This window comes from Clostridium sardiniense, assembly GCF_050584765.1.
Classification (GTDB): domain Bacteria; phylum Bacillota; class Clostridia; order Clostridiales; family Clostridiaceae; genus Clostridium; species Clostridium sardiniense_A.
On the sequence record NZ_JBNOOR010000001.1, the window covers coordinates 1,779,162 to 1,836,832 of the forward strand.

The 57,671-nt window shown below is 27.8% G+C and carries 60 protein-coding genes and 1 riboswitch (1 of these 61 only partly in view); of the genes, 15 read left to right on the top strand and 45 right to left on the bottom strand.

Annotated features, from left to right (window positions below; all coding sequences use genetic code 11):
- Window positions 1–287: 287 nt before the first annotated feature.
- Window positions 288–1,526 carry a UV DNA damage repair endonuclease UvsE gene (gene uvsE, locus ACQPUW_RS08780; RefSeq protein ID WP_430837062.1) on the top strand — a complete coding sequence of 413 codons (1,239 nt, stop codon included), beginning with the start codon at window positions 288–290 and terminating at the stop codon, window positions 1,524–1,526.
- Window positions 1,527–1,563: 37 nt separating this feature from the next.
- Here uvsE and ACQPUW_RS08785 read toward each other — a convergent pair whose 3' ends face one another.
- The 4 genes from ACQPUW_RS08785 to ACQPUW_RS08800 all read right to left on the bottom strand — a co-directional run bounded on the left by ACQPUW_RS08785 (window position 1,564) and on the right by ACQPUW_RS08800 (window position 5,659).
- Window positions 1,564–2,169 (bottom strand): hypothetical protein, encoded by a 606-nt coding sequence (locus ACQPUW_RS08785; RefSeq protein WP_430837063.1) that lies wholly within the window; start codon window positions 2,167–2,169, stop codon window positions 1,564–1,566.
- A 9-nt stretch (window positions 2,170–2,178) separates the two neighbouring features.
- Window positions 2,179–3,171 (bottom strand): rhomboid family intramembrane serine protease, encoded by a 993-nt coding sequence (locus tag ACQPUW_RS08790; RefSeq protein WP_430837064.1) that lies wholly within the window; start codon window positions 3,169–3,171, stop codon window positions 2,179–2,181.
- Window positions 3,172–3,337: 166 nt separating this feature from the next.
- On the bottom strand, window positions 3,338–5,134 hold the full coding sequence (gene pepF / locus ACQPUW_RS08795; RefSeq protein ID WP_430837065.1) for an oligoendopeptidase F: 1,797 nt from the start codon (window positions 5,132–5,134) through the stop codon (window positions 3,338–3,340).
- Between the two features lie 117 nt (window positions 5,135–5,251).
- Window positions 5,252–5,659, bottom strand: a complete 408-nt coding sequence (locus ACQPUW_RS08800) for a DUF6762 family protein (protein WP_430837066.1) — start codon at window positions 5,657–5,659, stop codon at window positions 5,252–5,254.
- Between the two features lie 149 nt (window positions 5,660–5,808).
- Between ACQPUW_RS08800 and ACQPUW_RS08805 the strand changes: the two genes are divergently transcribed.
- The 3 genes from ACQPUW_RS08805 to ACQPUW_RS08815 all read left to right on the top strand — a co-directional run bounded on the left by ACQPUW_RS08805 (window position 5,809) and on the right by ACQPUW_RS08815 (window position 7,756).
- Complete coding sequence (locus tag ACQPUW_RS08805; RefSeq protein ID WP_430837067.1) at window positions 5,809–6,192, top strand: hypothetical protein; 384 nt, start codon at window positions 5,809–5,811, stop codon at window positions 6,190–6,192.
- A gap of 71 nt (window positions 6,193–6,263) precedes the next feature.
- Window positions 6,264–6,938 carry a metal ABC transporter ATP-binding protein gene (locus tag ACQPUW_RS08810; protein WP_430837068.1) on the top strand — a complete coding sequence of 225 codons (675 nt, stop codon included), beginning with the start codon at window positions 6,264–6,266 and terminating at the stop codon, window positions 6,936–6,938.
- Between the two features lie 23 nt (window positions 6,939–6,961).
- Window positions 6,962–7,756, top strand: coding sequence for a metal ABC transporter permease (locus ACQPUW_RS08815; RefSeq protein WP_430837069.1), 795 nt, complete (start codon window positions 6,962–6,964; stop codon window positions 7,754–7,756).
- A 14-nt stretch (window positions 7,757–7,770) separates the two neighbouring features.
- Here ACQPUW_RS08815 and ACQPUW_RS08820 read toward each other — a convergent pair whose 3' ends face one another.
- Both ACQPUW_RS08820 and ACQPUW_RS08825 read right to left on the bottom strand, forming a co-directional pair.
- Entirely contained in the window at window positions 7,771–8,190 is a 420-nt protein-coding gene (locus tag ACQPUW_RS08820; RefSeq protein ID WP_430837070.1) for a Fur family transcriptional regulator, read from the bottom strand.
- A gap of 79 nt (window positions 8,191–8,269) precedes the next feature.
- Complete coding sequence (locus tag ACQPUW_RS08825; protein WP_430837071.1) at window positions 8,270–8,815, bottom strand: manganese efflux pump MntP family protein; 546 nt, start codon at window positions 8,813–8,815, stop codon at window positions 8,270–8,272.
- A gap of 208 nt (window positions 8,816–9,023) precedes the next feature.
- Between ACQPUW_RS08825 and ACQPUW_RS08830 the strand changes: the two genes are divergently transcribed.
- Window positions 9,024–10,241 (top strand): 6-phosphofructokinase, encoded by a 1,218-nt coding sequence (locus ACQPUW_RS08830; protein ID WP_430837072.1) that lies wholly within the window; start codon window positions 9,024–9,026, stop codon window positions 10,239–10,241.
- 42 nt (window positions 10,242–10,283) lie between these two features.
- On the opposite strand, the gene ACQPUW_RS08835 is transcribed toward ACQPUW_RS08830, so the two are convergent.
- On the bottom strand, window positions 10,284–10,550 hold the full coding sequence (locus ACQPUW_RS08835; protein WP_430837073.1) for a hypothetical protein: 267 nt from the start codon (window positions 10,548–10,550) through the stop codon (window positions 10,284–10,286).
- Between the two features lie 22 nt (window positions 10,551–10,572).
- Window positions 10,573–11,877, bottom strand: coding sequence for an aminotransferase class V-fold PLP-dependent enzyme (locus tag ACQPUW_RS08840; RefSeq protein ID WP_430837074.1), 1,305 nt, complete (start codon window positions 11,875–11,877; stop codon window positions 10,573–10,575).
- A gap of 166 nt (window positions 11,878–12,043) precedes the next feature.
- Between ACQPUW_RS08840 and ACQPUW_RS08845 the strand changes: the two genes are divergently transcribed.
- Together ACQPUW_RS08845 and ACQPUW_RS08850 are read left to right on the top strand one after the other, a co-directional pair.
- Window positions 12,044–12,571, top strand: coding sequence for a hypothetical protein (locus ACQPUW_RS08845; RefSeq protein ID WP_430837075.1), 528 nt, complete (start codon window positions 12,044–12,046; stop codon window positions 12,569–12,571).
- Window positions 12,572–12,581: 10 nt separating this feature from the next.
- Complete coding sequence (locus ACQPUW_RS08850) at window positions 12,582–13,205, top strand: DUF4397 domain-containing protein (protein ID WP_430837076.1); 624 nt, start codon at window positions 12,582–12,584, stop codon at window positions 13,203–13,205.
- A 45-nt stretch (window positions 13,206–13,250) separates the two neighbouring features.
- Here ACQPUW_RS08850 and ACQPUW_RS08855 read toward each other — a convergent pair whose 3' ends face one another.
- Window positions 13,251–13,862, bottom strand: coding sequence for a TetR/AcrR family transcriptional regulator (locus ACQPUW_RS08855; protein WP_430837077.1), 612 nt, complete (start codon window positions 13,860–13,862; stop codon window positions 13,251–13,253).
- 162 nt (window positions 13,863–14,024) lie between these two features.
- Between ACQPUW_RS08855 and abc-f the strand changes: the two genes are divergently transcribed.
- Entirely contained in the window at window positions 14,025–15,956 is a 1,932-nt protein-coding gene (abc-f, locus tag ACQPUW_RS08860; protein WP_430837078.1) for a ribosomal protection-like ABC-F family protein, read from the top strand.
- A gap of 55 nt (window positions 15,957–16,011) precedes the next feature.
- Here abc-f and ACQPUW_RS08865 read toward each other — a convergent pair whose 3' ends face one another.
- Window positions 16,012–16,392 carry an MSCRAMM family protein gene (locus tag ACQPUW_RS08865; RefSeq protein WP_430837079.1) on the bottom strand — a complete coding sequence of 127 codons (381 nt, stop codon included), beginning with the start codon at window positions 16,390–16,392 and terminating at the stop codon, window positions 16,012–16,014.
- A 286-nt stretch (window positions 16,393–16,678) separates the two neighbouring features.
- The gene (locus ACQPUW_RS08870; protein ID WP_430837080.1) at window positions 16,679–17,962 is read right to left on the bottom strand and encodes a uracil-xanthine permease family protein; all 1,284 of its coding nucleotides are present in this window, start codon (window positions 17,960–17,962) and stop codon (window positions 16,679–16,681) included.
- A 329-nt stretch (window positions 17,963–18,291) separates the two neighbouring features.
- On the opposite strand from ACQPUW_RS08870, the gene ACQPUW_RS08875 reads away from it, so the two are divergent.
- Complete coding sequence (locus ACQPUW_RS08875) at window positions 18,292–19,023, top strand: polysaccharide deacetylase family protein (RefSeq protein ID WP_430837081.1); 732 nt, start codon at window positions 18,292–18,294, stop codon at window positions 19,021–19,023.
- Window positions 19,024–19,037: 14 nt separating this feature from the next.
- Here the strand turns inward: ACQPUW_RS08875 and ACQPUW_RS08880 are convergent, their stop codons facing one another.
- The 6 genes from ACQPUW_RS08880 to ACQPUW_RS08905 form a co-directional block, all read right to left on the bottom strand.
- Window positions 19,038–20,804 carry a putative bifunctional diguanylate cyclase/phosphodiesterase gene (locus tag ACQPUW_RS08880; RefSeq protein ID WP_430837082.1) on the bottom strand — a complete coding sequence of 589 codons (1,767 nt, stop codon included), beginning with the start codon at window positions 20,802–20,804 and terminating at the stop codon, window positions 19,038–19,040.
- A 21-nt stretch (window positions 20,805–20,825) separates the two neighbouring features.
- A complete protein-coding gene (locus ACQPUW_RS08885) occupies window positions 20,826–20,948 on the bottom strand; it encodes a hypothetical protein (protein WP_279381495.1) in 123 nt (40 codons plus the stop codon).
- A gap of 143 nt (window positions 20,949–21,091) precedes the next feature.
- Window positions 21,092–21,280: a DUF4250 domain-containing protein gene (locus tag ACQPUW_RS08890; RefSeq protein WP_430837083.1), complete on the bottom strand. Its 189-nt coding sequence runs from the start codon at window positions 21,278–21,280 to the stop codon at window positions 21,092–21,094.
- Between the two features lie 23 nt (window positions 21,281–21,303).
- Window positions 21,304–22,059 (bottom strand): carbohydrate deacetylase, encoded by a 756-nt coding sequence (locus ACQPUW_RS08895; RefSeq protein WP_430837084.1) that lies wholly within the window; start codon window positions 22,057–22,059, stop codon window positions 21,304–21,306.
- A gap of 106 nt (window positions 22,060–22,165) precedes the next feature.
- Window positions 22,166–23,503, bottom strand: coding sequence for an MATE family efflux transporter (locus tag ACQPUW_RS08900; protein WP_430837085.1), 1,338 nt, complete (start codon window positions 23,501–23,503; stop codon window positions 22,166–22,168).
- 58 nt (window positions 23,504–23,561) lie between these two features.
- Window positions 23,562–24,134, bottom strand: coding sequence for a metallophosphoesterase family protein (locus tag ACQPUW_RS08905; RefSeq protein ID WP_430837302.1), 573 nt, complete (start codon window positions 24,132–24,134; stop codon window positions 23,562–23,564).
- Window positions 24,135–24,347: 213 nt separating this feature from the next.
- On the opposite strand from ACQPUW_RS08905, the gene ACQPUW_RS08910 reads away from it, so the two are divergent.
- A complete protein-coding gene (locus ACQPUW_RS08910) occupies window positions 24,348–25,217 on the top strand; it encodes a Cof-type HAD-IIB family hydrolase (RefSeq protein ID WP_430837086.1) in 870 nt (289 codons plus the stop codon).
- Between the two features lie 34 nt (window positions 25,218–25,251).
- On the opposite strand, the gene ACQPUW_RS08915 is transcribed toward ACQPUW_RS08910, so the two are convergent.
- The 4 genes from ACQPUW_RS08915 to ACQPUW_RS08930 all read right to left on the bottom strand — a co-directional run bounded on the left by ACQPUW_RS08915 (window position 25,252) and on the right by ACQPUW_RS08930 (window position 28,533).
- Window positions 25,252–26,118 (bottom strand): tRNA 2-thiocytidine biosynthesis TtcA family protein, encoded by an 867-nt coding sequence (locus ACQPUW_RS08915; protein ID WP_204593672.1) that lies wholly within the window; start codon window positions 26,116–26,118, stop codon window positions 25,252–25,254.
- A gap of 82 nt (window positions 26,119–26,200) precedes the next feature.
- A complete protein-coding gene (locus ACQPUW_RS08920; protein WP_430837087.1) occupies window positions 26,201–26,767 on the bottom strand; it encodes a DUF3867 domain-containing protein in 567 nt (188 codons plus the stop codon).
- 98 nt (window positions 26,768–26,865) lie between these two features.
- Window positions 26,866–27,927: an ABC transporter substrate-binding protein gene (locus ACQPUW_RS08925; RefSeq protein WP_430837088.1), complete on the bottom strand. Its 1,062-nt coding sequence runs from the start codon at window positions 27,925–27,927 to the stop codon at window positions 26,866–26,868.
- A 96-nt stretch (window positions 27,928–28,023) separates the two neighbouring features.
- On the bottom strand, window positions 28,024–28,533 hold the full coding sequence (locus ACQPUW_RS08930; protein ID WP_430837089.1) for a hypothetical protein: 510 nt from the start codon (window positions 28,531–28,533) through the stop codon (window positions 28,024–28,026).
- Between the two features lie 171 nt (window positions 28,534–28,704).
- Between ACQPUW_RS08930 and ACQPUW_RS08935 the strand changes: the two genes are divergently transcribed.
- Window positions 28,705–28,863 carry a hypothetical protein gene (locus tag ACQPUW_RS08935; protein ID WP_430837090.1) on the top strand — a complete coding sequence of 53 codons (159 nt, stop codon included), beginning with the start codon at window positions 28,705–28,707 and terminating at the stop codon, window positions 28,861–28,863.
- A gap of 46 nt (window positions 28,864–28,909) precedes the next feature.
- Here ACQPUW_RS08935 and ACQPUW_RS08940 read toward each other — a convergent pair whose 3' ends face one another.
- The 13 genes from ACQPUW_RS08940 to ACQPUW_RS09000 all read right to left on the bottom strand — a co-directional run bounded on the left by ACQPUW_RS08940 (window position 28,910) and on the right by ACQPUW_RS09000 (window position 41,313).
- A complete protein-coding gene (locus tag ACQPUW_RS08940) occupies window positions 28,910–29,533 on the bottom strand; it encodes a LysE family translocator (protein WP_430837091.1) in 624 nt (207 codons plus the stop codon).
- Between the two features lie 12 nt (window positions 29,534–29,545).
- Window positions 29,546–30,295, bottom strand: a complete 750-nt coding sequence (locus ACQPUW_RS08945; RefSeq protein ID WP_430837092.1) for a sirohydrochlorin cobaltochelatase — start codon at window positions 30,293–30,295, stop codon at window positions 29,546–29,548.
- Window positions 30,296–31,582: a glutamate-1-semialdehyde 2,1-aminomutase gene (hemL, locus tag ACQPUW_RS08950; protein WP_430837093.1), complete on the bottom strand. Its 1,287-nt coding sequence runs from the start codon at window positions 31,580–31,582 to the stop codon at window positions 30,296–30,298. It lies immediately after the preceding gene.
- Between the two features lie 12 nt (window positions 31,583–31,594).
- Window positions 31,595–32,557 (bottom strand): porphobilinogen synthase, encoded by a 963-nt coding sequence (gene hemB, locus ACQPUW_RS08955; protein ID WP_430837094.1) that lies wholly within the window; start codon window positions 32,555–32,557, stop codon window positions 31,595–31,597.
- 6 nt (window positions 32,558–32,563) lie between these two features.
- Window positions 32,564–34,033: a uroporphyrinogen-III C-methyltransferase gene (cobA, locus tag ACQPUW_RS08960; protein WP_430837095.1), complete on the bottom strand. Its 1,470-nt coding sequence runs from the start codon at window positions 34,031–34,033 to the stop codon at window positions 32,564–32,566.
- Between the two features lie 14 nt (window positions 34,034–34,047).
- Window positions 34,048–34,917 (bottom strand): hydroxymethylbilane synthase, encoded by an 870-nt coding sequence (gene hemC / locus ACQPUW_RS08965; RefSeq protein ID WP_430837096.1) that lies wholly within the window; start codon window positions 34,915–34,917, stop codon window positions 34,048–34,050.
- A gap of 13 nt (window positions 34,918–34,930) precedes the next feature.
- Complete coding sequence (locus ACQPUW_RS08970; protein ID WP_430837097.1) at window positions 34,931–35,602, bottom strand: NAD(P)-dependent oxidoreductase; 672 nt, start codon at window positions 35,600–35,602, stop codon at window positions 34,931–34,933.
- Complete coding sequence (gene hemA, locus ACQPUW_RS08975; protein WP_430837098.1) at window positions 35,560–36,759, bottom strand: glutamyl-tRNA reductase; 1,200 nt, start codon at window positions 36,757–36,759, stop codon at window positions 35,560–35,562. Before hemA ends, ACQPUW_RS08970 begins: the two co-directional genes overlap by 43 nt.
- 239 nt (window positions 36,760–36,998) lie before the next feature.
- Window positions 36,999–37,970, bottom strand: coding sequence for a sulfite reductase subunit C (gene asrC, locus ACQPUW_RS08980; protein ID WP_430837099.1), 972 nt, complete (start codon window positions 37,968–37,970; stop codon window positions 36,999–37,001).
- A gap of 15 nt (window positions 37,971–37,985) precedes the next feature.
- Window positions 37,986–38,780: an anaerobic sulfite reductase subunit AsrB gene (asrB, locus tag ACQPUW_RS08985; protein WP_430837100.1), complete on the bottom strand. Its 795-nt coding sequence runs from the start codon at window positions 38,778–38,780 to the stop codon at window positions 37,986–37,988.
- Window positions 38,770–39,789, bottom strand: a complete 1,020-nt coding sequence (asrA, locus tag ACQPUW_RS08990; protein WP_430837101.1) for an anaerobic sulfite reductase subunit AsrA — start codon at window positions 39,787–39,789, stop codon at window positions 38,770–38,772. Before asrA ends, asrB begins: the two co-directional genes overlap by 11 nt.
- A gap of 13 nt (window positions 39,790–39,802) precedes the next feature.
- Window positions 39,803–40,576, bottom strand: coding sequence for a formate/nitrite transporter family protein (locus ACQPUW_RS08995; protein WP_430837102.1), 774 nt, complete (start codon window positions 40,574–40,576; stop codon window positions 39,803–39,805).
- A gap of 53 nt (window positions 40,577–40,629) precedes the next feature.
- Window positions 40,630–41,313: a Crp/Fnr family transcriptional regulator gene (locus ACQPUW_RS09000; protein WP_430837103.1), complete on the bottom strand. Its 684-nt coding sequence runs from the start codon at window positions 41,311–41,313 to the stop codon at window positions 40,630–40,632.
- Between the two features lie 142 nt (window positions 41,314–41,455).
- Here ACQPUW_RS09000 and ACQPUW_RS09005 point away from each other — a divergent pair, with 142 nt between their 5' ends.
- Both ACQPUW_RS09005 and ACQPUW_RS09010 read left to right on the top strand, forming a co-directional pair.
- Window positions 41,456–42,097, top strand: a complete 642-nt coding sequence (locus ACQPUW_RS09005) for an undecaprenyl diphosphate synthase family protein (RefSeq protein ID WP_430837104.1) — start codon at window positions 41,456–41,458, stop codon at window positions 42,095–42,097.
- A 1-nt stretch (window position 42,098) separates the two neighbouring features.
- Window positions 42,099–43,583, top strand: a complete 1,485-nt coding sequence (locus ACQPUW_RS09010; protein ID WP_430837105.1) for a phytoene desaturase family protein — start codon at window positions 42,099–42,101, stop codon at window positions 43,581–43,583.
- A 7-nt stretch (window positions 43,584–43,590) separates the two neighbouring features.
- Here ACQPUW_RS09010 and ACQPUW_RS09015 read toward each other — a convergent pair whose 3' ends face one another.
- The 5 genes from ACQPUW_RS09015 to ACQPUW_RS09035 form a co-directional block, all read right to left on the bottom strand.
- Window positions 43,591–45,015 (bottom strand): ATP-binding protein, encoded by a 1,425-nt coding sequence (locus ACQPUW_RS09015; RefSeq protein WP_430837303.1) that lies wholly within the window; start codon window positions 45,013–45,015, stop codon window positions 43,591–43,593.
- The gene (locus ACQPUW_RS09020; protein WP_430837106.1) at window positions 45,002–45,706 is read right to left on the bottom strand and encodes a response regulator transcription factor; all 705 of its coding nucleotides are present in this window, start codon (window positions 45,704–45,706) and stop codon (window positions 45,002–45,004) included. Before ACQPUW_RS09020 ends, ACQPUW_RS09015 begins: the two co-directional genes overlap by 14 nt.
- An 83-nt stretch (window positions 45,707–45,789) precedes the next feature.
- Window positions 45,790–47,142 (bottom strand): sodium-dependent transporter, encoded by a 1,353-nt coding sequence (locus ACQPUW_RS09025; protein ID WP_430837107.1) that lies wholly within the window; start codon window positions 47,140–47,142, stop codon window positions 45,790–45,792.
- A gap of 635 nt (window positions 47,143–47,777) precedes the next feature.
- On the bottom strand, window positions 47,778–48,593 hold the full coding sequence (gene yidA / locus ACQPUW_RS09030) for a sugar-phosphatase (RefSeq protein ID WP_430837108.1): 816 nt from the start codon (window positions 48,591–48,593) through the stop codon (window positions 47,778–47,780).
- Window positions 48,594–48,644: 51 nt separating this feature from the next.
- A complete protein-coding gene (locus ACQPUW_RS09035; protein WP_430837109.1) occupies window positions 48,645–49,199 on the bottom strand; it encodes a TVP38/TMEM64 family protein in 555 nt (184 codons plus the stop codon).
- A gap of 165 nt (window positions 49,200–49,364) precedes the next feature.
- On the opposite strand from ACQPUW_RS09035, the gene ACQPUW_RS09040 reads away from it, so the two are divergent.
- Window positions 49,365–51,788, top strand: coding sequence for a hypothetical protein (locus tag ACQPUW_RS09040; protein ID WP_430837110.1), 2,424 nt, complete (start codon window positions 49,365–49,367; stop codon window positions 51,786–51,788).
- A gap of 193 nt (window positions 51,789–51,981) precedes the next feature.
- The gene (gene ytaF, locus ACQPUW_RS09045) at window positions 51,982–52,602 is read left to right on the top strand and encodes a sporulation membrane protein YtaF (protein ID WP_430837111.1); all 621 of its coding nucleotides are present in this window, start codon (window positions 51,982–51,984) and stop codon (window positions 52,600–52,602) included.
- 42 nt (window positions 52,603–52,644) lie between these two features.
- On the opposite strand, the gene ACQPUW_RS09050 is transcribed toward ytaF, so the two are convergent.
- From ACQPUW_RS09050 to hydF, 6 genes are all read right to left on the bottom strand, one after another.
- Window positions 52,645–53,061 (bottom strand): DUF3785 family protein, encoded by a 417-nt coding sequence (locus ACQPUW_RS09050; RefSeq protein ID WP_430837112.1) that lies wholly within the window; start codon window positions 53,059–53,061, stop codon window positions 52,645–52,647.
- Window positions 53,062–53,110: 49 nt separating this feature from the next.
- Window positions 53,111–54,223 carry an iron-containing alcohol dehydrogenase family protein gene (locus ACQPUW_RS09055; RefSeq protein ID WP_430837113.1) on the bottom strand — a complete coding sequence of 371 codons (1,113 nt, stop codon included), beginning with the start codon at window positions 54,221–54,223 and terminating at the stop codon, window positions 53,111–53,113.
- A 209-nt stretch (window positions 54,224–54,432) separates the two neighbouring features.
- Entirely contained in the window at window positions 54,433–55,863 is a 1,431-nt protein-coding gene (locus ACQPUW_RS09060) for a DEAD/DEAH box helicase (RefSeq protein WP_430837114.1), read from the bottom strand.
- Window positions 55,864–55,976: 113 nt separating this feature from the next.
- Window positions 55,977–56,579 (bottom strand): energy-coupled thiamine transporter ThiT, encoded by a 603-nt coding sequence (gene thiT / locus ACQPUW_RS09065; RefSeq protein ID WP_430837115.1) that lies wholly within the window; start codon window positions 56,577–56,579, stop codon window positions 55,977–55,979.
- Window positions 56,580–56,581: 2 nt separating this feature from the next.
- A complete protein-coding gene (gene tenA, locus ACQPUW_RS09070; RefSeq protein WP_430837116.1) occupies window positions 56,582–57,247 on the bottom strand; it encodes a thiaminase II in 666 nt (221 codons plus the stop codon).
- A 144-nt stretch (window positions 57,248–57,391) separates the two neighbouring features.
- A riboswitch (TPP riboswitch) is annotated at window positions 57,392–57,501 on the bottom strand.
- Between the two features lie 53 nt (window positions 57,502–57,554).
- A protein-coding gene (hydF, locus tag ACQPUW_RS09075) for a [FeFe] hydrogenase H-cluster maturation GTPase HydF (RefSeq protein ID WP_430837117.1) crosses the window boundary here: on the bottom strand, window positions 57,555–57,671 show its end. 1,071 nt of this gene lie beyond the right edge of the window; the window shows 117 of its 1,188 coding nt (coding positions 1,072–1,188); the start codon falls outside the window, past its right edge — the gene reads right to left on this strand; it ends in the stop codon at window positions 57,555–57,557.

The window sequence follows — 57,671 nt, forward strand, 5'->3', positions numbered from 1 at the left end:
AACGCCCCTTCTCATTTAGTAATTTATTTATATAATACAACTTTTTAATATATTTTACTATAAAATACATTATTTTTTTAGAATTTTCTCATTTTTTTAAAATTTAAAATAATATTTTGTTAATATGTAAATTTAAGTAAAAATGAAAAAGTTTTCTTTATTCATATTTATTATGTATTCTTTAAACCTATTTTATTAAAACTATTATTAAAACTATTATTAAAACTATTATTAAAACTATTATTAAAACTATTATTAAAACTATTAAATATTTAGGAGTTATAAAAATGAAAATTGGTTATGCCTGTACCCCGCTTAGAATTCCAAATAAAACAACAAAATCATTTATTCTAAAAAACTATTCAGAAGATATTTTAAGAAATTGCATATCTAATAATTTAAATAATCTAATAGATATTTTAAATTATAATATTTCTAATGAAATATACTTATTCAGAATTAGTTCTGATATAATTCCCTTTGCAAGTCACGAAATAAATACTTTTGATTGGAAAAATTATTTTAAGAAAGATCTCAAAGAAATAGGCGATTTAATAAAAAAGAATTCTCTTAGAGTATCAATGCATCCTGGACAATATACTGTTTTAAATAGTCATAATAAGGATACAGTTTCCAAATCAATTAGAGATTTAGAATATCACTGTAAATTTTTAGATAGCTTAAACTTGGACTCTGATTGTAAGATTATACTTCATGTTGGTGGAGTATATAACAATAAAAAATTAGCAATAGATAATTTTATTAATAATTATAATTTACTTTCTAGAAATATAAAGAAAAGACTAGTAATTGAGAATGATGAAAAAAATTATAGCATAAAAGATTTGTTATATATAAGTGAAAAATGCTCTATTCCAATAATATATGATAATTTACACTACGCCTGCTATGAAAGTCATGAAGGTAATAATTATTCAATATTAAATAGCATTAATGAAACTTGGCATAAAGAAGATGGCACAATTAAAGTTCATTACAGTGAACAAAATAAAATTAAAAAGAAAGGCTCTCATTCTAGTACTATATCTTCTAACGGATTCTTAAATTATATAGATTCTTTAAATGGATTAGATATTGATATAATGACAGAAGTTAAAGATAAAGATTTTTCCGCAATTAAAATTATAAATTTATTGAGCCAATTAAATGGTACTTTATCTGAAGAATCTAAGATTAAAGAACTAGAATCTTATAAATATTATCTTAAAGAAAAAGGAAAGGATGTCTTTGAGAAATCTAAATATATATTAAATACTGAAGGAATAATAGAGTTTTATAAATTTATAGATAGATTTATTTATTCAGAACCTGCCTTTGAATATGCTATAAGCACTGTTAAAGAAGTCTATTTAGAGCTTGAAGATAATTTAACTAAAAGTGAAATAAATCATTTTAATAAACTGTTTAATGATAAAAAGTTTCAAAAAGCTAAAGAATATTTATATAAATTAGCCTTTAAAAAGAGGCTTTATAATTATCTTTCTATGTATTATTTCTATAATTAAAAAGAGAATAGATTTTTATCTATTCTCCTTATACTAACTAATCAGTTATCTCTTTTATCATTTTGTCTAATAGCTTATTCTTGCCACCTTTTGAATATAAATATATTGGTATAGTTACGATTATACCTCCAACTGTTCCACATATAATATCGTACATTGTATCCTCTAGTCCATTTTGGGCTGTTAATCCAAACAAGCTATCTGTTGTAAACTCCCATATTTCCCATACACCAGCACAAGCTACTGCAAACATTATAGTAAATAAGACCATAGCAAAAGGTTTTATGTCTTTATTCTTTTTAGGATTAAATAAATATGTGTATATTGCAAAACCAATAACTCCTATTAATAAACCTGATGCAAGATGAAGCATTTTATCATATCCTTCTATTGCATAAAAGTTTAATACATTTGCTAAATACATTGAAAAGAATATAAATATAAGGACTGCTACATATGTCATTTTAGATTTTCTAAAAAATGTATATCTGCAAAATAATTTAAGTAGTCCTACAGTAACTAGAATTAATACTATCCTAGGTAACTTTTCTCCACCTCTATAAATTACATCCCATACTGTTGTAATAGCTAATAATATTAAAAATAAATATGTTATAACGCTATCATAAGTTAATTTTTTCATAAATGCCTCCTAATTAATATTATGTTTTTTACTACGATAAAATGGTATAGAAAGTATAAACCCTCCTATAAAGCCTCCTATATGTCCTAAATTATCTATACTTGATGAAGTAAATCCTATATATAAATTTAATATAATAACTGCTATTATATTACCTAAAACACCTCTTTGAAGATGTTTCTTTTCTCTTAATGCAAACCATAAAAAGGCTCCTAATATACCAAATATAGCTCCTGAAGCTCCAACAGATATCATATTGGGACCTAAAATATATCCTAATAAACTTGAAGTTATACTTGAAAATAAATATATAGATAAATATTTCTTCCATCCATATATTTTCTCTACAACTGTACCTACAATGAATAATGAATACATATTAAATGATATATGCATAATTCCCCCATGAAGGAAGGCACATGTTATTAATCTCCAAACTTCTCCTTGATTTATTAAATAATTTACTTTTGCTCCAAACTCAATTAAAACCCTTGTATTTATATCTACTATACTTTTAGATACTATAGCTGTTATTATAAAAACAATAACATTTATTAAAATAAGTATACTAGTTACAGGGCTTTCTCTAAAAACACCTAATATTCTTTTTTTATTATTTACAGATACTTTTTCTTTTTTTATAATTTCTAAACATTCTTTTAAAGGTCTACACACTTCATCACAGTGTATAACCTCCATATTATTTATATTATATACTAGCCTACTCTTGTATGGGTTATCCCCTATTATATAATCACCTTGTACAAGTACAATACTATTTAATAAAAATCTCTTTCCTAAACTACTTAAATACCTAAAGGCTTCATCATAATCAATATCTTCATTTGAATCCTTTGATATTATTACAGCATATATGCCTTCATCTAAATCTTTAATAGCAATCCATCTATCCTCTTTATGAAAATTACTATAATATTGTTGCATATAAAAGCCTTGAGTACTTGAAAGAAACTCATAAACTCTTTGATTAAAGTCTCTCATATTTCCTCCACTATTTTTAATCTTTAAATACATTATAAAATATACATTTAAACTTTTCAAAGAAAATACTATTCTATTTATAGAATTAATAAGAAATATTAAAAAAATCAATCTAATACTCCTAAATTTTATACGCTTTAGGAAATTAGATTGATTTATATTTAATCTATAGATTTTCTTCTAACATATCTAAAAGTTCATTAAATCTTTTAATTGTAGCTTCTAAAGGTTTTGATGTAGTCATATCAACACCTGCATTTTTTAATATATTTATAGGATAGTCACTTCCACCACTCTTTAAGAATGATTTGTATTTCTCTACAGCATTTTCTTCTTTATTTAATATAGAGTTTGCAAAGGCTGATGCAGCAGCATATCCTGTTGCATATTGATATACATAAAAATCTGAATAGAAGTGAGGTATTCTTGCCCACTCTATATCAATATCTTCATCTACAATCATATCATCACCAAAATACTTAATATTTAACTCATGCCATTTACTTGAATATTCTGAAGCTGTAAGTGGATTTCCACTTTCTATACTTTCATGAGTATAAAGCTCGAATTCTGCAAACATTAATTGTCTAAATACAGTTGTTCTAATTTGTTCAAGTTCTTGATTTATTAAGTATAATTTTCTCTTTTTATCTGTTTCTTTATCAATTAAATAATGTATAAGTAATGCTTCATTAGTTGTTGATGCAACCTCTGCACAGAATAATGTGTATCCTGCATAGAAGTATGGTTGATTCTTTCTTGAATAATATGAATGAATTGAATGACCCATTTCATGAACTAGTGTAGATACATCATTAAGCTCATAATTATAATTTAATAAAACATAAGGCATTGTATCGTAAGATCCCCAAGAGTATGCTCCCCCTCTTTTGCCTTTATTTTGATATTTATCTATCCAGCCTGAATTTATTCCTTCTTTAAATATATTAAGATATTCTTCTCCTAAAGGATTAAGTCCATCTATTGCAATCTTTACACCTTCATCAAATTCTATGTGATCCTTTTCTATTTCTATAACTGGAACATAAAGATCATACATATGCATTTCTTCAAGTCCTAGCATCTTCTTTTTAAGTGAAATATATCTATGAAGAGAACTTAAATTTCTATCTATAGTATTTAAAGCTTCCTTATAAACTTCTACCGGAATATTATTAGGTTTAAGAGATGCTTCTAGACAAGAATTATACTTTCTTACTCTTGCATCAAAAGAGAAATTCTTAATTGATGAACTTAAAGTTGTTGCAAATGTATTTTTAAGTTTACTATATTCAGAAAATAAAGCCTTAAAAGCTTCTTCTCTTACAGTTCTATTTTTTGATTTTATAAATGAAGAATAATTCCCCTCTGTTAATTCAACTAACTCTCCATTTTCATCTTTAATTTTAGAGAAAGTCATATCAGCATTACTAAGCATGCTTTGTATTGAAGATGGAGCATCTAAACAGTCTGAAACTTGTGCCATTAGTTCTTCCATTTCTTTGCTTAATACATGGTCTTTTTCTTTTAGTATATTTTCGAATATAAATTCGTATTCTTTAAGATCTGCTACTTCTTCAATTGCTTTCTTTATATAATTTTCTCCTAATGATAGTATTTCTGGTACAAAATATGCAGAATAGCTTGATAATTCAGCCATATAGCTATCAACTTTACTCATTCTAGCTTGATTTTCATTATTAGCTGTATCCTCATCACTTTTTAGGTGTGCATATACATAAAGTCTCTCAGCTAAACGAGAAGTTTTTTCTGATAACTTTAAATATTCTAAAATCACTTCTGGCTTGTTAAGCTTATCTTGAAATTCTCTTAATTTTGGAGCTTCACCTTTAAGCTTTGTAAAATCCTTTTCCCACTCATCATTTGATGCATAGATTTTTTCAACTTTCCACTTATCATCTTCTTTTATTTCATCTCTATTTTTTAAAACATTTTGAGCCATATAAATTCCTCCTTTTTATAGTTAAAAATATTTCTTTTCATTAAATTATATTAATAGGTGAAGCCTTTGCCTCACCTATTATAAGTTTTCTTTTATTATATGCTTTTATATAAAGTTCTAAACTTCTTCCTTATATTCTTCTTCTTTTCCTTCTATACTCTTAAATACATTTTCCATTTCAGTTTTTATTAATCCAATAATCTCATTTAACTTTTCTTGTATTTTGCTATATTCTTCATCATATTCAAATTTTACAATAAATGTAGGATTATACTCTTCTAAATCTTCCTCTAATTCATATCCTTTTTCTTTAAATCCTTCTTCATTAAATAAATCATAGATTGCTGAATATTCCCATTCCTCAACATCTCTATTTGTATCAAAGTATAAATTGACAACTCCATCTTCTACAAAAAACTTTCTTACGAATAAAGCACCTTCATCAACACTAAAACTTCCTAATTCTTTTGAAATAAATCCTGTATCTTTATCTTTCTCCATTAAAACTAAGCTTGAAAAATCCATATTAATCTTCCTTTCTAACTCTTAAAATTCTTCATTTGTTCTTATTATAAACCATACCTACTATTTTATGAAATATTAAATATAATATTCTTTACTTTATGGAAAAATATGGTAATATTTTATTATAAAGTATTTTAAGGAGTGATATTATGGGCAATAATAGAAGAAGACCTCGAAATAAAAGAATTAGTAGAAGAGAACGTTTTTTAATAAACCAAAAAAAGAGAAGAAGATTAGCTATCTTAATCATCGCACTCATAATAACATTAACTGCATTTACAGCAAAGAAAGTATTTGCTTATGTTAAATGTCAAGATATATCTACCGCTGTTGAATATCTTATGACAACTAATGTAGATAATGCCCTTCTTAGAGTTCAGACTATGGAACTTAAATTTTCAGATGGAGATACAGCAGTTGTTGATGCATCAGGATTAGCTAAAGAAAAACCTCATCAATCTAGAAAGGTTGAGTGCCATTTAAGGAAAAAAAATAATTCTTGGAAGCTAGAAAATTCTTATATATTAAAATAATACAATTAATCTTGCAAATCATTTGCATAAAAGTGTATAATAAGGGGTAATTATTTTTAGGAGATGATAATTTGATTAATATAAATAATCTTACATTTTCATATACAAACAAACCTCCTTATCTTATAGAAAATGTTAATTTAAACATACCAAAAGGTGTTTACCTTTCTATAATAGGAGAAAATGGGTGTGCAAAGACTACTCTATTAAAATTAATGCTTGGTCTACTAAAACCTACATCAGGTAGTATAACTGTAGATGCCAAGGGAGTTGCTTATGTTCCACAAAAAATTGAAAGTTTCAACTCTCAATTTCCCATTTCTGTCTATGAAATTCTTAAAACACATGGTAACTCAATAGGAGTTAAAAATAAAAATGAAATTAAGGAAGCTTTAGAGAGAGTAAATATGTTAGACTTTACTAACAAGTTAATTGGAAGTCTCTCAGGAGGGCAACAGCAAAGAATATTTATTGCAAGGGCTCTTATGGGTAACCCAGAGCTTATAATATTAGATGAACCTTCAACTGGTGTTGACTTTAAAAATCAGTTGTCAATTTATGCATTACTTAATAAATTAAATAAAGAAAATGGTAAAACTATAATTTCTGTAGAGCATAATATTGAACTTGCTTTAAAATATTCAACCCATATACTACACGTTGTAGCTGGTGTTCCTACATTATATACTAAAGCTCAGTATATAAATTATAGAGCTTCTCTTGATAAAAAAATATTGAATTTATAGATATAGAAAGGTGTAAAAACTTTATGTTCGAATTAGACTTTATGCGTAATGCCTTTATTGCAGGAGGGATTATATCAATTTTATGCCCTTTTATTGGACTTTTCTTAGTACTTAGAAGATATTCAATGATCGGTGACACCCTATCTCACTCTTCTTTTGCTGGAGTTGCAATAGGGTTAGTTATAGGAGTTAATCCTATGATAACTGCTTTTTTATTCACTACACTTTGTGCTCTTATAATTGAGTTTTTAAGAGGCTATTATAAACGCTATGCAGAACTTGTAATGTCAATTGTACTTACTTTAAGCTTAGGTATTGCAATAGTATTAATAAGTAGTGGAAAAGCTTCTGCAAATGTTAACTCATTTTTATTTGGTAGTATACTTACAGTAACAAAACAAGATATAACTTTAATACTTATTACAGGAATTATTTGTTTACTAATTTTATTATTTATTTATAATAAACTTGTATATGTTACATTTGATGAAGAAGGAGCCAAAACAACTGGAATACGAGTAAAATTGATAAATTATATTTTTACAATTTTAATTGGTGCAACTATTTCAATGTCTATCCGTATAATGGGTATACTTGTTATATCATCAATAATAGTAGTTCCTGTTGCAACTGCTATTCAACTAAATAAAAATTTCAATAAAACTCTCATTTTTTCAATAGTTTTTGGTTTTGTAGATATAATGTTTGGTCTAGCACTATCTTACTATGTTAATAGTGCACCAGGTGGAACAATAGCACTTGTTTCTGTATTTACATTAATTATTACTATAATATTTAAAAACTTCTTTTCTAAATAAAAAACATCTCAAAATTATTTTTGAGATGTTTTTTTACATGTTTCACATATACCCTTTATTTCTATATTATGCTCAGTTAGAGTGAATCCTGTTTGCCTTTTAATTAATTCCTCTATTTGTCCTATAGGACATGGCATTTCCACTTCTTTGTGACATATATCACATTCTAATAAATGCTTATGACTCTCACTATGAATCTTATATGATGATACACCATCTTCAAGCAAATATTTATCTATTATATTATTATCGCAGAAAGAATCTAATGTTCTATATACAGTGCTTAAATTTATATTTATATTTTCATCTCTACAAATATCAAATATTTCTTCTGCTGTCATACCTTCTTTTTCATTTATCAATATCATTAGAATTTTCATTCTAGCTTTTGTTATTTTCATATTTTTATCTTTTAATATCTTTTCAATATCCATTACATACTCCCACTTCTATACGCTAAAAGAATCTTTATATAAATAATTCTAACACTTATTATTATAATTTTAAATCCTTTTAAAAGAAAATCATCTTTAACGCCATAATAATTAATATGATTCCACCAAAGAAATTAGCATACTTTTCTACAAAGTCTATTCTTTTAATGTAATCGCATACTACAAAGCCTATATAGCATATCACAATAGTTATAAGCCCAACCATTATTGAGTATAAAAGCAATACAAGTATTGATATATCATTCATCATAGTGAATCCTATAACTAATGCATCAATACTTACTGATATTCCAAGAAATATACTCATTCCTTTTTTAAGTAATATAGACTCTTCCTTTTGTTTTAATGCATCTAATATCATTACAAATCCAACAACGCCAACTACTATGCCGCCAATTACATTAGGTATTGTAATAAAGCTATTAAATATCTTGCCTATGAATCCTCCTAAAAAAATAAAAAGAAACTGAAAAAAACCAAATGAGAATATATATGTATATTTGATTTTTCTATCTATATTAGGTAACACTCCTATACTAAGTGTAACTCCCAAAGCATCCATAGCTAATGCTATACCTATTAATACTACTGTTATTATGCTCATAAATTTAAACCTTTCACTCAAAATTACTTTACTATTATTATTAGTAGTAACTCTTATAAATTATTCTTTTTTTTATTTATGTAAATTTTTTTTCATAAAAAGTCTTTATTTTATTACTTTTTTAATGTATAGTATTAAACAGAGTAGATTAATTTTTAAATAGTATATCACATATGCTAAATATATGTTGTTCTAAAGGAGAGTATTTATGTCAAATTGTATTATTGCACAATCAGGAGGGCCAACTTCAGTAATTAATTCAAGCGTCGTTGGTTTAGTTAAAGCAAACGAGGAATTAAAGTTATATGATAAGGTCTATGGTGGATTAAATGGAATAGAAGGTATCTTAAATAAAAAAATAATTGAGTTATCCGCTAAAACTGAGGAAGAATTAAATACATTCACATATACTCCTTCATCAGGATTAGGTTCTTGTAGATATAAATTAAAATCAATTAATGAGTCAACTGATGAATATGATAAATTATTAAATATTTTATCAGAATTAGATATTGAAGCATTTTTCTATGTAGGTGGAAATGATTCAATGGATACAACAGCAAAACTATCAAAATATGCAAAAGATAACGGATTAAACATAAAATTTATAGGTATTCCAAAAACTATAGATAATGATTTAATGTATACTGATCATACCCCTGGCTTTGGAAGTGCTGCTAAGTTTATTTCAACAGCTGTACTTGAAACTTACCTAGACTCATCAGTTTACAGTAACAATGGAATATTTATAATTGAAACAATGGGTAGAGATACAGGATGGCTTGCAGCTTCTGCATGCTGTGCTAAAATAAATGGCAGACAAGTAGCAGATTTTATATACTTACCTGAACGAGCTTTTGATAAAGAAAAGTTCTTAATGGATGTTAGAAAAAAATTTAAAGAACAAAATCAAGTTTACATAGTAGCTTCTGAGGGTTTAAGAACTGAGGATGGTAAGTTCTTAACTGAATTTGATTGTGCCTCACAGGATACATTTGGACATGCCCAATTAGGTGGTGTAAGTGAATGTTTAAGAAAGCTTATACTAACAGCTGGTATAACAACTAGAGTTAAGGCTCTAGAACTTGGTGTACTTCAAAGATGTGCTATGCACTGTGCATCAAAATTAGATATAGAAGAAGCTTACCTTGCAGGTTATGAAGCTTTAAAATATGCTAAAGAAAACAAGAATGGATCTATGGTGGCTATAAGAAGAGATCAAAGTTCCCCTTATAAAACATCATTCTTTGAAGTTGATGCTTCAAAGGTTGCAAATAACGTTAAATATTTCCCAACAGAATGGATTAATGAAGAAGGAAATAATTTAACTGAAGAAGCTTATGAATACTTCTCACCTCTTTTTGAAGGAACTCCTTCTTTATGCTTTGAAGATAATCTTCCAAAGTATAAAGTTTTCAATAAATAATATGACCAAAATAAAAAAAGCACGGCTATAAAGGCTGTGCTTTTATTCATATACATAAATAAGTGGTCTCAATAAATAATTACATATAAATGTCCAACCTACTACAGATATTATTTTAATATTATACCTACATGGCAATATTATTATAATGGCAATTACTAAAATTAATAATGATGTTCCTAGTAATTTTGATATTTTATTTACCTTTAATTCTTTTGTACAATATGGACATTTTATATTATCTTCTCCCCTTTGTTTTAACAAATAATTAAGTGATATCTCTCTATTACAATAAACACACTTTTTCATATTTGCTCCATCACCCTAATAATTACTTAGCTTTTCTATACTTCTTTGATATATACTCAATCTCATTTAATAATTCATTAATCTCTTCTACAGTATTGTAAGGTGATAAACTTACTCTTATCATACCATACATTTTTTTACTTGGATCTTTTAAATATTTTTCTGCCTCTATCTCATCTATTCCCATAAGCCTTCTACAATAAGGATGTGCACAGAACCATCCATGCCTTACGGCTATTCCTTTCTCCATTGCTAAAATACTTGCAACATCTTTGTGATACATTCCTTCAATATTAAAAACACTAATACCTAGTCTATCATCAATATTTTCTGTATCTCCGTAAGTTATTACATGAGGTATATTTTTTATTTCATTATTTAATATATTAAAAAGTCCTCTTTCTCTAGCTATTAAATAGTCAAATCCTATATTTTCAAGCTCTTTTAATGATTTTATCATAGACAATACGCCAAAAAAGTTTGGAGTTCCTGCTTCATTTCTTTCTGGAGTATCTAAAAATTTAGAGTCCCAGTCTTTAACTAGCTCTACTGTTCCCCCACCTTGTTTATCAGGGCATTTTGAATTAAAATCATCCTTCCTTCCAATTATTGCTCCACTACCAAATGGAGCATATAACTTATGAGCTGAAAAAACAAGAAAATCTATACTTTCACTACTATCCTTTCCACTCATATCAACTTTAATATGAGGAACTAATTGAGCTCCATCTACAACTATTTTCCCTCCATGTTTATGAACTAACTTGCTTATTCTATGGATATCATTAATATATCCTGTAACGTTAGATGCGCCAGTTACACTTAAAAATTTCACTCTACCACTGTATTCATTTAATTTTCTATTAAGAGAATCGTAATCTAATCTACCTTTATCATCAACCTCAACATAATCGACTATTCCATTGACTCTCCAAGGTAAATCATTTGAATGATGCTCCATTCTTGTTGTTAATACTATATCATTTTCACAAAGTAATGTTTCTGCTATTTTATTTATTCCATCTGTTGTATTATTAACAAATATAGCTGTATATTCCTCTTTATTTTTAACATTAAAAAAGTCTAATAAATACTCTCTAGCGCTATTGTATAAATCAGTTGTAAATGTAGCCTTTTGCCCTGTTCCTCTTCCAATTGATGCATAATACTTACTCAATAGCTCGATGTACTCTATTACACTTTTTAATGGAGGTGTTGTTGCAGCATTATCAAAATTAATTTGGTAAACTTCTCTACCATTACCTAACTTAACTTTACTTTCTATCCCGAGAAGTTCCTCTCTTAGTATATTTTTTCTTATATCCATTTGTTATCCCTCCACTATATAATATATTCCTATCATTTACTATTGTTCTATTTATTACTCTATACATATTATGGTTCTATACATCGTCTATTATGAATATTTATTAAAGTAACAAGACTATTTAGATTTCATATATTTAATATATAGTATTCTTTGGAGGTATAAAATGAAACCAGATAAAAAATATATGTCTATAACTGATGAAGAAAATGAATTTGAAGCTTTTGAGGCATCTGCACCTTATAATAACCTTAATTCTGGATGGGCACCTATAATTAATGTGGATAGTTTAGATATAGAAAATTTTCACGGCTATAGATCTAATAAAATTCCATATTCATTAGGAAGTCAAATAGACTTAAGAGACCAAGCTATTAATGATGCATTAGGAGTTTCATCCGAGCTTTACTCATACAATAATACTTCTAGTACACCAATAGATACCACTACTGGTGTTCCAACGCCGACTGATATATTAAGAGAATTTGATATGGATTTAGATGAAAATGAACTTTTAGGCTCATATACAAGATACGGTAAAAAGTGTAATCCTGAGCAAGTTTTCCAGCGAATAAGAGCAAATAATCCTTTAATTTTGAAAACTATGGAATCTTATAGAATTCCTTTCCCAATTGCTAAAACATTAATTAAACGTATTATAGCTTTAAGTAATATTTATTGTAGTAGAGAGTAGGTGAAATTTAATGTTTATGTTAAGAGAGACCCTTCCTGATTTAAAAGGAAAGGTAAGATTTATACATTCATCTCCAGGCACTCCTTCAATAGATATATATGCAGATGGAACTCTACTTGCTTCTAATGTAAAATTTGGGGACTTAACTGATTATGTAGAGCTTTCTCCAAGTAGTTATGGTATAGAAGTTTATAAATCAGGAACATATGATACTCCATTACTCACTCAATCAACTGATGTTATTCCTGGAATCTCAAATACTATATGTATAGTAACAAATAATAATGTATTAACATTATTCTCCTTAAAAGATGCTGGTTCAAAAGCTGGTAAAGATATTTGCTTTTTAAGATTTATTAATCTTTCTCCAAATGCACCATTAATTACACTTGCTCTTAAAAATGGAGAGAATCTTTTTAATGATGTAGAATATTTAGAAACAACAGGCTACTATCCACTTTCTCCTGGAATATATGATTTTAAACTTTCATTTTCAGGTGCAAGTGCAGTAACTAAAACTCTTTCTGGTGTTTCACTTACCCCTGGAGAATTTCAAACTATTTATGTAATAGGACTATTAAATGGTGAACCACAGCTTGGATTTATATTAGCGAGAGATGGTAGACAAGATTAGTATAGATTAATAAAGCCAAGTAATTAAAATTTACTTGGCTTTTAACTATTTAAGCATCATCTTTATTTTTTTAAATAATATTGGCTTTATAACTTCAATGTCATCAGGTTCATTTAAAATTATAGAACTATAACATACACTACCAACTAACTCTATTATCATAAAAAGAGTTATCTTCCCCTCATCCTCTGATAGTCCCCTTTTAATTAATTCTTTTAAAAATATATCTATAATCTCACTAACCTGCTTATCCTCATCCATTATCTTAGTATTCCTATGTATAACATGAGAAAAATTCTTATTTATAACTTTTAATAGTAGTTTATTTTCTTTAAAATAATCTATTATGTATTCTGTAAAATACAGTACCATGTCTTCAAATTCTACAAATTGCTTATCCTTAGTGGCCTCAAAAGCCTCTTCTATAAGTGTAGACCCCTTTAATAATATAAGCTTATTAACTACATCATATTTATCTTTAAAATATAAATAAAATGTTCCTTTGGCAACTCCCGCACTCTTTACTATCTCATCAATAGATGTACTATTTATTCCCTTTTCCTTAAAAAGTTCATATGCAGAATTATACAAATTTAATTCCTTTTTCTTTTTCTTTAAAGACATCTTCCCCTTTATTGCATTATTATTATCATTCATTTTACCCTCCAACTTAAAATGCCTATGTATTTTATAATCTAATTTTATCATTTATTTATAAATAATAAAACCTTTTCTGATTCATCAAATTGATATAAACCCTTATAAATAGTATAATTAAGAAATATGATAAGTATTAAAATTTATAAGTGAGGATATATTATGATTGTTTTAAGTTGTAGAAATATAAAAAAAAGTTATGGTATACAAGAGGTATTAAAAGATGTAACAATATCTATTAATGAAGGAGACAAGGTAGGTTTAATCGGACCTAATGGAGAAGGTAAATCAACCCTATTTAAAATATTATCTAAAAATTCAACTCCAGATTCCGGAGATATTTTTGTAGATAAAAATAAAACAATAGGATATCTTTCACAACATCTTAACCTTGATTCAGAAAATACAATTTACGATGAGGTATGTAGTGTATTTAAAAATTTAATAGATTTAGAAAATAAAATTAAATCTTTAGAAATTAAAATGAATGAACCCTATGATGAAGATAATGCATCATACCATGAGAAGTTAATTAAAGATTATACTACTGCACAAGAACTTTATTCCCATAGGGGTGGTTATACATATAAAGGTGACATAGCAAAGGTATTAAAAGGTCTTGGTTTTTTAGAAGAAGACTTTAATAATTTAATTGAGAATTTAAGTGGAGGTCAAAAAACTCGTGTAGCATTATGTAAGCTTTTACTTCAATCTCCAGATATATTACTTCTAGATGAACCTACTAACCACCTTGATTTAGAAGCAATTGAATGGCTTGAAGAATTCTTAAGTACATATAAAGGAACACTTTTAGTAATATCCCATGATAGATTCTTCTTAGATGCTGTTACAAATAAAACATTTCAAGTTATAAATGGTCATGTTAATTGTTATAATGCTCCTTATACTAAGTATTTAGAACTTAGGGAAAAGGATTATGAAACTCAGCTTAAAGCTTATAACCTTCAGCAAGCTGAAATAAAGAGACAAGAAGAAATAATACAAAAATTCAGATCATTTAATAGAGAAAAAAGTATTAGAAAAGCTGAAAGTAGAGAAAAAGCTTTAGAGAAGCTTGATAGATTAGATGCACCAGATAAAGAAAAAGGAGCTTCTAAGATTGCTTTTGAAACCATTGTTAAAAGCGGACATGATGTTCTTCACATTGAGAATCTTGCAAAATCTTTTGGGGATACAAAGTTATTTAGTAATGTATCTTTCGACTTAAAAAGAGGCGAAAAGGTTGCTTTAATAGGTGAAAATGGTAGAGGTAAAACAACTTTACTTAATATTATAATGGGTAAAGTAAAAAGTGATTCTGGTAAAGCAATTTTAGGTGCTAATGTTAATATTGGATATTATGATCAAGAGCAATCCGATTTAGATTATAATAAAACTATTTTAGATGAAGTTTGGGATGCCTTCCCTGATTTAACAACAACTAAAATCCGTACTGCCCTTGGCTCATTCTTATTTACTGGAGATGATGTTTTCAAAAAAATAGAAACATTAAGTGGTGGAGAAAAATGTAGAATAAATATTTTAAAGCTTATGCTATCACAATCTAATTTTCTTCTTTTAGATGAGCCTACAAACCATTTAGATATACCATCTAGAGAAGCTCTAGAAGATGCTATATTAAATTATGATGGTAGTATGCTTATAGTATCTCATGATAGATACTTCTTGAATAAAGTAATAAATAAAATAGTTGAATTAAAAGAAAATGAGATGACTGAATATCTTGGTAATTATAATTATTATATAGAAAAGAAAGAAAATCCAACTCGTTTTGAATCTTATGAAGAAATAGCTAATGGTAAAACAAAAACTCAAGTTAAAGATGAGAAAAAAAAGGTTAAACTTGCTCAAAAAGAAATAAGAGTTAAAAGAACTAGACTTAGAGAAGTCGAAAATGAAATATCAGAATCTGAAGAATTACTTGAAAAGTTAAATAATGATTTATGTTTAGAAGAAATTTATTCAGATCCTAAAGAGGCTGAACGAGTAAATCATGAAATTTCAGAAACAGAATTAAAAATTGAATCTTTATATGAAGAATGGGAAAACTTAAGCGAAGAATTAAATAATTAATTATAAGGAGGATGACTTTATATACCATCCTCCTTATTTTATAAAATAATAAGTTTTAATTTATATATGTTTTCTTCTTTTTATTTATTATATATATAGTTTCTTCCTTTGAATAATTTGAAATATTTATTTCATTCCATCTTATATATGATGGCTTTTCATATAATTTTTTATCTATAATTTCTATTATTCTATAATTTCCATCCTCTATGTTTGAAAATTCCACCCTTCCATTTTCATCACTATATTTACTTACTACAAGGTAAGGTGATACCCCATTTATTCTATATAAATTTATCTTTATGCCTTCTAACTTTTCCCCATTTATACTATCCATTAATGTGTGTACAATTATATTCCCCTTAATATTTCTGCTTTCATCACATTTATGTGATTCAATTCTATTATCATGTTTTTTATATGCTTCCCTTCTCAAATAAAAACCCCCTAAATTAATCTATAATATACACACTATGATTAATGTTAGAATGTTGTGATTAGAAAAATAATTGATATATTTATTTTTCTAATAAAATTTTTCAGATTATATTATTTTACAGATCCCATAATTTATTAATCTCTTATTACTCATACTTGCCTTGAATAAACTAATTAGGAATTATTAATTTATTTTGCAATATAAATTTTATAAAAACAAAGATCAGGGGCGATATTAATCACCCCTGACCTTGCCTTTTTATGGCTATATATTTATATATAAGTTATTTACTATTTTTATTTTCTTTTTTACCTACACCATTTAATACTAAGTTTAGTATCACTCCAACTATTGCTGCAAAGCTTAAACCAGATATTGTAACAGTTTCTGTTATTTTAAGTCCTATAATAAATCCAAAGTTTTCATTTAACATAGGGTTTATATATGGTGCTATTAGACCTACAAATAATATTGCTCCCATTATTATAAGGTTTTTCCAATTAAATTTAACATTTTCATTTTTTATTGTTTTAGTACCTACTATAGCTATCATACTAAATAACATCAAACTTATTCCTCCCATTACTGGCTCTGGAATAGTTCTTATTGCTACACCAAATTTTGATATAAGACTAAGTGCTATAGCAAATACTGCTGCTAATCTTAATAATGATGGATCATAATTCTTAGTAACTGCAAGTACACCTGTATTTTCTCCATATGTTGTATTTGCAGGTCCTCCTAATAATGAAGCAGTTAATGTAGCTAGTCCATCTCCAAGGAATGTTCTATTTAGACCTGGATCTTCTATAAAATTCTTACCAACTACTATTCCGTTTGTTGTTATATCACCTATATGTTCCATAAATACTGCAAGTACAACTGGTGCTATTATAGCTATTGCACCTATATTAAATTTTGGTAATGTAAAGTTTGGAATTGAAAATAGAGCTGCTTGACTTATAGCAGTTGTGTCTACGAAACCTGTAAAAAGTGCAACTATATATCCTACAGTCACTCCTATAAGTATTGCTATTTGCTTAATAAAACCTCTTCCAAAAAATCTTATCATTAATGTTGTTCCAAGAGTTATAGCTGCTAAAATTAAATTTTTACTTGCCATATTTAATGCTGTTGGTAATAAATTCAAACCTATTACCATAATCATAGGTCCAACAACTTGTGCTGGTAGTACTCTTTTAACTTTATCTACACCTATTTTCTTTATAAGGAATGATGTTAGTACATATAAAAGCCCAGCTACGAACATTCCACCTTGTGCATATCTTAAATCACCATAATCTACTTTTACTACATTTATTACTGCTATAAATGCAAAAGATGAACCTAAGAACACTGGCACTTTTCCTTTAGTACATGCATGGAATATTAAAGTTCCAACGCCTGCTGTAAATAATGCTACTGATGGATCTAAACCTGTCAGAATTGGCACTAATATTGTTGATCCAAACATTGCTATTAGATGCTGCATAGCTAGTACACATCTTATAACCTTTTCTTTTATTGTTCTTTCTGTCCTTAATTCACATGTTTCAAATAATTGCATAAAATTATCACTCCTTGTTATATATAAGGAGAAATCTATTAAACTTCTCCCTTTTTCAGCCTCTCTGGACTGATTTTAAAAGGTATAAAAAAAACTTCTTACTTTAGTAAGAAGTTATAATTACTCGCAAATAATTATATATAGGAATATACCTATACATAACACTATTTCCTTCTTACTAGCCTCTCTGGACCAATTTAAAGAATATTTTATTATTTGAATTATATCATATATATACGACTTAATTCAACATTTTTTTGTTATGAATATATATATTTTTTTTACTTAAAATATATATATTCATATATTATTTAAAAGAAGGTGTAATAATGACAAAAAAAATATTAACTTTTTTAGTAATGATCTTTTCAATAGTCTTAATACCCCAAGTTTCTTCTTTTGCTTCTTCTGATAACTCTAAAGATGGTAACTCTAAAGAAAAAACAATATATTTAACCTTTGATGATGGGCCATCTAAGAAAGTACTACCTGATATATTAGATACCTTGAAAAAAGAAGAAGTTAAAGCAACCTTCTTCGTTATTGGAGAAGAAATAAAGGGGCGAGAGGAAGTTTTAAAAAGAGTTCATGAAGAAGATCACTCTATAGGACTTCACACTGTAACTCATGAAAAATGTAATATTTATTCCTCAAACGATTGCTTTTTAAATGAAATGCTTAAAGATCAAAAAATTATAAATGAAACAATTGGAATATCTCCTACAATTTTAAGATTTCCTTTTGGTTGTAATAATACTTATTATAAACTTACTCATTCTATGGTGGATTTACTTCATAAGAATAATCTTAAAATTTATGATTGGAATGTAGATAGTGGTGATGGTGCTAATCATAACTTAAGTCCTTCTACATATATAAAAAATTCAAAGAGTAATAAAGATATGATAATACTTTTAATGCACTGTGGTACTATGAATAAAAATTCTGCAAAAGCATTACCAGAAATTATATCTTATTATAAATCTAAGGGATATACTTTCAAAAAAATCGATGAATCAACACCAGAATATTTCCATTACATAAAAAAGAACGAGCAATAAATGCTCGTTCTTTTTTACTTACTAATAAACTGTTTATAAAATAATTTTTTAACATTTTCAAAATTATCTGGTTTACTAAAATAATATCCCTGAATCTTATCGCAACAAATACTTTTTAAATAAATAACTTGTTCTATATCTTCCACCCCTTCAGCTATAACTTTTATTCCAAGCTGATGGGAAAGATGTATAATATTTTCTACAATACACCTACTCTTTACATTACTCATTAAATCTATTACGAAACTTCTATCTATTTTTAGAATGTCTATTGGTAATTTTGTTAAATAGTTTAAAGATGAATACCCTGTCCCAAAATCATCTAATGCTACACTTCCACCAAGTTCTCTAATCTGATTTAATATTTTAACATTTTTATCAAATGATTTCATTAAAATACTTTCTGTGATTTCAACTTCTATATATTTTAATGGAATATTATATTTTTCCATAAGATCTTCAAGATCTTTAATTATCGTATTGTATCTTAATTGTAGCTCTGATAAATTAACGGCAATTTTAAAATCATCATATCCTTCTGATAATAATTGTTTTACTTTTTTAAATACCTCTTCCAGTACAAACCTTCCAATTGGGAGAATTAATCTAGTTGCCTCTGCTGTTGGTATTATTTCATTTGCACTTACAAGCCCAAGTTCCCTACTATTCCATCTAAGAAGTGCTTCCATTCCATGCATTTTAGAGTCATTTAAAGATACATTAGGTTGAAAGACTACAAATAGCTCATTGTCTTTCAGTGCATTCTTAAGACATCTTTGAAGGGTATATACTCTATTAAGTTCTGTATATATACCATTATTAAAAAATATGTATCCATTCTTTCCATTCTTTTTAGCATAATACATAGCAGTATCAGCTGATTTTAGAAGCATATTAAAATCATTACCGTTATGAGGGGAAAGTGCAATTCCAATACTTGCAGTTATATAAAGTTGCTTTCCTTTTACATTTAAAGGAGATTCAAAAACTTTTATTATCTTCTTTGCGAATTTTTCTGCCTCTTCAATATTTTTAATATTTGGTTCAAATATAATAAATTCATCACCACTATATCTGCCTATAACACTACATTCGGTTAAAATTGATGTTAATTCATCAGCTATTAAATATAATAATTTGTCTCCAACTTCATGATTAAAGATATCATTTATAAACTTAAAATTATCTAGGTCAATTAAGAAGAATGCTCCAATGTCTCTACACTTTTCACATCTTGAAAGATAACTATTTATAACACTTTTCATAAAATATTTATTTGGTACACCTGTTGTTGTATCATACTCTACTACCTTATTGTACTTTTTTTGCAAAACCTTTTCACATGTTATATCTGTTAATATTCCAATATATGAAAATCCATCTTTAGCATTGTTATCCTTTTTAAAAATACATTTAAACCAATATGTATTATTATCCTTATTTATACCTTTTAAGATAAATTCATTTATTGCATTACTATTATGTAAAGAATTAATAAGTCCCTGAAAGACGACCTTACTATTACTATCTAGTAATAGTAAGAACTCATCTTTAGTTAATTCAACGTTACATTCTTCTATATCAAATATAGCAGTAACTAGTCCACCTACCAGCTGTACCTTTTCTTCTTCTGGGTTCCATCTTATAAATGTATCTCTTGTATATTTATAAGTATTTTTTGTAAAAATCAAATTATCTATATTGATTTTCCCTGTAAATTCAGATAGTTTCAGAGCAGAAACTTTTTCATTATTTTTGATATCTCTATCATGATATTTCATTGTCATTACCCTTAAGCTAAATTATTCGTTTTTATCTTTATTTAAGCTTTCCTCTTTTCTTTTTTTATCATTAATTAATGTCACAACCAAAGCTGTAGTAGCAGCAGCTAAAGCTGCAAACTTTCCTGTTTTTTTTATATTCATAATTAACCACCTCTCTCTTTTTTATACATCTTTTCTTTATTATAACCCATTTTATAGCATCTATTCTATAGTAAAATATAAAATTTCAAATTGAAAAAAGAGTAGCATTCTTAATATTTAAATGCTACTCATATAAATTATAATTATTTAAATTGATTTAATGAATCTTTGTATTCATACTCACCTTTATCTAGAGCTTCTATTAATACTTTTTTATCAATATCCATGTCTTCACATAAAAGATCTAGATTAGAGTAATAATCTCTAAGCTTAAGATTAATTACACTTACAAGAATATTTACATCCATTTCTTTTATTTCTTCTGTAGTCACTTTCTATCATTCCTTCCTAGCTTCTATAAATCTGAAAAACTAATTATTTTTATGTTGTTTTTTGAAACATACTCTTTTATTTCTTTTGATGTTAATATTTCAAGTTCTTTCTCTCTTATCATGTTATAAGAAGAAATAGCTTTAAGCTCTTCTCCATTTGCTGATGGATGAGCCATAAATTCCACAACATCATATTCTTTTTTTAATTTACCTAATCTATCAATTAAATATTCAAGTGATATATTTTTTAGATAAAATGAATTATCAAAATAATCAGGACACTTTATATTATTTTCGTCCAATATATGCTTCATATCATTAAAAGGACATCTCATAGGTACCTTTAACTCTTTTGCAAGTTTTATTACTAAATTGAATATGTCTTTATTATATGCATAAAAATGATGATGTCCATCAATATGATTAAGCTTCATCCCTGTATCTTGGAATTTTTTAATCTGAGCTCGTAACTCCTTTTCCACTTCTTTAATATCTATGTTAGAAGGTATAAGTTCTGGCTTCCTATAAAAGTTTCCATTCTCATCACATATACTCTTTACTTCATCTTTTGGCAGTACTGGCTTTCCACAAGTAAAAGTTAAATGTATACCCATCTTATCTATTCCTTCATTTTTTGCCATATCTATTGCTGCTTCAAAAAATGGCATATTAGCCATAGCTGTTGTGTCACCCATTACTCCAGTTTTAATACATCTTATTATTCCCTCTGATACCCCTTTTGTTATTCCAAAATCATCACCATTAATTATTAACCTCATTATTCCCATCCCTCTTTCTTATTTAATCTCTAGTTTATAATATTTTATAAAATTATTTCCTAGGACATACTAAAACTCACCTTATAAATTCCTTTTAATTATAGCATTATTTGTGAACTATCCCAATTCTTCCTTCAATTTTTTTAACTATTATTCCAGATAAAATTATAGTTATAGATTCTACTATAGGTATAGTCATCCAAACTCCATCTACTCCAAAAATTACAGAGAATATATTAAGAACTATTATAATTAGTACAAACCCCCTAATTAATGATAACCCAGTAGATAATTTAGATTTTTCTATGGATTGTAAGAAGCCTATATTAACTATATTTATTCCCATTGGAATAAAGGCTAAGAAATATATTCTAATTCCCTTTGTTGCTATTTCAAGTAATCCTTCTGTATTACTTGAAAAAATACTTACTAAAACCTTTGGCATAAATAATCCTATGCTTAAAAATACTATTCCTGATATGAGTGCTATTCTTACCCCCAATTTATAAGTTTTAAATACTCTCTTCAATTTATCAGCACCGTAATTCACTCCGAGTATTGGCTGCATACCTTGTGATATACCATTGAAAATTGCAACAAATATCAATGCTACATTAGCAATAATACTATATGCTGATACAGCTAAATCCCCACTTATCTTAGCAAGCTTTACATTAAACATAAATATAACTATTCCTGCTGATATTTCTAATATAAAACTTGGGAATCCATTTGATAATATTCTTTTTACATACTTTCTTGATAAACTTTTCGCCTTAAATTTTATTCCATTTTTTCCAGTGAAGAAATGGCTAAGTAATATTAATATACCAACAATTTGACCTATGGTTGTTGCTATAGCAGCACCCTTCATTCCCATGTTAAGTGGAAATATAAATATATAATCTAACACTATATTAGTTATGTTAACTCCTATAATTGCCCACATTGATTTTTTAGGATCTCCATCATTCCTAACAAATACATTCAAAATACTTGCCATTATAAAGGCTATACTTCCTCCAAGAATTACTTTTAAATAATCCATAACAAGTGGTAATAATGTATCTGAAGCTCCAAGAATAACAGAAATTTGTTTTAAAAATATACTTCCAATCACTGTTATTAAAACCCCTATTATAAATGCAATAGAAATTGATACTGTAAAAATTTCATCTAGTTCATCATACCTCTTTTTGCCTATACTTATAGCAAGAACAGTTGCACCACCAACACCACATATAAGACCAATTGAGTTAAATAAATTATATATTGGTATTCCAATATTTAATGCTGCAAGTCCATCATTCCCTATTCCTTGTCCTATAAACATAGTATCTAAAAAGATACATAAAGAAAGTCCAAGCATACCTGTAATGCTAGGAATCATATATCTAATTATTAATTTTAATATATCTTCTTTTAGTAAATCTACTTTTTTCATTGTCTTTTTTCTCCTAATTCTATTTAAAACTATTTACTAATAATTACATCCTATATTGTTAGTCTTCACAATCATAACCAATCTTTTTAAATTCAACATTAAAATCATTCTCCTTTATATTGATTATTGCAAAGCTTATTTTATTATCATAAGATAAACCTAATGAACCTGGATTTATTAAAATTTTACCTTCATAAAATGATAAAAGACATTGATAGTGAGTATGCCCAAATAATACATACTCAAAATCCCCTTCATAATCCATTAAAAACTTTTCTATACTTTCCCCATTATATAGAATTGGTATATCTCTATTATTATTTTTTCTACTATGAACCATAAGAAATTTTTTATTATATAAATTAACAACTCTACTTTTCGGAATATTTCTAAGCCATATTTTTTCATCATTACTTAGTTTATCTTCTAAAAATACTAAATCTTCATCATGATTTCCACATACATTTATAAATCTCTCATCATCTTTTATTATTCTCATAGCTTCAATTGGATTTAAACCTCCAAGTATATCACCAAGATTTAATACCATATTTATTTTATTTTTTTCTATGTAGTTAATAAAATACTCTAATGCTTTTAAATTCCCATGCAAATCAGATATAATAGCCACCCTCAAAATTCTCTCCCCCTAAAATCATATAATCTAATAAATTTATATTAACATAAATAACCTTAATCTAATACTTATAAATATAATCTTGCTAATATATTACTTTAAACTTGCTTTTAAATTTACTAATACTAATATACTTTCCAGTAATTTATTGATAAAATATTTCTTGGTAATATAGTTTATAATATATTAACATTTAGGAGGATTTTTATGAAATTAATTGCAACTGATTTAGATGGGACACTTCTAAATTCAAATCATAGTATTAGCCAAGAAAATGTACTAGCTATTCTTGAGGCTCAAAGAAAAGGAATTGAAGTTATAGTTTCAACTGGTAGAACTTTTAGTAGTGCTAAAAGTATATTAAATACTGCTGGTATTGATACTCCTTTTATAATATCTAGTAACGGATCACAGATACATACAGCTCAAGGTAATGAATTACAATCTTATCCACTTAGTAAATCTGTTCTTGAAAGACTCTTACCTTATTTAGACATTAATAACTTTTATTATATTATCTCAACAGATAGTTATCTAATTGAACCTTCAAATGGAAGAGAGAGATTAATTGCAGATTTTTATAAAGCTAAAGAGAGCGATGGTTCTATTAATGAGGAATATCTACAAGATACTTTAGATTTATTTTACACATCAGATACTTCAGCAGAAGTAAGACAAGCCAATTCTATATACGATATTATCAATACGCCTTGCTATAATATAGCAATAGTATCATTTAGTCAAAATAAATTATTAAAAGGCCGAAAAGCTCTTAAAGATATGAAAGGCATCTCAATCGTTTCATCTGCTGATAATAATTTTGAAATAGTAAGTGATCTTTCTTCAAAAGGAAATGCTGTTGAATATGTTGCTAATTCACTTGATATATCTTTAGAAGATGTTATGGCAATTGGAGACAACTTTAACGATCTTTCAATGTTTAAAAAAGTAAGATATAGTGTAGCAATGGGTAATGCTAAAGATGATATAAAAAAAGAGTGTAGATTTGTTACTCTAAAAAATGATGACCATGGAGTTGCCCATGCTATTTATGAGCATATAAAAAAATTAGCATAATTATATAAAAAAAGTGGCTAATATTAGCCACTTTCTATTCTTCCTCATTATAAAAATCTAAATAAGAATGTTTTACTCCATCTTTTTCCCATCCTAAGATAGAATCCATAGATACATTTTCTGCTGCTTTAAATATTGATTTATCTACTCCATCAAAGTTTTCTTTAAGATTTTTTATTAAATCTTTTATTTCAAACCTCTTATTTCCAACCTTTTTAGCTGCAACCATACATGCACAGTTAAGAGGCCATATTCCACTATAATTTATAAATCTCTTAATATAATCTTCTTCTATAAAGTACATTGGTCTTATAAGTTCAAGTCCCTCAAAATTCTTTGATTTAAGTTTTGGAAGCATTGTCTTAAAGTTTCCTGCATAAAGAATGTTTAAAAGAGTTGTCTCTATAACATCATTATAGTGATGTCCAAGTGCAAGCTTATTACATCCAAGTTCTTGAGCCTTTGCATATAAAGAACCTCTTCTCATTCTTGCACAAAGATAACAAGGATATTCACTAGCCTTTTCATCAATAACCTTAAATATTCCTGATTCATAAATATGTATTGGTATATTTAGATAATTACAATTATCTATTAAAAGTTCTCTTATTTGCTCATGATAACCTGGATCCATAGCAATAAACTCTAAGTCAAATTTAATTTGACCATGCTTTTGAATCTCTTGGAATAGTTTTGCCATAAGAAGTGAATCTTTTCCACCTGAAATAGCTACTGCAATTTTATCTCCTTCTTCAATGAGATTATATTGCTTAACAGCCTTAACAAACTTAGTCCATATCTTTTTTCTATATCTTTTAACTATACTTCTTTCAATTTCCTCTAAGGTTTTCTTTTCCTCTTCTGGAATTAATCTTTCACAACCTTGTCCTGCTATACTCATCTTATCACCTCATTCATCAAAATATTATATCATTTTTCTTATAAAAGTAAAATGAAAAGCCAGTTATTATACTGGCTTTTCTCTAATAATCGTATATACTACTATTTTGGCACATAGTAATCTTTAATGTATTGCCATCTACCATCTTCTTGTATGAGCATAAAAACTCATTTAATTCAGTATCATTTAAATCTATTGATTTTTCACTTACTATAGTTACATATTCTTTGTCTAAAATAATTCTTACATTATTATTTTCATTTTGTATTGAATATTCTTCTATTTGTTTTGTTAAAACCTTTTTATTATATTTTTCTTGGAATGACATTTTCTTTCTTAACTTCTCATAATCTGGTTGCATATCCTCTAGACTTATATCAATTCCCATGTTTTTTAAGCTATCTTCCATTCCAGAAGGATCAAATCCGTATCTTTCCATGACTTTCTTTTGTATATCAAAAAGCTTTTGCTGAGAAATATTATTTTCTTCCATATATTTTGAAATATTTGAAGAAAAATCACTTAAACTCATTTCTCCTGTTTGTGTCTTATAAAACAAATCATACATATAACCTTCAAATTTATCTATATCTTTTTCATTTACTCTATTTTTCAACTCATTAAAATCAATTATTCTATCATCGCTCATAAATTTCAGCTCCTTAATTTAGATTTATGTCCCCTTACTCCTTATTATATATCAAAATAAGGCACTACAAAAGTAGTACCTTATTAAATATAAATTAATTATCTGTTCTTAACATTTGTAAATGCCTCATCATAAAGTTTTAGTTTATCACCTAAATATTCATAAGTCTCACATTTATCTACAACTTCCTTTGGCATGTAGGCATTTGGATTGTTTTTAACATGATCCTCTTGAGCTTCTTTAGCTTCCTTTTGAGGAGTTGTATATCCAATCTCTTCAGCTATCTTTAAAGCTGGCTCTTTAGTGCATAAATAATTTATAAACATTTCAGCTTCTTTTTTGTGCTTAGCACCCTTTGGAATTACTAATGAATCAACCCAGAAATCGGCTCCCTCTTTTGGAACTACAAATTCTAAATTCTCATGCTCATCTGCTAAATTAAGACCTTCACCTGACCATAATACACAAAGTGCAGCTTCTCCCGCTACCATTTTATCTAAAAGATCATCATCTCCATAAGCTAAAAGATTTCCACTAGTGTCTAGTTTTATTAATTCATCTTTTGCTTTATTTATCTCTTTTGGATTAGTTGAATTTATTGAATATCCAAGTCTTTTTAATGATACTCCTAGTGCATCTCTCATATCATCTAACATAAATACACTCTTTTTATATTGTGGATCCCAAAGACTATTCCAACTATCAATTGTTCCCTTAACTAAATCCTTATTATATAAAATTCCTATTGTTCCTGACATATAAGGAACTGAGTATTCATTTTTAGGATCAATTGACTTACCTTTAAAAGAATCATCTATCTTATCAAAGTTTGGGATATTACTATAATCTATCTTCTCTAGTCTATCTTCTTTTCTTAATCTATCAACCATATAATCTGATGGAACTGCTAGATCATATTGAACAGCACCAGAGGATAACTTTGCATACATTTCTCCCATATTTGCATATGTATCTTGCACAACTTTAATTCCAGTTTCTTTTTCAAAATCACTTATAACTTCATCTGGTATATTTTCCGCCCAGTTAAAGAAATTTATAGTAACCTGCTCTTGTTTATTTTCAGCACTACACCCTACAAATAACGTAGTCATAAATACTGCTGAGATTATTGAAGCAATAATCTTTTTACTTTTTTTCATTTAATTATGTCCTCCTGTTTTTATTAACTTTTAAACTTAAAAATAAAGAGCATCTAAGTCGTATATAAACTTTAGACACCCTTATTATATCTATGCTTATTTTTTCTTTTTATTAGTAACCTTAGTTGTTATTTTTCTTTTATTTACAGGACCATTTGCTGCCCCTTTGTAAAGCTTCCATTGTCCATAAACACCTATTAAATAAACAGGTATTGTAAGTCCTATAAGTCCTGGGAATAATCCTATAACTAACGCAGATGATCCAATAGCTATTGGAATAAAGCTGATTTCATATCTATCGCATATTTTATAGTACATATACACTGAATAAACTACATATATAGCCATACTTACTTCTCTAATTATTCCTGAAGTGAACATAGCAATAATTAAAGGAAAAATAAATATCATGTTTCCCTTTCCAAGCTTAATTAATATATATGAATTACCTATTGGTATCCATGATAACCATGGGTTGTCTACATTTTCTTTTTTAGCTATTTTATATAATGCTAAAGAAACAAATATATAATTTATTAAAGCAAATATAGTTATTATAGCAAATAGCATAGACATTGTTTGTAATAATTCGTTTGATATTTCCATACCCTTTTCCCCTCCGTTTAATTAATTAGTAATCTCATATTACCATAATTTATTATTATTTGTCTCTATTTTGTAAACTTTTTTTCTATTATGTAAATTATTTAGTCGTTTTATGGATAATTATATAATTTATACACAAAATAATACTTAATTAGATTAGGAGGTCATTTTATGAGAGATAAAAAGAAAAATTTCAATTCCACAAAGAGTAGTTGTAAAAAATCTAAAGAACCAAATGACGGTAACTTCATAGAAAGAGATTCTAGAGATAGTTTCTCTGCTGAGGGAACTGTAAGATATGGTGAAGAAACTGATGTAGATGATATTTAAATAAAAATAAGTGGTGATTTAATGAATTGTAAATCACCACTTATTTTTATTTGCTAGATAATGCTATATTAATTCCTATAATGGCATATACAGTACCTTTAATGAAATTAAATTTCGAAGCTATCTTCCTATTTTTTAGTAGTTTATCTCCTATTGTTCCAGAAAAGAATGAGATTAATGAAAATATTATAAAAGCTTGAATCATAAATATTATACCAAGTATCATCATTTGAACTCCAACATTAATTCCATTTTCATTAATAAATTGAGGAAGAAGTGCTAGAAAAAATAATGCTACTTTAGGGTTTAATACATTCATTAAAACTCCTTTTTTATATAGCTTAGAATACTCTAATGCTTCTCCTTTTAGAATAGCACTTTCTTCTGACTTACTTCTAAATTCTTTATAAGCAAGATATAAAAGATAGGATGCCCCAATCAATTTAACGCCATTAAATATAGCTGTACTACTATAAAGAATTGCTGATATTCCAATAGCTGCCGCTGTAGTATGAATAAGAACTCCACTACAAAGACCAAATGCTGTAAATATACCAGCCTTTTTATCCTGAGTTATACTTTGTGTCATTACATATAATATGTCCGGCCCTGGTGCTAATGTTAGTAAAACAGAAGCCCCTAAAAATGATATTATAGTAACTAACTCCAAGGATTCCCCCCCTTATTTAATTATTTTATCTAAACTTTCTAGTACTACTTGTCTAAAAAATTCATTCTCTCCTAAGGATTTATCTACTACTTCTACTGTAATATCTTCATTTTTTAATCTTCCTAAAAAGCTTTCTTTACTTTCACCTATAATATCTTTTTTAAAATGATATCCTTTAGTAATAAGTATTGGTACTATTGTTATCTTAGGAACATTATCATTTTTTATATTTGATATTACATTTTTATAATCATCTTGCTTATTTATTAAAGCAACATAACTTTGTCCTTTGCTTTTTTCTTTTATTGCACTTTTAATATATTCTTCTTCTAAAGATTCTTCTGAATCTAATACGCCATGACAAATGAAAAGAATGTTATCATATTTATTAAAATATTCATCAATTAAATTTTTATTCTCTTCTAGAATAGGTTTTGTTATCTTTATAGTCTCAAAAGAATTTATATATTCACCTGTTATTTCTTCAACCTTTGAATATTCCTTACCTTTTGAAAAATAAAGAGTTTCAACATATACCTCATCATAATTTTTCATTTTAAGTTCTTCCAAAGTATTTTCATAGCTCTTAACATCTACGCTTAATTTGCTAAGCATTTTTTTACTAGTTAGTGCAAAAAAACAATCAAAGTTATCTCCGTATTTTTCTTCTACATCTTTTTTAAAAGGAAGCAGGTATTTATTAAATCCTGCCTCCTTAGCTGTTCCAAAAGCTACTATTACTATAGCTTTCTTTCTTTTCATCTATTCCGCTTCCTTCTTTGCAAATCCTTCAAATGCCTTTAAGAACTTATCAATATGCTCTTCTGTATGCTTAACTGATAAAAATACTGCTTCAAATTGTGATGGTGGTATATTAAATCCTTCATTTAACATGTGAAGGAAGTATCTTTTAAATCTTTCACCATTACATTTCTTAACATCATCATAACTGTCTACTTTAGAGTCATCTGTAAAGAATATTGTCATCATTCCTCCAACTCTATTTACTACAGTTCCGATTCCAGTTTCCTCTGATATTCTAGAGATACCTTCTTCTAATTTCTTTCCAAGAGCTTCTATATTATCATATCCATCTAAGTTATTTTTAAGTTTTGTTAATGTTGCAAGTCCAGCTGCCATTACGATAGGATTTCCTGACATTGTTCCAGCTTGATATACTCCTCCAAGAGGTGATAAGTGCTCCATTATTTCTCTTTTTCCACCATATGCACCACATGGAAGTCCGCCTCCCATTATTTTTGCATATGTAACTAAATCAGGCTTTTCTTCAAATAGACTTTGAGCGCCTTTAAATGCTACCCTAAATCCACTCATAACCTCATCAAAAATTAGAAGTGCACCATGTTCATCACATAATCTTCTTAAAGTTTTGATAAAGCTATCTTTCGCTTTTATAACACCCATATTACCTGCAACTGGTTCTATAATTACGCAAGCTATATCGTCTCCATATTTAGAGAATAACTCTTCCATGCTTTTTTCATCATTATATATACCTATTAAAGTATTTTTGATACTATCTTCTGGTACTCCTTGTGATCCAGCTATTCCTTCAGTTAATACTCCAGAACCTGCTTCAACTAAGAATCCATCAAAATGACCATGATAGCAACCTGCAAATTTAACTATTTTATTCTTTTTAGTATATCCTCTAGCAAGTTTTATAGCACTCATTGTAGCTTCTGTACCTGAGTTTACCATTCTTATCATCTCTATTGTATCTAAGTTTTCACACATAAACTTACTTACTTCAAGTTCAAGTTTTGTTGGTGCACCAAAAGCTAAAGCAATTTTTGCTTCCTCATTTATTGCATTAACAACATCATTATCACAGTGACCTAATATTAATGGGCCCCAAGCTAGAACGAAATCTATATATTCATTTCCATCCTCGTCTTTTATAATTACACCATTTCCACTTTTAATTACTGGAGGATTAATTCCCATATCTTTAAAGCATCTAACTGGACTATTAACTCCACCTGGCATATATTTTTTTGATTCTTCAAATATTTTTTCATTCATCATCTGTTATCTCTCCTATCTTCTTAAAAGTTTTGAGGCTTCTAATGCATGGTAAGTGATTATTATATCAGCACCAGCTCTTTTCATTGATAATAGAGTTTCAAGTATTACTTTTTCTTCATCAATTAATCCCATTTTAGCTGCTGCTTTAACCATTGCATATTCTCCACTTACATTATAAGCGCATACAGGAGTCTCTACAGTATCTCTTACTTCTCTTATTATATCTAAATATGAAAGAGCAGGTTTAACCATTACTATATCTGCACCTTCTTCTATATCGTATAATACTTCTCTAATTGCTTCTCTTCTATTTGCAGGATCCATTTGATAAGTTTTTCTATCTCCAAAGGCAGGTGCTGAATTTGCTGCTGCTCTAAATGGTCCATAATATGCAGAACAGTATTTAGCTGAATAACTCATTATTGAAACATTTTTAAATCCAGCCTTATCTAACGCTTCTCTTATTCTGTATACTCTTCCATCCATCATATCTGATGGTGCTATCATTTGTGATCCAGCCTTTGCATGTGAAACTGCAATCTTACATAAATAATCTAATGTTTCATCATTATCTACATCTCCATCATGTATTATTCCACAATGTCCATGATCTGTATATTCACACATACATACGTCTGTACTAACTAAAAGATCATTAGTTAACTCTCTTATTTTTCTTGTAGCTCTTTGAACAATTCCATTATCAGCATATGCTTCACTTCCACAACAATCTTTATGATCTGGAAGTCCAAATATCATAATTCCTTTAATTCCAAGATTAACTGCTTCCTCTACTACTTCGTTTAGCATATCAACTGAATAGTGATATACTCCTGGTAATGATTCAATCTCTCTTTTAATTCCTTCACCTTCAACGGCAAATATTGGTAATATGAAATCTTGTGGAGTTAGTATAGTTTCTCTAACTAACCCTCTAATATTTTCATCTGCTCTTAATCTTCTTCCTCTTCTCATTGTTTACTACACTTCCTTTAACATTTCCTCTATCTCTTTTAAGAATCCATCCTCTGAATGTTCCTTGCAAACTAAAGCATCAATTCCATCTTCTTTTAAAGATTTATTAGTTATTGGTCCTATTGCAATGCATATCTTTTCTTTTATTCTATCAAGACCCACCATCTCTTTCATATTTTCAAAAGTTGATGGAGATGTAAATAATATTGCATCTACTTCTTCAAAAGCCTTCTCATTTTTAAGTTCACCTTTTAATACATTATATATATCTACTTTTGTGACATCAGCTCCACGATTTTCAAGTTCATCTTGAAGAAGAGTTCTGCTTTTTGCTGATGCAGGTATAAGTATCTTATCTCCTTTATTTACATAAGGAGTAATTACCTTTAAAAGACCTTCTCCTACAAATTCTCTTGATACTTTAAAAGGAATTATTCCTTTTTCTTCTAAAGCTTTCTTTGTTGCCTTCCCAACCACTGAGAATTTTGCTTTTATTGTTCTTATATCAATCTTTTCTTTAATTAAATAATCAAAGAATATCTTTACTCCATTTACTGAAGTTAATAAAATATGATCATATGTACTAATATCATCTCTGTATTCGTCTAAATTGTTACTAGTATCTTCTATAACTATTGAATTTATTTCTGTAACTTCAGCACCTAAATTTTTAAGCTTAACTTTTAACCCTTTAGCTTGACTTTTTGAACGAGTAACGCATATATTTTTACCAAATAGAGGTTTATTTTCATACCATGATAATTCATTTTCTAATGAAACGACTTCCCCTATTACTATTATACATGGTGACTTAAGCTTAGCTTCTTCTGCCTTCTTTGAGATATCTTGTAATGTTCCTATAACTTTTCTTTGCTTTGATGATGTTCCTCTCATTACAACAGCAGCCTTTGTATTCTTATCTTTTCCATACTTTATAAGCTCACTTACAATGTAATCAATGTTTGAAAGACCCATCATAAATACTAGTGTTCCATTTTCTTTAGCTAAAGCTTCAAAATTTACATTTAAACTTCTAGCTGACATACCAGTAACTATGTGGAAGCTTTGAGCTAACCCTCTATGAGTAATTGGGATACCTGCATAGTTTAAAACTGCAATTGGAGACGTTACTCCTGGTATTACTTCAAATTCTATACCTTCTTCTTGAAGTGCTAATACTTCTTCGCCACCTCTACCAAATACATATGGGTCTCCACCCTTTACTCTTCCAACTGTATGGCCCTTTTTAGCTAATGCTACAATCATATCATTTATCTCTTCTTGAGTTTTATAGTGTGCACCTGGTTCTTTTCCACAATAATATATTTCACAATCATCATTTAAATAATTTAATATATTGTTTGATACTAATCTATCATAAAGAACTGCTGTACACTCACCAAGTACTCTCTTTGCTTTAAGAGTTAAAAGTTCTTCATCTCCAGGACCTGTTCCAATAATATATGCTTTACTCATATTATACCTCCAAATTACTTACCTAATATTTTATCTGCTAGTTTTCTTCCTAATATTTCACTATCATACTTGTTTCCAGTTATATCTTTTCTAACTATTTTTTCATCTACCATATATGTTCCTATCATATATATATCATCACCATTTATTTCAGAATAAACTCCAATCATACTATGACAATCTCCACCTAATGCTCTCATAAAGCTTCTTTCTCCTGAAACTTCTATTCTTACTTTCTCATTATCCATTGATTTTAAAATATCCTTGTGCTCAAAGGATTTAAGACATTCTATTCCTAACGCTCCTTGTCCTACTGCTGGAAGAAATACTTTAGGATCAAAATAATCTGTAATTATGTCTTCCATGCCTAATCTTTTAAGACCTGCAGCTGCTAGGATTATACCATCCATATTTTCTTCTTCCATCTTTTTAAGTCTTGTTTGAACATTTCCTCTAATTGGAACTATCTTTAAATCACTTCTAATCTCTTTAAGCATTTCAGCTCTTCTCATGCTACTAGTTCCAATTACAGCACCTTCTCTTAAATCATTAAATGAGATATTATTTCTTGATATAAAAGCATCTCTTATATCTTCTCTCTCTGGCATACACACAAGTTCAAATTCATCTAAAAGTTCATGAGGAACATCCTTCATACTATGTACAGCAAGATCTGCTTTTCCTTCAAGCATCTTTTGTTCAATTTCTTTAACAAATAATCCTTTACCACCTATTTTATTTAAAGTTATATCAAGTCTTCTATCACCCTCTGTTACAACTAGAAGCTTTTCTGAATCAACATTTCTTCCTTTTAATAACTCCATAACCTTTTCAGCTTGAACTTGAGCTAATTTAGATTTTCTTGTCGCTACGATAAATTTCATTACTTCACCCTACCTAATTCTTAAATAATTTATTAACTAATTCTTCTTCATAAAAAAGCTTTAAGGTAAGCTCTTCTTTTCCCTTACTTATAATATATTTGAAATCATCACTTATTATAAAGTCTAATATCTCATCTTTTTTATTCTTAATAGATTTTACATTATTTCTTATAATAGATGTTATCCTTATAAAGTCGTCAAATTCTTTAACTTCATCTAATATATAATCTCCCATCATCCTTGATGCCTTTGGATTTCCTCTTAAAGTATTAATTCCTAAAAATACTTCCTTGCTTCTCATATTCATTGGAATAACACCTATGCCACCTTTAGGGTTCTTACAATCTATATATATTTTATCTAAAGCTTCACAACTCTTTATTATACTTTTTATTATACTATCATCGTCAATTGCAATTACAACTATATGATTACCCTTTAAGAACTTTTCATCATATTCACTTTTTATTATGCTAATTTTTTCACAACTTAGTTTATAAAATTCTTCATTAATATCTTTAGCCACAATTTTAATATTACAGCCATTTGATAAAAATGTTTTAGCTTTAATAAGCGCGGCTCTTCCAGCTCCAATTATTAAAACATTTATTTTATTTGAAAAAAGAGATAACATAATATATTCTAAATTTTCTCTATAAATATCTTCTTTAGGATTCTCATGCATTCCTCGCCACATCCTCTTATTGTTTCTTCTTTTAGAGTCTCTATAGCTCTATTTACATAAGCGTCCGAAGTACTTTTCATAAGCATTTTTACTAGCTTATCTTCCTTACCTTCTTTATTCTTAAAAGTGGTATACCTTTTAATATATACGTCTTCTCCATGCTTTTTAAAATCTTTTATGTACGGTGCTACTTCTCTAAGACTTCTCCACTTATTATAAGCATCTAAATACTCATCTATTAAATAATAAAATTCGTTCATTCTATCTTTTCGCAAATCTTTATTTTCATCATCTATCTTACTAATTTCATCTATATTATAAACAGTAACCCTATCTAATTCATTAACATCTTCACTTACATCTCTTGGAAGTGCCAAGTCAAATATTAATAACTCTTCTCCCTCTTCTTCAATTTCCTTCTTTGAAATTACAGTATGTGGAGCTGATGTACATGATATTATTGAGTCAACTTTATTTATATGCTGAGCTCTTTCATCAAAACCGATTATCTTAATATTTTCATGTTCACTATAATCTAATGAGTTCTTATTTCTTACAGCAATAATAATATTATCTATATTATGAGATAATAAGTGCTTAACAACAAGCTTCCCAACTTCTCCATGTCCAAGTACCATAAAGCTTTTAGACTTACTATTAATCCCTTTATTTACTGCTATTGATGCAGATGATACTGGTATTTCATAAAGTTTTGCTTCATTTCTAAACTTCTTACCACAAGTTATTCCCTCTTGAAATAACCTTTGAAGTTCTAAATTAACTGAACCAGCTTCTAATGCTTCCATATATGCATCTTTTACTTGACCTAAAATTTGATCTTCTCCTAAGATCTTTGAATGAAAGCCACATATAACTTTAAATAGATGTTTTGCAGCACTATCACCTGTTATATAAAATATGTACTCTCTTAATTCTTCATCCCAGCCTAAAGAATTAAAAATAATTTTTAACACTTCATGTTCTTCTAAAGAATGATTAAAGTAAATTTCTGTTCTATTGCAAGTGCTTAAAATAACAACTTCATCTAAGCTTTCCTTTAAATCATTCATAGCTTTTTCTCTCAGCTTAGGCTTTATAGAAAATTTTTCTCGTATTTGCAATGGAATATTCTTTTGTATTCCTAAAACTGCTATCATCTTCTCACTCCATTAAAATATTATGTAAAATTATCGTAAAACTTTAATTATGTAAACGACCATTTACTCTTTATTATACAACTATTTACGATTATCTTCTATTCATTTTTATATAATAAAAATATCACTAGAAAAGATTTTCAAATTTAATTGTAAATCAGACTCTAGTGATATTCAAATAATATTATATTATATTTTATATAAGCTATTAGTTATACGAGATTTAAAATTAATACTTTTTAAGTGTTTGGATATTTAATACCATTCCAGTAAACATTATTTTTTAATATAACATCCTCTGAAAGATTCACTCCCTCTAAAGCCCACTTCTTCCATTCCATAAATCCTGTTCTATCTATGATATATCCAATGTGTTCTTTTCCACCTGGTGCATCTTTATCAATGTACTCAGTAACATACTTATAAGTGTTTTCTATGATTTTAACTATACTATCTTCATCAACCCATATTAAGAAATCTTCTCCAAGTCTTGGATTTTTCTTACCAGTTCTACCCATAATAGAAAGTCTATAATATTTTTTCTTACTTCTTGTCCAAGCTCTTGTAGGACATGCCATTACGCACTCTCCACAACCTATACACTTGCTAGCATCTCTTTTTACTTTATAATTTTCAAAAGTTAATGCACCTGTTGCCTTCTTCTTGCAAGCCTTAACACAAGCTTGACAACTTACACATCTATAGTAATCGTATTGTGGTGCTGTCATACCTATTATTCCAAAATCATGCATTCTTGCCTTTATACAATCGTTTGGACATCCTGTAAGAGCTACTTTAAAGTGAAGATCATTTGGGAAAATTGCATCTTCTATTCTCTTAGCAAATTTTGCAGTATTATAGTTTGCAAATGGACAAACATTATTACCAATACAAGCTGATACATTTCTTGTTCCTGCTGCTGTATATCCTGCGCCTGGTACTTCTTGGTTTATTTCTAACCCCTCAATTATAGGTTGTAACATTTCATTAACTTCAGGAATGTTTTCCATTTTTATATCTGGAATTTCAAATCCTTGTCTAGTTGTTATATGAACTGTTCCATTACCGTACTTGTCTGCTATTTCTTGAATCATACCTAAATATTTTGCATCTAGATGTCCACCTGGAACTCTAACTCTTGAAGCAGTATATCCTCTTTTTTTAGTTACTCTAAATGCATTCTTTTTAAGTTTCTTTGTATTTATATCCATAAGTCTTTCTCCCTCCTAATCTCTTAAAAGTTTACCTTTTGTATAATTGAAAACTGGTCCATCTAAACATATGTAAGTATCATCTATCTTACAATGTCCACATTTACCTAATCCACAACACATTTTTCTCTCTTGTGAAATCCATATATTTTCTTCTTTGATTCCAAGTTTTAAGAATTCCATAACAGTAAACTTCATCATCATAGGTGGTCCTACAACTATAATTTGAACATTTTCTTTATCCTTTATATCAAGTTCTGGAATAAACTTAGTTACAAGTCCAGTGTGTCCAGTATATCCTTCTTCAGCTGAATCAACTGTAACTATTAAATTCATTTTATCATTCCAACTCTTTAAATCTTCCTTAAAAAGCATGTCTTTAGGGCTCTTAAATCCTGTGATTAAAGTTAATCCCTTAGTTTCATTAGTATTAGTAGCAAAGTAATCAACTACTCCTCTTACTGGTGAAAGTCCTGTACCACCAGCCACTACTATTAATTCTTTATTTTTATAAATATCTACGTCAAAACCATTTCCATATGGTCCTCTCATAAATAATTTATCTCCAACATAATTTTTAAATATTTCATTAGTAACTTTACCAACTTTTCTTATAGTTAAGTCAACAAAGTTTTCTCCAATACCACTTACTGAAATTGGTGCTTCCCCATACCTTGGTATTGATACTTCAAAGAATTGTCCTGGTTTTACTTCACCTTCAAATTCCATTCTAAATGTATATTCTATATCTGTATGTTCAATTACTTCTAATATTTTTGAAGGAAATGGTATATAATCATTATTTGTCATTTGAATTCACCTCATCCATTGCATCTTGTAGTTTGTTTATACATCCTGGTACACTAATGTATTCTGGGCATATATCATCGCATCTTCCACATCCAACACACATGTGATATCCCCATCTCTTTTTATAGTCATAAACTTTATGCATGATCTTAAATCTCATCTTTTGACCATTAGCTTTCCTAAATTCATGACCACCAGCCATTGTTGTGTATCCTGGTACTTGGCATGAAGCCCAAACTCTTCTTCTTTCTCCTACATTCTCATTATCACTGTAGTAGATATCTTGCATTGTATTACAAGTACATGTTGGACAAACAAAGTTACATCTTCCACAAGCTATACATCTTTCTGAGTACTCGTCCCACATCTTTGAATCCATAACATCTAATGTTAAGTTTTCTGGTATATTAACCTTTATTTTATTTTCTGTTACGAAATCTGGATTAACTTCCATTTCCATTTTAGGAGTTTCATTAAAGTATTCCTTTAATTCATCATCCTTTATATCTAAATATGCATATCCATCAGAAACTTTTAAATACGCATCATAATTATCTGCTTTATTAGTTTCCATATCCACACAGTAGCAGTTATCAAAACTCTTTTCACATCCTATAAGAACGAACTTAACGCTCTCTCTTAGCTTTTTGTAGTATGGATCCACAAATCCATTTCTTAGATATATATCATCTACTCTCTTTACACCATGTAAATCACAGCTTCTTACAAATATTATTTGAGGCTTTTCATTAACTGCTGGTTCTTTATATTCATCTTGTGTAAAGAATAATATAGTTTGAGTTACAGGAAGTAATGCTTCCTTATATGAGTAATCTGATTTTCTATTAAATTCTATATCCTCTACTCTTTTAACTTCATCATATCTTACTATATCTGTCTCTGAACATCTTCCAGCACCTTCTACAACTGTTGGTGCTACTATCTTATAGCTACCTGACATTTTTTCAAACACACTGTTTAAATCTTTAGTTCTAATTTTAAATCCCATAATAAACTCCTTCCTAATGAGCTTTTTTATTTCTTGAAATCATATAATATGGGATAGCGACAAACAATACTCCTCCTACAATATTACCTAATGTAACAAACAATAGGTTGTATAAAATTCCACCTAGAGTAACTGTTCCATGAGGCAGTAGATAACCTATAACTAATAATGTCATATTTGCTACACTGTGTTCAAAGCCAATTGCAAAGAATACATATACACAAAGTGTCATCATTAATATTTTAGCGGTTTCATCTTTCATTTTGTAAGCACACCAAACTGCTAAACACACAAGTATATTACATAATATACCTCTAATAAATAATTCATTAGGTAAAACATTAATCTTATTCATAGCATAACTTGCCATATAATCACCTGCAGTGCCTCTCCACAGTCCAGAAGCATAATAAAGAAAAGCTGCTAAAATCGATCCTATGAAGTTTCCTATATAACTTATACTCCATATTTTAAGTACATCCTTGACTTTAACTTCTTCTCCTAAATACCCTGAAGCCATAACTAGACTGTTACTTGTAAAGAGCTCTGCTCCTGCAAAAATAACTAATGATAATGCAACTGAAAATGATAGTCCCATAACTATTTTAGTAAATTCTGATCCAGCTTCATTTAATGTTCCACCCACAGTGTAAGCGAGCATTATTCCAAATCCCACAAAAAGACCTGCATGCATAGCACTTATTATATAACCTTTCTTGTTATCCTCTAAAAAATTAGTTTTTTTTCTAGATAGTGCTATTAGCCTACCAAAATCTTCTCCATACATTGTTGATTCCCCCTTATTATATTCCCTTTCTGGTTTAACATCTGTGATAATTATCACAAACTTTTAAAATAATTTGATAGTTTTTCTTTATCTTTTACTATAAATTTTCTTTTATCTTTTCTTATAAGTCCTTCTTTCTCTAAAATTTTAAGTGCTCTTGAGATGGTTTCTCTTGGCATTCCAAACATATCTGAAAGATATGTTATGCTTATTTTTAAATTTATTATTGTTTCTCCATCTTCCTCTACACCGTAATCCTTAGCTAACTTCCAAAGCTTTGCTGCAAGTCTTTTTTCTATTTTTAAAGGAGTTGAATTCTTCATTTGTCTATATAATCTTCTTACCTTTAAAGATAACGTACCTATAACCTGCTTTGTAAGTTCAAAATCTTCACTCATAATCCTTATAAATTTATTTCTATCAAAGACAAAGAGTTCTCCATCGTCAAACATTTCACAACTAATAGATGCTTTCATCTTTTCTAAGACAACTTCATTTACTATATTCCCTTCACCTAAGATAAATATAACTTTCTTATGAGCAGCTTCATTTAATTTGTATAAAGATACTTTTCCACTGTAGACTACATAGATACTATCTATAAAGTCTTTATCCCTAAATATATGTTGCCCTTTTCTAAAAGCTGTTTTTTCTCCAATCAAACATAACTTCTCTAAAGTTTTATCTGATATATTTTGGAATGTTTTGCATTGTTTTAGTTCATTTAAAATTATCATAATATCACCCGTAAACGTCCATTTCTTTATTACTATACTTAGATTCTATAACAAATTCAACACTTTTCTCAATTTATCATTGGATATTTTTTGTTATTATGGAAAGAATAAAAATAATTAAAATTTTAAGGAGGAAAAAAGTATGAGAATTCCAAATCATATTGGTATAATTCCCGATGGTAATAGAAGGTATGCAGTATCTCTTGGTTTAACTAAAGATAAAGGATATTCCAGTGGTATATTACCTGGACTTATATTATTTAAACAGTGTCAAAACTTAGGCATTAAAGAATTAACCTTCTATGGATTTACAATAGATAACACAAAAAGGCCTTCAGTACAAAAGGATGCTTTTACTAATGCATGTATTGAATCAGTAAAGCTTCTTGAGAAGGAAAACTGTGAAATATTAGTTATGGGAAATGCAGAATCTAAAAATTTTCCTAAAGAATTACTTAAGTATACCTCTAGAAAGAAAATTGGAGAAGGCGGAGTTAAAGTTAATTTCCTTATAAACTATGGTTGGGAGTGGGATTTATATTCTCTTAAGAAAAGTGCTGATCTTAAGAAAAATATTTCTAATTCAATTCAATCTACGGATATCTCTCGTATAGATTTAATAATACGCTGGGGTGGAAGACGAAGATTAAGTGGATTCTTACCAGTACAATCTGTTTATTCTGATTTTTATGTTATTGATGAATTTTGGCCTAACTTTAAAGAAACAGATCTTTTTGATGCCTTATCTTGGTATGATAAGCAAGATGTAACACTTGGAGGTTAAAATGAATAAAAATATTTTAGTAGTTGGAAGCGGAATAGGGGGCTTATCTGCAGCTCTCCGCCTTCAAAATGAAGGATATAATGTTACATTATTAGAAAAGAACTCTTTTTTAGGTGGTAAAACTTCTAATTTATCTTGTAACGGATTTAAATTCGATTTATGTGCTACTATCCCTGTAATATTTGATCCTTACATAGAACTATTTAAAGATATAAATGAAAATATACATGATTATATAGATATATCATTGATAGATCCACTATATAAAGTTTTTTTTGAAAATAATAATAACTATATATTTTCTGCCTCTATTCCAAAGCTTGCAGAAACTATATCTAATATTGATAATAGAGATTTTAAAAATTATTTATCATTAATATCTAAATCATATATAGATTTTAATGAAATAAATAATATTTTTTTGAAAGTACCTTTAACTACTAATAAAAATATCTTAAAATTGAAAAATATTAAACCATTAATTAATAAAGATTTAGCTTCTACATCCTATGAATACTTAAAAGATAATTTAAAAAGTGAATTACTAATAAATTCATTATTATTCCAAAGTATGTATATGGGTGTATCTCCGTATAATACTTCATCTTTATTTACTATCCTTCCTCTAATAAATTACTCAACAGGTATGTTTTTTATTAAAGGTGGTATATCATCTTATATTAAATCTTTAATATCTATCTTTAAAAAACGAGGTGGAAATATAAAAATAAATTCTGAAGTTACAAAATTTATTTTTAATAACAAAACATGTATTGGTGTTCTTCTTAAAAATAATGAACAATTGTTCTCAGATATAGTAGTTTGTAATGCTGATGTTCCTTATGCACTAGAAAGATTACTTCCAAAAGAACTTAATATAAAAAATAAATATAAATCTGCTAATGATTTTTCTTGTTCATCATTTATAATGCATTTAGTCATAGATAAAAAGCTTCCTCAATTATCTATTCATAATTCTATTATAAGTGAAAATTTTAAATATAATATAGAAGCACCTTTTAATGGAGATTTACAAACTAATCCTCATCTATATGTATATTGTCCTACAAGAATCAAAAAAACTGGTAATTATGAACTAGTAACTATTAATTTACGAGTTCCTAATTTACTTTTTAATAATGTAGTTTGGAATAATAAAACTATATACTCATTAAAAAATAGTATAATCAACACATTAGAAAAACATCTAAAAATACCTAACTTGCAAAATTATATAAAATATGAAAAGTATATAACTCCACTAGATTTTTTAAATGCTTTTAATAGTTATGCTGGTGCTGGATATGGAATAAATCATTCCTTTAATAACTTATTATTTCTTAGACCTCAATGTAAAATAAAAGGCTTAAATAACTTATACTTTGTAGGTGCATCAACTCATCCTGGTGCTGGGGTGTCTATAGTTCTAAACTCTAGCAAAATAGCAGTCTCTACCATAAACGAAGATATAAAAAAGCAACAATAATAAAGTATTATTGTTGCTTTTTTAATATGATTCTAAATTTAGCACCTTTCTCTTCATCAAGAAAATATATCTTTCCATTATGTTTTTCTATTACTTTCTTACTTATGGAAAGTCCAAGCCCCGTACCGCCATCAGTTCCTCGACTCTCATCTCCTCTTACAAATTCATCAAATAATGTATCTTTAATTTTTTGTGGTATTCCTACACCATTATCACTTATCAATATCTCAATATCATCACTAGTTTCTATTAATTCTATTTTTATATATGTAGCATTTACATTATACTTAATAGAATTTTCTATTATATTACTTATTCCTCTTCTTATTAATTTTAAATCTAGTTTTAAAAATATAGGTCCTTCAGGAATATCTATTATAGGCTCTATATTAAGATTTTCTATTTCTTCGTAAAATTCTAATACAATAAACCTTAATTCTTCCGTTATATCAATATCCTCTAAATTTATTATTAATTTATCATTGTTCAATTTTACGAATTCAAACAATTCTTCTATAAGTTCACTTACTCTTTCTGATTTTTTATATAAGGTTTTAAAATATTCTTTTCTCTTATTTTCATCTTCTATCATATCTTCATAAAGCGCCATTGAATAGCTTTTAATAGTCGTCATAGGAGTTTTTATATCATGAGCTAAATCAAGCATAAGTTTATTCTTACTTTCTTCTAACCTCTTATTTTCCTCTTCACTTTTTTTAAGCTTATCTATTAGAAAATTTAACGTCTCTTTTACACCTTGAAACTCTTCTTCCCCATTTATGGTTAGAGGTTCATTATAATTACCATTTATAATATCCACTAAAGTATCATCTATTTCTTTTAATGGCTTACTAATCTTCCTTGCTGTCCATGTACTATATATAATTATACAAAATAGAGCTATACCTACAGTTATTGCAAATACCTTTCCATATTCTTTATAAAAAGGTTTACTAACACTAAGAGGCATCTCTAATAGATTAACATTAAATGTGAATTTATCCTTAGGAAGCCTTAATATAGTAATAAATTCTTCACCATTTTCATTTTTAATATTATTTAAAAATACCTGATATGATCCAACTTCCTTTTTGCTAGCAATATTAAGTAATTCTTTATCTGTATAGTGATCTTTATTTACAGATATATCTCCTATTCTTTTTTTTACATTTCCAGATAAATCTAGTATCTCAATCTCGCCTTTTAATTTTTTTAATTCATCAACATTGATTATGTTGTAGTCTATATATTTCCCATTAATTATATCTAAAACTGGTATACTACTTTTATCTATAACCTTAGATAATTCTATACCTAGGTATGCATAAGATACTAAACATATACATCCAAGTATAATAACAAAACTTGTATATCTTTTAAAAACAGTTACTACAAGCTTGTCCTTTCTCTTTTTTTTATTAAATATCCACATTTTTCTCAAATTTATATCCTAGCCCTCTTATTGTTTTTAAGTATTTAGGTTTTTTAGAGTTATCTTCAATTTTTTCTCTAAGCCTACTTATATGAACCATTATGGTGTTATCGCCTCCTAAGAATACCTCATTCCATACTTCTTCAAATATTTGATTTTTCGTAAGTATTCTCCCTGCATTTTCCATAAGGTATTTAATTATCTTGTATTCTATTGAAGTAAGCTCTAATTCTTTATCTCTAAAACGAACCTTTACATTATATCTATCTAATTCAACTTCCCCAATTTTTATAATCTCTTTTCCATCGCCCTCTCCATCTGTTAATTTATAAACTCTTCTAAGCTGCGCTTTAACTCTTGCAACTACCTCCAAAGGATTAAATGGCTTAGTTATATAATCATCAGCACCTATATTTAATCCTAGAATTTTATCTTCATCCCTGCTTTTAGCTGAAAGCATTATTATTGGAATATTTGAATTTTCTCTTAATTCTTTAACTACTCTAATTCCATTTATTTTGGGCATCATTATATCTATAACAGCAATATTTATATCATTATTCTTATATATCTCTAAAGCCTCTACTCCATTAGTTGCCTTTAAAATTTTATAACCCTCTTTAGATAAATAGACTTCTAAAACATCTAATATCTCTTTTTCATCATCGCATAGTAAAATACTGTATCTCAAAATTTATCCCTACCTTGTAAAAATTTATAATAAAAAAGCCCAATATACATTGGACTTCCTTTATTATAACATATTTTTCTATTCTAAATGAAAGATTTAACAAATACTATTAATATTAATGCTGGTGTTATATATCTTACTAAGAAAGTAAGACAATTAACTAATTTTTCATTCTTTAATGTGCCATCGTTTGTTAATTGAGATGTATAAACTTTATTGCTAATAACGTGCCCCATAAGTATAGTAACTAAGAATCCGTTAATAGGTAACAATACATTTGATATAATCGCATTAAAGAAATCAAAGAATGTTAAGCCAAATATAGTTACATTAGCTAATGGTGCATTTGGATTTGCAGATAATGATGCTAATGATCCAAATATTAGTATTATAATTATATTTATTATTATAGCTTTTACTCTTCCAATTTTAAATTGCTCTGAAAAAGTAGCAATTAAAACTTCCATAATTGATATCATAGCCATTGTTGCTGCCATAGCTGTAAGTAAGAAGAATACTACTGCAAGTATTGTTCCACCTGGCATTTTTGAAAATATTAAAGGTACTGTATTAAATAATAATCCAGGACCACTTGCTGGAGTTTGTCCAAAAGAAAATACCGCTGGGAATATGGCAATACCCGCAATTAGTGATACACATGTATCTGCAACTGCAACTTTAGCTCCTGTAGCTATTAAATTATTATCATCTGTAAAATAACTACTATATGTAACCATTGATCCTGTACCAACAGATAATTTAAAGAAAGCTAATCCTAAAGCTGATAAAAACACACTAAACGTAACTTTACTAAAATCAGGCTTAAATAAGAAGTCTATTCCTCCCATTGCATTTGGTAGACTTACACTTCTTATTGCACATAGTGCAAGTAATACTATAAGAACTGGCATTAATGTCTTAGTTAATTTTTCTATTCCACTTTTAACTCCCATTGTAAGAATAACTCCTCCAACTACTAAAGCTAAAAGCTGCCATAAAATTGGACTTATTGGTCCCAAACTTGTTTGGTTAAACATAGCTGCAACCTGTTGTGCATCAGCACCCTTAAACGCACCTGTTAATGCTTTAAATACGTATGAATATACCCATCCTGTAACTACAGTATAGAAAAACAACATACAAAATGATGCTGTAACACCAAATATACCTATAACTCTAAACATTTTTTTATCTGTTATAGATGATACTGCACCATAAATATTTTTTCTTGTTTGTCTTCCTAAAGCAAACTCACTTATAAGAGTTGGAAGCCCTATTATTAAAACACAACCTAAGTAAATAAGTATAAATGTTGCTCCTCCATTTTCCCCTACAACATAAGGGAACATCCATATATTACCTAAACCAACACATGAACTTAATGTAGCAAAAAAAACTGCTAATCCTGACGAGAATTTCTCTCTATTTTCTTCCACACTATCCTCTCCATTTTCACTAAATTTATCACTAGTAGATTATATACTTATCATTGTCATATTTTCAATCTTTTTATATTATATTTTAACTTTTGTTCATGTTATAGGAATATTTTAATAAATTTATAAGAAAAAGCAAGAAAAACTGCATACTATATTCTACAGTTTTTCCTTTAATATATAATTTTCTTAATTTTATCTATTAATTTATTTTCCTTGCATCAAAGGGAGTATTTTGATAAGCTCGGTAGTTTAACCAGTTCCCTATAATTATATTTGTGCTCCCCCATCCCTTTTACAATTGGAGATTTATCTATATTCTCTAAATAATTCTTTAAAATAATTCAGGGCCTAGATATTGAGTATTTCATACATAACTAAATATACTTTATACTATAACTAAATTTAGTGGTGAAGTCCTTACATTTAAATAGATAACCATTAATTTACTTTAATAGATTCTTTTTCATTATATAATAATCCTCTAATCGTTTTAGAAGGAGGAGCTATTCATACTCACCCTTCAAATAAATATATTTATATAGCAGAAAGAAAAAACTGAGCCTATCTGTATCATACTAAATAAACAAGACTCCTAAATACTTAGGAGTCTTTTATTTATTCAATATATTTAACTATATTCTTTCTTTTACTATAAACTCTTCTATAACTTTAGCTACACCGTCATTATTATTTGTATCAGTTATATAATTTGCAATTTCTTTTATATTATCGCAAGCATTACCCATTGCAACACCAAGTCCTGCATATTCAATCATTGAGAAATCGTTCATTTCATCTCCCACTGTAATTACTTCTTCTTGCTTTATTCCTAAATGCTCAGCTAAAAGTTTAATTCCAATACCTTTACCTGATTCTTTATTTAAGAACTCTAAGAAAAATGGTGCACTCTTTGCAACAGTATATTTTTCATAAACTTCCTTCGGTAACTTCTTTATTCCTTCATCTAAAACTTCAGGTTCGTCAATCATCATTACTTTTATTATTTCATCATCATCATTTATATCTTTAAAATCATCTATATGAAAGTCTATACCATTATGATGAGCTTCATATGAAGTATATTTATTTTCCTTAGGGGTTATAAGCCCTTTCTCTTTTGAGAAGGCATGTATATTTAATCCTGCTTCATCTGCTAATTTCTTTAGGTATTTAAGGTCACTACCTTTAATAGTTACATCGCAAACAACATCTCTACTCTTAGTTTTTTGTACTAAACATCCATTATAACTAAGAACATAATCATCTTCACCTAAAAGATCTAACTCTTCCAAAAATTTTAATAACCCGTCTATTGGTCTACCTGAAGCTAGTACAACATAAACTCCAAGTTCTTTAGCTTTTCTTAAAGCTTCTTTAGTTTTTTCTGATACTTTTTTATCATCATTTAATAGAGTACCATCCATATCTAATGCTATTAACTTATACATATTCTTTGCTCTCTCCCAACTCTATATTGTAATTTAAACATTTTTATTATATCATACTTTATTTTTTCTAATAATCTTATAGATAAAGTAAATTGCAACAATAGTAATAACAATCTTTATACCTCTAACCCCTTGTGAAATAACTTCATAACTAATAAGAACTTCTAATAAAATCGATGGTATCTTTCCAACTAATGTAGCTATATTATATCTAAAATCATCTATATTAGAAAGTGCAGCTGCAAGTGTTACGAATCCTGAAGGTATAAATGGAATTATTCTACCTTGAATTATTAAAAATGCTGCTCTATTTCCATTACTTTCTGCAATTTTTTTTAAAAGTTCATGCTTCTCTGTAAAATTATTAAAACTCTTTTTAAATCCCTTTCTATATAACCTAAAAGTAATCCAACCACCAAAGACTTCTCCAAATAGCGATATAAAAAAGCCCCATACAGGTCCAAAAAATAATATATTTGCTCCTGTAACAAAGACAGAAGGTATTACCCCCGATATAGCTATCAGTATACTAATTACTATACTAATCAATATTGCTATTTCACTATAATTATTTAATAAATTTAAAACTCCATCTACACTAAACATATAAAATCCCCTTCATTTTTATTTATTATAAGACAAATATTTAAGCATATCTACTATTAATTTATATTTTCTTTTGAATTCACATTAATATGTGCTAATTCATAGTATATAAAAGAATTTTATAATACCAATTAAATATATTAATTATAACCAGGAGGTAATTGGATGTTCTCTAATAAATCAAATTCAATATCTAATAAATCAAATTCAATATCTAACATTAATCCTAAAAGCTTTGATATGGAGTTAGCTTCAGATTTCACAAACACAATCAAGGTAGCTGTTTCTTCAATCGAAAATCCTAATACGGAATTAAAATTTTCAATATTTAAAAGCTCTCTTAATAATTCCGAAAATGTAAGAACTATACTATTTGATGATTCTACTCTTCTAGAAGTTAATAAATCTTACAAAGTGGTAGTATCAGATAATGGTGTAAACTTATTAGATCAAACTATATTAGTTGAAGATTTTCCTGCTATTATAAATGCAGATGTACGAACTTATGGTAATCGTATAATAGAAGTAGTATTTCCTTACCCAGTAAAAAATCTTGCTAAATTAGAGCCGAATGGAACTAAAAATTTAAATAACTTCTATTCAATATACTTTAATAGAGATGTTATAGGAGCGACTACCCAACCTAATGCTGGCGATGCAATTGACTGGAAAGGATACTTTACTATTGATGCTGACGAAAAACTATTCACTGCAACAGTAAGTCCTGATCAAAAATCTATTGAAATACAATCAAATATAAAAAATCTTCCTATAGGAGATACCCACAGCTTAACTATAAACTATACTAGACTTCAAGGTTCAAATGTTACAAATAAGAATTTTATATTAGTTGACTATTCTAAAGAAGAACGTGAAATACCTATAATGGAAAAACCATTCAGTTTAAGAAGTGAGCAATATCCTGCAAAAGCAGTTAGTATTATACCTATTTCTTTAACCGAGTTCATAGTAAATTTTGACAAAGAAGTCCTATTAAGAAAAGAAGATGTTACAGCTGCAGATGGTTCAAATATTGGATATGTAATGTGCAATGGAGTTTCTAAAGAGATAGATTCTCGAGAAAGAGTTGGGTCTGATAAAAAGAGCTTAAAATATACACTAAAATCTACAACTCCACTTACAGCTGGTACTGATGTTGAACTCGTAGTAAGTCCAATAACTGATGCCTCAGGTTTTACAACAAAAGCTGTTCCTTTAACTGCAACTATTATTGCTGTTCCACCAACTCTTGATTCTATATCACAAGATACTTCTAATCCTACTTCAGCTACAACTAAAATAAATCTTAAATATTCTTGGAATATGAATACTACTTCAGCTAAAAATATAGGTAACTACGTCCTAAATAATACATCACTTACAGATCCTATAACAATAACTTCTGTAAACAATTCAACTGACCCTACAAACGAATTTGTTATAGAAACTGCTAAACTACCTGCTGGAAATTATACTCTATGTGTTTCAAATGTAACTGATATCTTTGGAATTCCTATAGTTGATGTATGCAAAACATTTGATATAGTCGACTTAACAGTTCCAACAGTTGAAAAAATATTAATGCCTGATTCTGATAAAGATGTAATTTTAGTAATGTTTGATGGAATAATGAACGTAAGTGATCAACATGGAGCAAATGTAGCTACTAATTATAGATTAATTGAAACTCCAGGCACTACTGATCCAATTCCTCTAAGTGAATCTATTAAAATTGATTCATTAAATTCAAATAAATGGATGAGGATAAATTTATCTAGTAAATTTGATGCAACTGTAAATACAAGTGCAATTAATATAGGATATGCAAGACTTAGAGATATTATATATGTAACTAATCAATCAGGTAATATATTCCCTATATGTAAAGAAAGTAGGGTTACAGCACTAGTTCCAGAACTTGATATTGCTGGAGGTTCCATGAGCATTTTATCAGATAGTTCACTAAAATTTACAGCTAGTACTTCTAGTGAATTTATGTTTAATCCTTCAATGCTTTCACCTGCTGACTTTAAATTTACTAAAAACTCCAATACTACAACTCCTATTTCTGTTGTTTTATCAGATGATTATAAAAATCTTACATTTACATTCCCAAGCAGAACTTTTGAATCATCTATTACTACTTTAGATATGACAACAACAGATACAGTTACTACTACAGATATATTTGGAAAGAAAATCAAAGCTTCAGCTACTTGTAATACTATTACATCAAATATGTTATCAGCTAGACTTGTTAGAGCCTATAGAGAATCACAAACAACTGGGACCCCTTTCGTTACACTTACTATAGGACTATTATTTGATAATGAGATAAATAAAGATTCTGTTACACTTTCTGACTTTGCTGTAAGAACAGCCAATGAAGATGATAATAAATTTATGGTATTATCAAAGGCTGAACTTTCTGGTAGTGATACTAAGACTATCTTATTAACTGTAGAATCTAATACTTTAAATTTATCAAGTATACCACTTTCTGTTTCAACAACTAAAGAACAAGATAAGCTTTTAACTAAAGATGCTAAAGGAAATCCTATTACTCCATTCAAAGCTGATATCCAATAGAAATAACTGTACAATTATAAAAGATAACTATATTAAAACTAATATTTTATTATAGTTATTAAGCCTATAGGAGATACTTAGCTCTTATAGGCTTAATTATTTTAAACTTTATCCATATAACTCTTTACTTCACTCACTTTTTGTCTGTATTTGTCATAAGATAGTATGACAAAGAGTTTTTTGAGGTGAATTTATGGAAGCTCTAATATTAGTTTTTTCTCTTGTAATAGATTCATTTGTTGCAAGTATTGCATATAGTGCAGATAAAATTAAGATTCCTAATCTTTATGTAATTATTATAAATATAGTATCCTGTTTAATTTTAACTTTCTCTCTGACTCTAGGAAATTATCTGGAGAATATAATGCCTGCATATCTACCTAAGTATATAAGTTTTGGAATATTTATAATCTTAGGTATTTATAAATTATTCGAGGGGTTCTTTAAGAAATACATGGGGAAATTCTCAAAGAGTAAAGAGCCATTAACATTTAAATTATTCGACTTTAGCTTTGCACTTCAAGTGTATATAGATGAAACAAAAGCAGATTTTGATGAATCAAAAATTATATCATTAAAAGAATCTATTTATCTAGCTATTGCACTTTCTATAGATAGCTTAGCCGTTGGATTTGGTGCTAGTTTTATTAATATAAATCCAATACTTATGATATTATTCTGTTTTATTTTTGGAATATGTTCAATAAAACTTGGTTCCTTTGTAGGTAAAAAGTTATTGCCTGAAAACTCAAATAAAAATCTATCATGGCTTTCAGGAATATGTTTATTATTAATTGCATTTTTAAAACTATAATCTCACTAAAAAAGAGGCTATCATATAAGATAACCTCATTTTTTATACTTCTAATTCTTCAATTTGAACTAAATACTTAGAACAATTTGTGCAAACAATAACTGTAACTATATAGCTATCATCTACTTTTCCTTCTAACTCTAATCTATTAAATGTTAGATTTTCATATTCTTTTGATATATCACTTATAACATAATTTCCATCCTTTGTATAAATGTAGAAGTAATATTCTAAATATTCACTTATGCTTTTCTTTTCCTTAAAATTAGCATTACACTCTTCACATGGACTACTATAATATGCTTTATCAAAAGCTATCTCTTCACCTTCATTTAAAAGCTTTAATATTCTCTCTATGTCTATATCCTTTATAGGATTTTCTTCATCATTAATTATTTCTATAAGATTGCTTTCATCTAAATCATATGTCTTATCTTCATATTTAAAACTGTATTTCATTTATATACCTCTTTTCTATTAGTATTTATAATATTATACCATATAATATTTACTGCATATTATCATTCTTAACTAAACTCTTATAATAAATATTATATAACTCATCATAACTTATATCTTCTGGATGATTTTTAAGTTTTTCTTTATTATTCCATATATCATCTGTATATTTTTTAGCTTCTTCTTCTGTAATTGATAAATTAATTTGTGACAATTTAGTTATCACTTTCTTTAAATCTTTAAGAGATGAAAAACCTAATATATTAACTATATTATTAACCTTTTTCTTATTTTTAAAACTATCTAAATATTCATTATATAAACAGCCATTAGCTAATCCATGTGGAACTCCCTTATGATATGTTAGTGCATATCCCATCCCATGCGGTATAGATGTACCATTTTTAGATATTATCACCCCAGCTAAAGTTGATGACATCATAAGGTTATTTCTATCTTCTTTAGTTAAACTTCCTTTTAAAAGCCCATCTAAAGCTTCTCCCCATACCTTTAAAGCCTCTTGTGATAACTTATCTGTATATTCTGTAGCATTGCTATTTAAATACCCCTCAACAATATGCGAGAATGCATCCATAGCTGTATTTCTTGTCATAGGAATATTTAGTTTTTCTGTATACCTTGAATCAATAAATGCCATCTTTGGATATATTGTTTGTCCTAAATTCCTCTTAACTTTTCCTATATGATCTGTGACTATAGCATATTGCGTTACTTCACTGCCTGTTCCTGCTGTAGTTGGAACTGCTATAACTGGAATTCCTTCAAGATTTTTTTGACTAAATATACTTTCCTTTGTTAACTTTGGATTATTAATCATTAATGATATAGCTTTAGCAGCATCTAAAGGCGAGCCTCCGCCAATTCCAATTACAAAATCTGCTTTTATGGCTTTACCTAGTTTACTTCCAGCTTCAATTGTCTCAAGTGATGGATTTTCCTCAACCTTATCAAAAATATAATATTCTTTATCACAAGTATCAAGTGCTGTTAATATATCACTTAAAGCTCCATTTAATTTAGCTGATTTTCCTCCCATTACTATTAAAGCTCTATCACCTATTTTATTAAATTTGTTACAATTATTTTTTATTATATTTTCTCCAAACAAGACTTCTGTTGGAACTTTTAAATTAAACTTCAAAATTACCCCTCCATATTTAAATCTCTTGCATTTATAATCTTTATTTTAACATGTTTGTATAAAATACCCAATACTATATATTATTTTAACTATACTATTAATATGATTAAATATAAAATATCCACAAATTGTATATTATTTAAAATCATAAAAATATATAATAAAAAAGCTGCAGAGCAATTTAAACTCTACAGCACTAAATTTATTAATTATTTTTTAGCTATTTCAGCTCTAAGTGTCTTTCCTTTAATAGTCTTTGTTTTTAAAGCATCTAACACTTTTCTTCCTTTATTATTTAATATCTCAACAGTTGATCCCATATCTTTTACATCAATTATTCCTATATCTTCTTTATCAATTCCTTCAATGCTCACTATAGTACCAACAATATCTATAACTCTAATTTTTTTCTTCTTACCACCATTTAGATATATCTTTGTAATATTTTTTGTTATTTTTTTAGTACTCTTTTTTATAGTAGGTTTGCTTCTTAATAAATTTTCTCTATCCTTTATATTAAAATTCTCCTCTACTTCACTATAATCATTTATCTTAAAACCTATATACTCTTCTATTCTATCTAGATATTTATTTTCATAAGATGTTATAAATGTTATAGATTTACCTGATGTTCCAGCTCTTCCTGTTCTTCCTATTCTATGAACATAAGCTTCCTTCTCAACTGGAATATCTATGTTAATTACATGTGTTATATTATCTACATCTATTCCTCTAGCTGCTATATCTGTGGCTATAAGTATTCTAAACTTTCCTTCTTTAAATTCATTCATCTTCTTTGTTCTATCTTTTTGAAGCATATCACCATGAATTTTATCAACTGAATATCCCTTATCATTAAAATACTTAAAAGCAGTTTCTACATTATCTTTAGTCCTACAAAACATTATTGCAGTTTCTGGACCTTCCTTTAATAAAATATCATTTACCTTACTTAATTTATCTTTTCCTTCTACCCTAATTAATCCATGAGTTATTCTATCAGTTATTAAACTCTGTGCCTTTACTTTTATTTCTATAGGTCTATCCATATGCTTATTACTTAATTCATTAATTTTCTCTGGCATAGTAGCTGAAAATAACATAGTAACTCTCTTTCTAGTTATTCTTCTACATATACCTTCTACTTGACCTATAAATCCCATATTAAACATTTCATCAGCTTCATCTATAACTAAATAATTAAATGCCTTTCCATTTAGATTACCATTATCTAAATGATCTAATACTCTACCAGGAGTCCCTACAACTACATGTACCTTTCCCTTTAAAGATTTTTCTTGTTCTTTAAAAGATTCTTTTCCAACCAATGCTATAGCTTTAATTCTTTTATATCTTCCAATATTTATAATATCATCTTTAATCTGCATAGCAAGCTCTCTAGTTGGTGCAAGTATAAGTACTTGAGGAGTATTTTCTTCCCAATCTATTTTCTCGCATAATGGTATACCAAATGCAGCTGTTTTACCACTTCCTGTTTGCGCCTTAACTATTAAATCCTTATTTAAAAGTGCATCTTTTATTACAAGATCTTGAACCTCTGTTGGCTTTTTATATCCTAAATCACTTAATGAATTTATTATTTCTTTGCTTAAATTAAATTTATCAAATTCGTTTTTCATATCTTTTCTCCATAACTTTTTATTTTACTTATTTACTATAACATAAAATTTTATTCATAAACAAAAAAAGTGGTCATTTGACCACTTTAATTTGAATTAAATAGCTTTTTTCACTAACTTTGTTTAAGTGCTAATTTTTTTAATTTTATTAATGGAAGAAAGTTCATAAAGATAATACTAAGTATACCTTCTACTCCTGCACTACTTATATTATATATACATGAGTATATCCATATATTCATTCCAGTTGGTGCATATTGGGCAAAAAATACAACACCTGATACTATTGATACAAAAACACTTAATGATACAGCTATAAGTGCACCTATATTTGTCTTAAGCCTAGTGTTAGTTCCAAAGGCTCCAGCGAGGCCAAGTGCCATATTGGCAAGTATGTAATCTAATAGAAACTGTACTGGATGCACTATAAAGGCTCCATTTAATAATTTAAGAAGTCCAAAAACCAATCCACCTGTGACACCTGTAGTTGGTCCATAAAAGATTGATAATAACATTATTGGAAGCATTGAAAATAATGTTATTCCTCCCCCTTGAGGATAGCTTATAAAATGTATTAAATATAATAAAAATGCTATTGCAGAATACATACCTATTGCTACTAATTTTTTTGTACTTAATGGATTCTTTTTTAAACTAATTCCATATAATACAAACATATAAACAGTGAAAAGAACTATTATTATATTAACTATCATATCTAATCCCTTTCCACTTTATATGCCATATCCCAAAACTTCATTTCATAAATACTTGACTTTATAAATATATCCTTTAATTTTTTCTTTTTATCATCGCTTAAATCTTGGCACATTCTGTTTGTATAATCTAACCATTCTTTTGTGAATTCATCATATCCATTATCAACGTAAACTTCTATCCATGGCTTATAAAAATTATTTTCTAATTTATCATTATACCTTTTATAAAGTTCATGACCTATATAATTGTAACTCCATGTACAAGGAAGCACAGCTGCTATTATATCGTATATATCACCTGTTAAGGCTTGTCCTAGCATATAGCTAGTATAGCTTGAATTAGTTAAATTTATTTTACTATTTTCTGCTTCTTTTGGACTTACTCCAAACTCTTCTAGATATTTTATATGTACAGCTGTTTCATCTTCCATAGTTCCTTTTATAGAATCATAAAAAAATTTCATCTCTTCCATAGTTTCTGCTTTAACTACTCCAACGCAAAATACTTTTGCATATTCTTTAAGATATAAATAGTCTTGAATTAAATAATCTTTAAACTTTTCTTTCTCTAAAATACCTTCACCAAGTTCCTTTACAAACGGATGCTCTAAGTATCCATTAAATATATCTTTTGCTTCTTCAAATAAATAATCTGTAAATTTCATTTTCTCACTCCTTTTAATAAAAAAAGAGTATTAACTTTCTAAAATGCTAATGCAATTTTAGGAAATTAATACTCTTTATATTTAATAAACTAAAAGGCTTTCTATGTGAAACACACAGAAAGCCATAAATTACGATATATAAAAGTAACTATATTCTTGCTTCCCTACGTTGGCATTATCCATATCAGGTTAAAGGGTTAATAGTAATTTCTAACTATCTCTCAGCTTTTTTAAAAGCACCCCTAGCTATTTAATTCTTTTTTATTATACACCATTTTTTTATAAATTTAAACTTATGTTTTAAAGTTTAAATTAAGTTATCTGTAGACCTATCTAATATACCAGTTAAAAATGCAAGTATAACACCGTAATTAGTTATTGGTATCTGTTTATCATTACAAGATTTTACTCTATTTAAAACAGT

What these genes read in the sequence shown, in the direction of transcription:
- uvsE (WP_430837062.1), top strand. Translation starts at nt 288, where the DNA reads ATGAAAATTGGTTATGCCTGTACCCCGCTTAGAATTCCAAATAAAACA.
- ACQPUW_RS08785 (WP_430837063.1), bottom strand. Translation starts at nt 2,169, where the DNA reads ATGAAAAAATTAACTTATGATAGCGTTATAACATATTTATTTTTAATA.
- ACQPUW_RS08790 (WP_430837064.1), bottom strand. Translation starts at nt 3,171, where the DNA reads ATGAGAGACTTTAATCAAAGAGTTTATGAGTTTCTTTCAAGTACTCAA.
- pepF (WP_430837065.1), bottom strand. Translation starts at nt 5,134, where the DNA reads ATGGCTCAAAATGTTTTAAAAAATAGAGATGAAATAAAAGAAGATGAT.
- ACQPUW_RS08800 (WP_430837066.1), bottom strand. Translation starts at nt 5,659, where the DNA reads ATGGATTTTTCAAGCTTAGTTTTAATGGAGAAAGATAAAGATACAGGA.
- ACQPUW_RS08805 (WP_430837067.1), top strand. Translation starts at nt 5,809, where the DNA reads ATGGGCAATAATAGAAGAAGACCTCGAAATAAAAGAATTAGTAGAAGA.
- ACQPUW_RS08815 (WP_430837069.1), top strand. Translation starts at nt 6,962, where the DNA reads ATGTTCGAATTAGACTTTATGCGTAATGCCTTTATTGCAGGAGGGATT.
- ACQPUW_RS08820 (WP_430837070.1), bottom strand. Translation starts at nt 8,190, where the DNA reads ATGGATATTGAAAAGATATTAAAAGATAAAAATATGAAAATAACAAAA.
- ACQPUW_RS08825 (WP_430837071.1), bottom strand. Translation starts at nt 8,815, where the DNA reads ATGAGCATAATAACAGTAGTATTAATAGGTATAGCATTAGCTATGGAT.
- ACQPUW_RS08830 (WP_430837072.1), top strand. Translation starts at nt 9,024, where the DNA reads ATGTCAAATTGTATTATTGCACAATCAGGAGGGCCAACTTCAGTAATT.
- ACQPUW_RS08835 (WP_430837073.1), bottom strand. Translation starts at nt 10,550, where the DNA reads ATGAAAAAGTGTGTTTATTGTAATAGAGAGATATCACTTAATTATTTG.
- ACQPUW_RS08840 (WP_430837074.1), bottom strand. Translation starts at nt 11,877, where the DNA reads ATGGATATAAGAAAAAATATACTAAGAGAGGAACTTCTCGGGATAGAA.
- ACQPUW_RS08845 (WP_430837075.1), top strand. Translation starts at nt 12,044, where the DNA reads ATGAAACCAGATAAAAAATATATGTCTATAACTGATGAAGAAAATGAA.
- ACQPUW_RS08850 (WP_430837076.1), top strand. Translation starts at nt 12,582, where the DNA reads ATGTTTATGTTAAGAGAGACCCTTCCTGATTTAAAAGGAAAGGTAAGA.
- ACQPUW_RS08855 (WP_430837077.1), bottom strand. Translation starts at nt 13,862, where the DNA reads ATGAATGATAATAATAATGCAATAAAGGGGAAGATGTCTTTAAAGAAA.
- abc-f (WP_430837078.1), top strand. Translation starts at nt 14,025, where the DNA reads ATGATTGTTTTAAGTTGTAGAAATATAAAAAAAAGTTATGGTATACAA.
- ACQPUW_RS08870 (WP_430837080.1), bottom strand. Translation starts at nt 17,962, where the DNA reads ATGCAATTATTTGAAACATGTGAATTAAGGACAGAAAGAACAATAAAA.
- ACQPUW_RS08875 (WP_430837081.1), top strand. Translation starts at nt 18,292, where the DNA reads ATGACAAAAAAAATATTAACTTTTTTAGTAATGATCTTTTCAATAGTC.
- ACQPUW_RS08880 (WP_430837082.1), bottom strand. Translation starts at nt 20,804, where the DNA reads ATGAAATATCATGATAGAGATATCAAAAATAATGAAAAAGTTTCTGCT.
- ACQPUW_RS08885 (WP_279381495.1), bottom strand. Translation starts at nt 20,948, where the DNA reads ATGAATATAAAAAAAACAGGAAAGTTTGCAGCTTTAGCTGCTGCTACT.
- ACQPUW_RS08895 (WP_430837084.1), bottom strand. Translation starts at nt 22,059, where the DNA reads ATGAGGTTAATAATTAATGGTGATGATTTTGGAATAACAAAAGGGGTA.
- ACQPUW_RS08900 (WP_430837085.1), bottom strand. Translation starts at nt 23,503, where the DNA reads ATGAAAAAAGTAGATTTACTAAAAGAAGATATATTAAAATTAATAATT.
- ACQPUW_RS08910 (WP_430837086.1), top strand. Translation starts at nt 24,348, where the DNA reads ATGAAATTAATTGCAACTGATTTAGATGGGACACTTCTAAATTCAAAT.
- ACQPUW_RS08915 (WP_204593672.1), bottom strand. Translation starts at nt 26,118, where the DNA reads ATGAGTATAGCAGGACAAGGTTGTGAAAGATTAATTCCAGAAGAGGAA.
- ACQPUW_RS08920 (WP_430837087.1), bottom strand. Translation starts at nt 26,767, where the DNA reads ATGAGCGATGATAGAATAATTGATTTTAATGAGTTGAAAAATAGAGTA.
- ACQPUW_RS08925 (WP_430837088.1), bottom strand. Translation starts at nt 27,927, where the DNA reads ATGAAAAAAAGTAAAAAGATTATTGCTTCAATAATCTCAGCAGTATTT.
- ACQPUW_RS08930 (WP_430837089.1), bottom strand. Translation starts at nt 28,533, where the DNA reads ATGGAAATATCAAACGAATTATTACAAACAATGTCTATGCTATTTGCT.
- ACQPUW_RS08935 (WP_430837090.1), top strand. Translation starts at nt 28,705, where the DNA reads ATGAGAGATAAAAAGAAAAATTTCAATTCCACAAAGAGTAGTTGTAAA.
- ACQPUW_RS08945 (WP_430837092.1), bottom strand. Translation starts at nt 30,295, where the DNA reads ATGAAAAGAAAGAAAGCTATAGTAATAGTAGCTTTTGGAACAGCTAAG.
- hemL (WP_430837093.1), bottom strand. Translation starts at nt 31,582, where the DNA reads ATGATGAATGAAAAAATATTTGAAGAATCAAAAAAATATATGCCAGGT.
- hemB (WP_430837094.1), bottom strand. Translation starts at nt 32,557, where the DNA reads ATGAGAAGAGGAAGAAGATTAAGAGCAGATGAAAATATTAGAGGGTTA.
- cobA (WP_430837095.1), bottom strand. Translation starts at nt 34,033, where the DNA reads ATGAGTAAAGCATATATTATTGGAACAGGTCCTGGAGATGAAGAACTT.
- hemC (WP_430837096.1), bottom strand. Translation starts at nt 34,917, where the DNA reads ATGAAATTTATCGTAGCGACAAGAAAATCTAAATTAGCTCAAGTTCAA.
- ACQPUW_RS08970 (WP_430837097.1), bottom strand. Translation starts at nt 35,602, where the DNA reads ATGCATGAGAATCCTAAAGAAGATATTTATAGAGAAAATTTAGAATAT.
- hemA (WP_430837098.1), bottom strand. Translation starts at nt 36,759, where the DNA reads ATGATAGCAGTTTTAGGAATACAAAAGAATATTCCATTGCAAATACGA.
- asrC (WP_430837099.1), bottom strand. Translation starts at nt 37,970, where the DNA reads ATGGATATAAATACAAAGAAACTTAAAAAGAATGCATTTAGAGTAACT.
- asrB (WP_430837100.1), bottom strand. Translation starts at nt 38,780, where the DNA reads ATGACAAATAATGATTATATACCATTTCCTTCAAAAATATTAGAAGTA.
- asrA (WP_430837101.1), bottom strand. Translation starts at nt 39,789, where the DNA reads ATGGGATTTAAAATTAGAACTAAAGATTTAAACAGTGTGTTTGAAAAA.
- ACQPUW_RS08995 (WP_430837102.1), bottom strand. Translation starts at nt 40,576, where the DNA reads ATGTATGGAGAAGATTTTGGTAGGCTAATAGCACTATCTAGAAAAAAA.
- ACQPUW_RS09000 (WP_430837103.1), bottom strand. Translation starts at nt 41,313, where the DNA reads ATGATAATTTTAAATGAACTAAAACAATGCAAAACATTCCAAAATATA.
- ACQPUW_RS09005 (WP_430837104.1), top strand. Translation starts at nt 41,456, where the DNA reads ATGAGAATTCCAAATCATATTGGTATAATTCCCGATGGTAATAGAAGG.
- ACQPUW_RS09010 (WP_430837105.1), top strand. Translation starts at nt 42,099, where the DNA reads ATGAATAAAAATATTTTAGTAGTTGGAAGCGGAATAGGGGGCTTATCT.
- ACQPUW_RS09015 (WP_430837303.1), bottom strand. Translation starts at nt 45,015, where the DNA reads ATGTGGATATTTAATAAAAAAAAGAGAAAGGACAAGCTTGTAGTAACT.
- yidA (WP_430837108.1), bottom strand. Translation starts at nt 48,593, where the DNA reads ATGTATAAGTTAATAGCATTAGATATGGATGGTACTCTATTAAATGAT.
- ACQPUW_RS09035 (WP_430837109.1), bottom strand. Translation starts at nt 49,199, where the DNA reads ATGTTTAGTGTAGATGGAGTTTTAAATTTATTAAATAATTATAGTGAA.
- ACQPUW_RS09040 (WP_430837110.1), top strand. Translation starts at nt 49,365, where the DNA reads ATGTTCTCTAATAAATCAAATTCAATATCTAATAAATCAAATTCAATA.
- ytaF (WP_430837111.1), top strand. Translation starts at nt 51,982, where the DNA reads ATGGAAGCTCTAATATTAGTTTTTTCTCTTGTAATAGATTCATTTGTT.
- ACQPUW_RS09050 (WP_430837112.1), bottom strand. Translation starts at nt 53,061, where the DNA reads ATGAAATACAGTTTTAAATATGAAGATAAGACATATGATTTAGATGAA.
- ACQPUW_RS09060 (WP_430837114.1), bottom strand. Translation starts at nt 55,863, where the DNA reads ATGAAAAACGAATTTGATAAATTTAATTTAAGCAAAGAAATAATAAAT.
- thiT (WP_430837115.1), bottom strand. Translation starts at nt 56,579, where the DNA reads ATGATAGTTAATATAATAATAGTTCTTTTCACTGTTTATATGTTTGTA.
- tenA (WP_430837116.1), bottom strand. Translation starts at nt 57,247, where the DNA reads ATGAAATTTACAGATTATTTATTTGAAGAAGCAAAAGATATATTTAAT.